Source organism: Bradyrhizobium sp. sGM-13, assembly GCF_018398875.1.
Lineage (GTDB): Bacteria > Pseudomonadota > Alphaproteobacteria > Rhizobiales > Xanthobacteraceae > Bradyrhizobium.
This window is the reverse complement of record NZ_JAGWDK010000004.1, coordinates 115,035-171,019: the sequence shown is the minus strand read 5'-3', so window position 1 is coordinate 171,019 and position 55,985 is coordinate 115,035. Positions and strand designations below refer to the sequence as shown.

Below are 55,985 nucleotides of genomic sequence, written 5' to 3'. Positions count from 1 at the left end.
GTGACAATGCGGTGGATTACGCCGAAGCCTGCCATCGGGCCGTGCTTCGCGCGGACCCGTTGGGCTAATCCACCCCACGAGCTACGGCGTTCTCATGAACCCCGCTGCCGCGAAGGCCCCAGAGGATCAGCGAGAAGGATATTATTCCCGTCGGGGCGGCTGGGTACATGACGAGTTGGATCAGCATCTCCTGAGCGTCGCTCCCACGAGCGCCGGCCGCCGCGATCGGAATGATCGAACCACCGGCTCCCAAGAGAGCCGCGATCACGAAACCGGCGATCGTTGCAAGCGCGGAATAGATAACCGTGACGGCATCAATGTGAGCTTCAGCTTCGGCCAGACCAGACCCACGGCCACAAGCAACACTCCGGTGAATCCGCTGAGCGTGTGAACCGAACGGCCGAGATTGGGTGCGGCGAAATACGGCACCGCAAATCCCTGAAAGCTCGTGAAGAGGAACAAGGCCACGCCGATCTGAATCAGCCGGTGCCCTTGGACGGCCAGTGCTGTCACGCTCATGCGTTGCTCCTTTTCGGCTGTCACCGTGATGTCTAGCGTATTCGGCTATCGCACTCCTCCTCCGCGACGAGGAGCAGATAGGGCTGGAAAGCCGATGTCGAAAGATGGGATCCCTGCCGATCTGGCGTAATGCGAGGAAGTGCATGAAGCGCATCTTGATCACGTGCATGTCTGGAACCGGAAATCCTCGGTGATCCCGGCCAGCCAGGCAGTGCTTCGCCGGGAACGGCGCGCCTGCGCCGCCGTTGACCGATGTTGCCGAATACGAAGGCCGATCCAATGGCTGGTCTTGAATTCGAGATGACCTATCGTCTGCGCGTGCGCGGTCCGATGCCGGCGACGCAAGGCTCGCCCGTCGGCGAGCACATCTACTGGGAGATGAGCGAAGGCACACTGGAAGGTCCGCGTATCAAGGCGCATATCGCGATGCCGGGCGGTGACTGGTACCGGCCGGGCGCGGATGGCTTTGGCCGGCCCGACGTCCGCGTGCAATTCATCACGGATGACGACGCGGTTATTCTGCTGCACTACACCGGCCTCGTACAGATGAATGACGCATTCACCAAGGCCGCCGAAGCGGCCAACGCCACGCGCTTTGAAGATCATTACATGCGGATGGCGATGCGCTTCGATGCCGGCGCACCGAAATACGCTTGGCTCAACCAGCATCTATTTTTGGCCGAGGGCCGTCTCACCGGAAAAAACCGGATCGAGTACCGCATTTACCGCGTCACCTGATTGCTGAATGCAGCCTGTCATCGGGCCGCGCTTCGCGATAGCTGATCTACGTTTCAAACAGCACGAGGGTGTGAGTCCGCATTCTCGCGGCGAGGAGCGCCCGAGCTTTGCGTCATCCAAAGACCCTCTTCTCTAGAGCTTAACGCCAGCACCGCGGCGCCCGAACCACACGACTTCGCCGTACGCTTCCTGCGCGTACGTCTAGCGCGCCATCAGCGTCCACCGCATCTCACCGCGCGTTCGTGACGATGGCCAACGCCCCTCATCTGCGATGAGACGGACGGAGTTATGCGACTGATTTGGGTGAGAACGAACGCAGAATATTTTTGATTCTTATTGATTCTTGGGCTTGACACGATTTCTGAAAATCAGAAGTGATTTGCCCGTGATGCCCTTTGTGACGCGGCCTTAAGTTCTGCGCTATTGCGCCCTACGCGCTTGGCAGCGTCTTGTGGGTGGGCATGCTTCGCGTGCCCACCCCGAGTGAATAATGCTTCGGCCTGTACGGGCATTGGCATAATGTCGATGCCGTACGACATCCTACGCGAACAGCAAGTTGTCGGCCGAAAGACCACGGAGCGACTCTCCTGGCAGGAAAATGCTGCCGTCGTCGCCGAAGTCGATGGCGACGCCGAAAGCGCGTTGTGTCGCATGCGCAAGCACGTCCTCAAAGCTGTCGACGCCCTCGACATTGAGTGCGATCTGGTCATCCTTGCCGAACCCCACAATCGCGTCGTTGCCGTCGCCGCCTTGGAACATGAACGTGTCGGCGCCCGCACCGCCCACTATCCAGTCGTCGCCCTCCCCGCCGGCAATCAGGTCGTCGCCCCGGCCGCCGAAGATCTTGTCATCGCCGGTGCCGCCATTGAGTTGGTCGTCGCCCCGGCCGCCAAAAAACTTGTCATCGCCGCTGCCGCCATCGACAACATCCCAGCCGGCGCCGCCAAACACCGTGTCGTCACCCCCGCCCGCCGTGACAAGGTCATCGTCTCCGCGGCCGATGATCAGATCGCGGCCGTCCGTTCCTTCCCGAACGCGAACCGTGTTGATGTGGACTTCCGCGAGCTGGGCGCCCGGACGGGTGAAGTCGGCCGCGACCGGATCAATGAACTCGCCGGCCTCATTGACGCCACCGAGGATGATCTGGTCGCCTTCGCCGACCGGGTTGCCCAGAGAGCCGTTGAATCCGGGATGGAGGTGAACGACACCGGACTCATCCGCGCCAGTGTTGGGTGCGGTCTGGTTGATGAAGGCCGCGTCAAGTTCGGTGTTTACTTCGGTGCCGGCGTCGTAAGCATCTTTGCCCGCGAATGTGATTGTCGTCTCGCCGAGGAAGCGACCCTGGGCGTCGAACAGCCGCAACGCCTCATCTGTGCCGATGAACGCATCGTTCGACGGGATAATCATCGATCCGAAACTCGCGAAGGGATTGGAGACACCGTCGACGTCGAGGATGGCCGAGGTGGTCTCCTGCGTCGCGATCGGGCCGGCGGCGCCGGGGACGAGCAAACCCTGTCCGTCGGCATCGGCGGCGACGAGCTCGGCGCCAAGTATCGCGACGGCGCCGTCCTCGGCCAATTGCTCGAGCCCCGGCGAAGCCGCTTCGCCGACGTTGAACAGATCGAAGCGTCCATCGTGGAAACCGAGCCAGGCCGGCGTCAAAAATGTGCCGCCGCTCTCGGAGGTATTTTTGATTGTGACCCTGAGATCAGTCATGGACGCCTCCCCTTGACTGCAAGGCCCCCAGAGGATCATTGCATTAGTCAGCGCCTTCGATCGGATCAAATGACAATAGCTCACGTCCATTCACAAGGCGTTGCGGCATACAACCTGACTGACCCATCGCAATGCGTGCCATGATCAGCGGGATGCCACAGCAGCCGGCGTGGCGACGATCTTTGCGCTTACACCTCAGGGCAGTCTGAGTTCGGCCGCGGCCTCATTCCTAGCGGTAAAACAGCGCCCGCCCCGTCGGGATGAGTTGGAGCAGGAAATCGTAGTCGCCGACATTCGCGGTCAACACCACCAGGCCGAGTTTCTGCGCCTGAAGAAACAGCACGCAGTCCTGAAGCGCGCGCACCTGAAAGCATCCGTCTGATTCAAGATTTCAAACAGCGGGAGGGTATGGGCCCGCATTCTCGCGGCATAGGATGCCCGAGGCTTGTGCAATACGAAGCATTAGCGGCCTTCTGCGCACCGGCTTCTAGCATATGCGCAGGAAATGGAAATGCGGATGACAGCGCGTAGCCCGTCGGACGGCATCCAAACTACGCTCGCTACGACCCTCATAGATCACGCCGCGGTTTCGACAAGAGCGACAGCCTGATCTCGCTTTGAGGCATGTTTTGTACCCCACTCGGCCAAGGCGTGCACTGCATCGTTGAGCAACGCGCCAGCCGGCGTCAGCGAGTACTCGACGCGCAGAGGGACTTCGTCGAATGCGTCACGCCGGACGACGCCGTCAGCCTCCAACTGGCGAAGCTGCTCGAACAAAACCTTTTCGCTGATCCCGGGCACGCGTCGGCGAAGCGCGCCGAAGCGAACCGGCCGAAGGTGCAGCTCCCAAAGAATCGTCGATTTCCACTTGCCGCCGATGACGCCAAGCGCGTCGTTGAGGCCGCAAGCGCCTGCTCGCTTAGTCGTTTCGGTTTTCACACGAACCTCCTGGTAAGTGGCTACATTTATGTAAGTAATTGATTTGAAGGAGACTGTACCCGATCTGTGCCTTGCGGCGAAGACTGCCGTGGCATCAAAGGGAATATGATCATGAGCGACGCAACAATCATTGGCCTCGGCGAGATGGGATCGGCTCTGGCGCGCGCCTTGATGCGCGCTGGCCGTCGCGTGACGGTCTGGAACCGTAGCGTTGCCAAGGCCGCGGCGCTGACCGCCGAGGGGGCCGCGCTCGCAGAAAGCGCGTCCGCTGCCGTGGCTGCAAGCCCGATCACAATTATATGCGTATCCGATTATCAAGCCGCACGCGATATTCTCGAAGCGCCGGAAACCGCAGCGGCGCTTGGAGGGCGCACATTGGTCCAATTGGGCAATGGCACGCCCAAAGAGGCGCGCGACGGTGCCGCCTGGGCCCGCTCCAACGGCATCAGCTATCTCGATGGCACGATCCTGGCTTGGCCAAGCCAGATCGGCGGCGCCGAAACGGCGATCCTCGTCTCGGGGCCAACGCAGACATTCGGCCGCGTGGAAGCGGATCTCCGGGTGCTCGCCGGTGGTCTAAGCCATACAGGCGAGGCGATCGGTGAGGCGTCTGCGATGGCGGCCGCCGTGCTCTCTTATCTGATGGGTCAATGGATCGGCCTCTGCCACGGCGCTCTCATCCTGGAGGCAGAAGGAATGCGCGTCGACGCTTACGGCGCGTTGCTGGCGAACATTTCTCCGATCCTTGGCGCCGAAGCCAGGCATTTGGGCGAAGTCATCCAGACGAATGACTACGACTCACCGGAAAGCTCGCTGAAGACCTCAGGCAGCGACATCATTCGCCTCGTCCGCCAAGCACACGAAGCGGGTATAAATCACGAGGTGCCGGCCTTCGCCGCCGCCCTTTTCAAGCGCGCGATCGACGCTGGCTACGGCCCCGAAGAGCATGCCGCCCTCATCAAGATCCTTCGTCTCTAGGGCGCCATTCGGCCTGCGCTGAGAACTGCGACCATGAAAGCTGCCGATCCGAGACAGCCTTGTGAGAACGGCGGCCATTCAAGGCGGGCCCGCCCGCTGGAGCGGAACGGCGACTGGAATGGCCGCGAACCCTAGGCGCTCAGGGCGGGGTAATCGATGTAGCCTCGCGCGGTGCCACCGAAGAAGGTGTTGTGGTCTGCCTCGTTCATCGCTGCATTGGCCTTCAGCCGCACGACGAAGTCCGGATTGGCAAGGACCATCTGCCCATAGGCTTCGAGATCGGCCAACCCCGAAGCCATGTCGGCGCCGATCTGGTTGCGCGGACGACCCGGCCGATTGAGGATCAGCGATTGGTGCCAGAGCTTGCGAATGTCGGCCAGCAATGGCTCGTTGCCCTGGTGCATGATGTGCACATAGGCCAGCCCGAGCTTGTTGAGTTCGGCGACCAGATGGCGGTAGAGATCCGGCCCTTCGGCGCCTTCGTCAATCCCCCACATGGTCGTGCCCGGGGACAGGCGGATCGAGGTTCGGTCCGCGCCGATCTCCTCTGCGATCGCGGTGGCGACCTCGACGGCGAAGCGGGCGCGGTTCTCCATGGAGCCGCCATATTCGTCCGTGCGCGTGTTGGCACTCGGCGCGAAGAACTGCTGGACAAGGTAGGCGTTCGCGCCGTGAATCTCGACGCCGTCGGCGCCGGCCTCAATCGCTGATCGGGCCGCATGGCGGAAATCGGCGACGGTCTGGCGCACCTCTTCGGTCGTCAGCGCGCGCGGCGTGGGAATCTCCTGCATCCCGGTCGCCGTGAACATGCCCGTCCCCGGCGCGATCGCGGACGGCGCGACCGCCTGGCGATGATGCGGCGTGTTGTCGGGATGCGACATGCGTCCGGCGTGCATGAGCTGGATAAAGATGTGGCCGCCCCTGTCGTGCACGGCGGACGTGACCTTCCGCCAGCCGGCGACGTGTGCGGGCGTGTAGATGCCCGGGGTGGTGAGGTAGCCCTGCCCGTCATCCGAGGGCTGGGTGCCTTCGGTGACGATCAGGCCAACACCAGCGCGCTGAGCATAATATTCGTCCGCCAGTTCTCCCGGCGTACCGTCGAAGCCGGCGCGGCTGCGGGTCATGGGCGCCATGACCAGCCGGTTGGGAAGCATGTAGCGGCCAATGCGAGCCGGGGTGAACAGTGGATTCATTGGGTTCTCCATTCGTTGGAGTCCTTGTCCACCATTCCGATCTCGGGATAAATCCGGCAGAATTGAAATCAATGTTCCATCTGTGGAGCAATCAGATGAGTCATTTGAACGACATGGCGCTGTTCGTGGAGGTGGCGCGAGCCAAGAGCTTTCGGAAGGCTGCGGAGGCTGTCGGCATGCCAAATTCCACTCTGTCGCGACGTATCAGCGAGCTGGAGAAGGCGATCGGCCTGAGGCTCCTGCACCGCACGACGCGCAAGATCGAGCTCACCGAGGCCGGCCAGCTCTATTATGAACGAAGCAAGCGAATCGTCGACGAGGCACGGCTCGCGCACGAACAGCTCGGCGCGATGCTTGAGCAGCCGAGCGGTGTCCTGCGGGTTTCGCTCCCGGTCGACTTCGCTACTCTTTACCTCACGCCGATTATCGCCGATTTCGCGCGGCACTGTCCCGGCATCACGTTCGAATTCGACCTGACCCCACGCCGTGTCGATTTGGTGGCCGAGCCGTTCGATGTGGCGATCCGCATCGGCAAACTGGAAGATTCCAGTCTGATCGCGCGCCTGATCGGGCGGCATTCGCGCCACCTCTACGCGTCTCCTGGCTATATTGAAACGTCAGGCGAGCCCGCGACACCGGCGGACCTGGCGGAGCATGAATGCGTCTGCATGCCGAAGGTCACGACCTGGACTCTGCACCAGGGGATGAACAAGGTCGATGTCAGCGTTGGCGGCCGCTTCACGCTCAACAGTGTGGGGATGACCCGCGCCCTGGCGGTCAACGACCAGGGCATCGCCCTGCTTGCCGAGAAGATCGTCGCCGACGATCTCGCCTCTGGCCGGCTCAGGCGTGTCCTGCCCGAATGGCAGGGGTCGTCGGTCAGCATTCATGCCGTGACCGAAACTCGCCTCATTCCAGCCAAGACCCAGCGCTTCATCGAATTCCTGTCCTCCAGGCTGATGGAAGCTTGAACATGCCGGCGGTACGCATCGCCAATCGTTTCGCGGTGGATAGATCGTGGCGCTCAATGACGATGCGCCGCGCCGATCGTGGCTGATTGGCGAAATACGCTGCGCTATCCCACTCTATGACTGATCTACGTTTCAAACAGCACGAGGGTGTGAGTCCGCATTCTAGCGGCGAGAAGCGCCCGAGCTTTGCGTCTTCTTTTGCCCTCCTCTTATTCAGAGGGCGCAGGGAAGACCGGGTGCTTGCTGCACCCGCGGTCTCGCGTGCGATTTGCGCAAACAAAACTGCACACGAGCATACAGGGCAGCGGGAGCATTCCGGCCTTCCCTGCGCAATGGCTTTACGGCTTACTTCGTGCTCTTCCCGGAGAACGGCTCTTTTGCCTCCGTCGCCTGCGCTTCTTATCGCAAGCTTAACGCCAGCACCGCGGCGCCCGAACCACACGACTTCGCCGTACGCGTCCGGCGCGTACGTCTAGCGCGCCATCAGCGTCCACCGCATCTCACCGCACGTTCGTGACGATCGCGAGCGCCCCTCATTCGCCGTGAGACGGACGGAGTTATGCGACTGATTTGGGTGAGAACGAAAGCGGAATATTTTTGATTCCTATTGATTCCGGGGCTTGACACGATTTCGGAAAATCAGAAGTGATTTGCCCGGCGAAAGCGCAGGATCATACCCAAGGGTGCCAAGGATCCGTCGTCCAGCCACTTCCAAAACAGCATAAAGACGATAAAGGTGATCGAAAACGCCGCCGCAGATGCAAGCAGGCAATTGCAAGACCTTTCATTACCCTTCCACCCATCGCAAGGCTGCTTGCAACGCCCGGCTGCGTGTGTCCAATCATTGCCGCAACCGCTGGCCAATCAGCGATTTGAGGAGATTTCGCGAGGTTGCAAAAAAACTTTCGGGGGGTGTCGGAACGCAGCCTGTTTGGACGTCCTTTGCCCTGAAACGGGAATTATCCCATTCAAGGAGAGCAACGATGAGCAAGAACACGATCTGCCTGTGGTACAACCACGACGCGGAAGAGGCGGCCAATTTCTACGCGAAGACATTTCCCGACAGCCGCGTCGACTCGATTCTCAAGGCACCATCGAACTTTCCCGGCGGCAAGGCCGGCCAGGTGCTGACGGTGCAGTTCACCGTGTGCGGCATCCCCTGCATCGGTCTCAACGGCGGCGACTTCTTCAAGCATAGCGAAGCCTTTTCGTTCCAGATCGCCACCGACAACCAGGAAGAGACCGACCGCTACTGGAACGCGATCATCGGCAATGGCGGCACGGAAAGCGCCTGCGGCTGGTGCAAGGACAAATGGGGCGTGTCATGGCAGATCACGCCGCGCGTGCTGACCGACGCGATGGCCAAGGGCGGCGACGTCGCCAAGCGCGCGTTCGAAGCGATGATGCCGATGGGGAAGATCGACGTGGCGAAGATCGAGGCGGCGGTGCGCGGCGACCCGTAGGGCGGGTGTTAGCCGCCCGCCATCAAATCTTTCGCCAGCGCCATGTAAGCCGGCAGCGTCACGGGATCATTGGCGGCGTTGCCGGCCGCCGGGTGCGAGGCATAGCGGGCGATCACCATCTCGGCCTTCGGATCGATGTAGATGCCCTGCCCGTGAACGCCGCGCGCCATGAAGGCGCCGTGCGCATTGTGGGTCACCCACCACTGGTTCCGATAAGACGCGCCGGGTAATGTGGTGTAGCCGGCCGGCTTGAATTTTTCGGGATCGCCGCCGCGCGCGATATCCTCGATGACTTTAGACGGCACGATCTGGCAACCATTGAACCGGCCGTGATTGCGGATCGTCTCGCCGAAACGGGCGAGATCGCGCAGCGTGGTCGAAAGCCCGCCTCCGCCGCTTTCGGTGCCGATGCGGTCGACGTGATAATGCGCGTCCTCTTCCGCACCCATCGGAATCCAGATGCGCTCCGATAGCAGATCGGACAAGGTCATGCCGCTCGCCCGCCGGCAGATCCAGGCCAGCACGTCTGAATTGACGGTCTTGTAGGCGAAGGCCTTGCCGTGCTCGCCCTGCTTCTTCTGCGCGCACAGGAAATCGAAAATATTGGTCGCGCCCTCGTAGCCCGGCTCGATCGGCGCCATGCCGTTCGCCCGCCGCAGCCCGAACACGCCGGAATTCTTGTCGGTATAGACCTCGGTGTATTCGAGGCCCGTGGTCATATCCATCGCCTCGTGCACGCGCGCATCGCCGAACGCGCTGGCCTTAAGCTCCGGCACATAGTCCGTGACCGGCGCCTGCGGATCGATCTTGCCCTCCGCGACCAGAATGCCGGCGAGCGTGCCGGTGAACGATTTTGTCACCGACATCGCGATGTGCGGCTTGTGCGGCTTCAGCGCACCGAAATAGCGCTCATAGATCAACTTGCCCCGGTGCAGCACGGCGATGCCGTCGGCATAGGTTTCCTCGAGCATGCGCGCAAACGTCATCGGCCGCCCGTCCATCGTGACCGAAGCCGATGCGCCGATGTCGTGCTCCTCGCGCGGCAACACGGACGTGGGCCCTGCCCCGCGCCAGACGTTTACGGTCGGCACGAGCTGACGGATATTGCTCCACGCCCAACGCAATTCGGGGAAGCTGCGGGACGAGCCGTCGTGAAAGCTGATGGTTTTATCCGCCGGCGGCGGAAAGCCCTGCATCCAGCCCAGCGTTTGTGGATCGGTTTCGGCGACGGTTGCAGGCTGTTGGCTGGCGGCGGTCGCGACAGGCATCAAAGCTCACTCCAAAGAGGCGATCCCGATGTCGTACCATGCGGTCATGCACCGCACATCCCGCGTTTGCGCCGGGGTGACCGTCACTGCAAGCGGTTACGGAACAGCGCGTAGGGCGAGCTTAGCGATAGCGTAACTCGCCATGCCACATCACTAAAAATACTCGAATACGATGGATTACGCCTTCGGCTAATCCCCCCACTCACCGAGCTTCATCAGGACCAAGGAAGTCATTTTTTCTTACTTCCGCCGCTTTTACCGCGGTCCTTGTTCTTGCTCGCATTGGAGCCGACGGACACTGTTTGCGTACGTTCAGCGAAAAGAGGCCATACCGGTCCAGCCTTTGCCGAAGCACAACGGAAAGTGTGCAGAGGCCACCTGTCGAGATCCGGAGCACAGGCAATGTGGATCGACTTCTTCTTGGTAACCCCCCAAAGGTCAGGCCGCGCTGGAAAAACAGCATGCCCCTCGCCGTGTGTCTCCTGAAACAATGGATGATCCACGCCGGTTTGACGGACAGCATGCGTGTCCCAACAGAGTACCAGGTTTGAGCGCTCCTTCTTGTAGTTTAAATAGTGATAGTGCCAACCGACTTGGTTGTGGCGCTCCCGCTTCAGAACGTCTCTATCACCAGAAATAGCTATAAGGTATGCAACCACCGTATCAGGCAGGCGCGGAATGATCGGCCTCCTCAAGACTGGCTCAACGAAACCCCTATACATCTCACGAATTGGAAAGACGTTGGTCCTGCTGCCAATGGTCCAAAACTGGCCATCGGGCAGTTTCGCCGTCGATAATTCGGCGCTGTACTCTGCTTCACGGAGAGCTCGATGTAGAGCGCCGACGATCTCGCCGAACGGTTGTAACCCCTCCTGAAGAGCGATCGAACTAGGCAGTGGCCGCCATCGATCATCATCGAACGATTCAACAGGGGACTCAAGCTCACTATTTTGATACTCAAGTAAAGCGGAGTGAAGCCAGTCCGCAACCTCTCGAGCACGCATCATTCGATCGTCTCGGTTAGGCATGCGATTCTTCAGGTTTTGGAGGCAGAGCGGTCGCCAAGGATCGCAGAAAATTGCTCCACCAGATCAACCTTCGAACGACCGCCGCCAATGATGGAAATGATCTCCTCAAACGAGAACTTCACGACGAGGTTCAAACGGGGATTAAAGAACACCTCTCAACCACTCCGGCTCTCCACTTTCAATTGCGGCGCAGTAGCTCAATAGCCAGTACATCAATATCTGCCGATAGTCCGACGACGAGAAGTGCTTGCTGGTGCACTTGATTTCAATCAGCGTAGCCCCGACCGAGAAGTCACCTACTCCAGACGCAATCCATTGATAGCCGGGAATTCTTGGTGCGCACTCGAACTTTTCGTCTGGTGCCTGGGATCGAAATTTGGAGAGCATCGTAAATAGATTATTGGCCACCCAGAGAGCAGCAGCTTTGTCCGATTCAGAAAGCGACAGAGGCAGCACGGCGTCAAAATGCTTCCGCTGCCGATCTACGGCAACTTCTAAACATACATCCCAGTCAATTGACTCTTGCCGATTGATCAATTGCTCCGCCGCTGCGACCGCGATTTCAAATAGCATCGCCTTTTGTAATCGGCTCGCATCAATTAATTCGGGTGGAACAACCTCCAGCTCAGGCAGAGAAACCGATCGTCGGTTGATGCTTGCAACGACACCTTGCGCCAACTGCGGAAAGAGTGCATCGAGAACACCAGGAATATCTCGCGCTATTGTTCTGGGATCGTGAGCCACACTCAGCCGAGTCATTTCATTGCCCAATCGCGATACACGGAAGCAAACGTTGGCTGGCTCCCTCGTTCGAAGCCGAGCCGCCAAGCGACAGCCAAACTTTTCTTCACCTGAGAGCGAAATTTGTTTCCTTCATCGCCGAACTCGGATCCCGCATACCACAACATGCGCTGCTCCTCGACCTTGAGCGCGTTCCACTTGTTACGCTCCCGAATGAAGCTCGTACGATCCCTCCAAATCCGCCAGCAATCGAGGCATCCACGCTTCACGGTTTCTGAAGGTGAGGACGAATGAACTTTTAGCACAAATGCTGCTCTAGGTTGCGTTCTCCGAAATCGTATCGCTCTTAGATAATGGAGGCAACTTACCTCCGCCGACAAAAGATGCGCCGAATGACGCGGATGTCGTCGAGTAGTTTGTCGAGCGGCTCGTGTATAATTCTGAAGCTCTCTTCTGCGCAGACGGATGCAATTCCCCTCATGATTGTAGACCAAGAAGCGCGAAATGCATGCAAATTTCCGGGAGACAGAAGCGTGCTGCAAAGCAGTAGCGCTGTCTCGGGATCGTGCAATCGCAACGTTCGGCCAATCTGAGTAACCAAAAATGTGTCAGGCTGCGCCTTGCGAAGCTCTCCATCCAAGAGCTCCCGAATATTCAGACTTTCGACAATGCCTTTCAGCTCTGTGTAGTCAGCCTCAGCAGTATCAGAATATGGATCAAAGTGCAGGTCAATCTCTGAAAGCTTACTCGCCTCATCTCCTGCAACACCAAGTTGGGTCTTAACATAATCGACATAATGTTTTGCCGTTAAGAGTACGGTTTTCGTGCGATTCAGAGTGAGGCCATAGTCAGCAAGTGCATGTGATAGAATTGCAAGCGCCCGGTATGCTTCGGACTGATTTTGAGTGATCAACACAAAATCATCGACATATCGTCGCCAGATCAGGCCTTCATCGGTTAGTCTGCGATCAATTGACGACAAAAGGAGCTCGGCCAGTATACGCGAACATTGCCCGCCAACTGGCAGTCCAAACGAGCGGCCCGATGCAAATCTGCTTAGGAAGCGGTCTATCTGCGTCGATACAGTTGAAGCCTCTCCGAAGAGATCGCTTACAAGATTCTCGATGCGATGGTGCGAGACGTGTTCATAGAAGCTTGAGATGTCAGTCTGGACAACGACAGACGTATCCGGCGATCGCTCGCAATCAACAATGCTAGCTTCCCGAAATGTGCGCCAAGACGCATCGCGATTGAAAAGACCTTTTCCGCTCGAGGCAAATCGATAGGAATGCGCCCTTTCGTTGCGGGTGGGCTCAAGCGCCTCAGCCACAGCCACTCCTAAGGCGTTGAAATAGATATTCCAGAAAGGATGGATCTTCGTCGTTATTCGAAATCCAGCTGTCCCCGTGGGAACGAGCAGTCGCTCCGAGAAAATCGGCAACTCATCGATAAGGTTGCGCGCGCTCTTCCTACTTCCCTTCTCCAATCCTTCACTGAATTTGAATGCGATGCGAGCAAGATCTTCTTGATTTTCGGTGATGAAACGATTGTCTATATCGAAAGGAAGCGTATCGTTGTCACCATTCGCACTGATGTCTGATACCGCTCGTTTGAAATGCTCTAAAGTAATGTCAGTCATTCGACCTCGGCACGTTGCTGCCTTCGCTCAGCTTGCGCGGCCTATTTGCGTTTGATCCTCCCAAATCTACCTAGAATTGCCGGCTTGAAAAGTCCCTCCTCTCACTCCCACTCAATCGTTCCCGGCGGCTTAGACGTCACATCATACACCACCCTATTCACCCCCTTCACCTCGTTGATGATCCGCGTCGCTGTCGCGCCGAGGAAGCTCATGTCGAAGGGATAGAAGTCGGCAGTCATGCCGTCGGTGGAGGTCACGGCGCGTAAGCCCACGACGTATTCGTAGGTACGACCATCACCCATCACGCCGACGGTTTTCACCGGCAACAGCACCGCAAACGCCTGCCAGATCTTGTCGTAGAGGCCGGCTTTGCGGATCTGGTCGATGTAGACCGCGTCGGCGTTGCGGAGGATGTCGAGCTTTTCTTTCGTGATGTCGCCGGGGCAGCGGATCGCGAGACCCGGGCCGGGGAACGGATGGCGGCCGACGAAGATTTCGGGCAGGCCGAGTTCGCGGCCGAGCACGCGGACCTCGTCCTTGAACAGTTCGCGCAACGGCTCGACCAGCTTCATGTTCATGCGATCAGGCAAGCCGCCGACATTGTGGTGCGACTTGATGGTCACCGAAGGGCCGCCGGTGAAGGAGACGCTTTCGATCACGTCGGGATAGAGCGTGCCCTGCGCCAGAAATTCGGCGCCGCCGATCTTCTTCGCCTCCTGCTCGAACACGTCGATGAACAGGCGGCCGATGGTCTTGCGCTTCGCCTCGGGATCACTGACGCCTTTGAGCTCGCCGAGGAAAAGCTTTGAGGCATCAACATGCACCAGCGGGATGTTGTAGTGATGCCGGAACAGGTCGACCACCGTCTCGGCTTCGTTCAGCCGCAGCAGGCCGTGATCGACGAACACGCAGGTGAGCTGGTCGCCGATCGCCTCGTGCAGCAGCACCGCGGCGACCGCGGAATCGACGCCGCCGGACAGGCCGCAGATCACCCTACCCTTGCCGACCTGGGCGCGGATTTTGTCGATCGCTTCCTCGCGGAAGGCGCGCATGGTCCAGTCGCCGGTGAAGCCTGCCACCTTGCGGACGAAATTGCGCAGCAGCTTGGCGCCATCAGGCGTGTGCACCACTTCGGGGTGGAACATCAGGCCGTAATATTTGCGCTTCTCGTCCTGGATCACCGCGAACGGCGCGTTCGGCGAGACGGCGGCGACGGTAAAGCCCGGCGGCATTTTGGTGATGCGGTCGCCATGGCTCATCCATACCGGATGGCGCTCGCCCATCGACCAGGTGTCGTCGAACAGTTTGCTCGCCGTCTTCACCTCGACGTCGGCGCGGCCGAATTCGCGGTGGTGGCCGCCCTCGACCTCGCCGCCGAGCTGGGCGGCGAGCGTCATCTGGCCGTAGCAGATGCCGAGCACGGGAACGCCGGAATCGAAGATCAGTTGCGGCGCGCGCGGCGAGCCTTCTTCGTGCACCGACTCCGGCCCGCCGGAGAGGATCACCGCCTTCGGCTTCATCTCCTTGAAGGCGGCCTCGGCTTTCTGGAACGGCACGATTTCGGAGTAGACGCCCTCCTCGCGCACCCGGCGGGCGATCAGTTGCGTCACCTGACTGCCGAAATCGACAATCAGAATCTTGTCATGCGCCGAGGCCACCGAGGGCGTCGACTCGCGGGCTTTCTGTGCTGCTGTCATGGACAGGAATTACGCGACGGGGCGCGGCCTCGCAACCGCGGCAACGGGCTGACCCACATTCTTTCTCGGGCATGGACAAATCGGCATTGGGTAAGTATTATTGACCTAATTTGTCCGGCCGCGCGCTGTCGTTCCGGAGGCGCGCAAGGTGCGAACCAAGGTGCGCGATTGCGCACCAAGGAACCTCGAGATCCTCAGATGCGCTATCGCCCGGAATGACGGGCCCTCTTATGAACGATCGCAGGATTTCCCCCATGAAAATTCCCACCCTGCCCTTCACCGTCACTGACTGGAGTCAGGTCGCCGCGACCACGCATCGGGGCGTTTCAGGCGAAGCGCTGTGGCGCACGCTCAATATCGGTGATCTCCGCGTACGGATGGTCGAGTACTCACCGGGCTATCTTGCCGATCACTGGTGCGACCGCGGACATGTGCTCTATGTGCTGGAAGGCGAGCTCGATACCGAACTGCGCGACAGGCGCACGTTCAAGCTTCGCACGGGGATGAGCTACCAAGTGTCGGATTTCGGCGACGCCGCGCATAGATCTTCGACGAAGACGGGCGCGAAGCTGTTCATTGTGGATTGAGATTTCGTAGGGTGGGTTAGCGAAGCGTAACCCACCATCTTTCTTCGCGTGTAGGTGGGTTACGCCTTCGGCTAACCCACCCTACGCATCACGCCTTCTTCAGCACCGACACGAAGAAGCCATCCGTTCCCGTCCTTCGCGGCGTCATCAGCCAACCCTCCGGCGATCGCAGCGCGGCCTTCGCAAAATCCTCCGCTCTGTCCCAGAGCGCGCTTGCCGTGTCGTTCAATGGCTGAATCGAAAACTCGGGATGACGTGTCACGAAGGCGCGGACTTGTTCGCCGTTTTCGCTTGGCAACACCGAGCAGGTGACATAGGCGATCCGACCGCCGGGCTTGACCAGGCGGCTTGCGCGATCAAGCACTTCGGCCTGGTCCTTCAAGCGAACCTCCAGCGCGCCGGGGCGCATGCGCCATTTGGCGTCGGGGTTGCGGCGCCAGGTGCCGGTGCCGGTGCAGGGCGCGTCGATCAGCACGAGATCGGCGGATGCCTTGATGTCGGCCAATGGATCAGTGTCGCCCTTCGGCGCGCGAATCTCGGCGTTGTGGACGCCGGCGCGCGAGAGCCGCTCATAGATCGGGGCGAGTTGGCGCTTGTCGCGATCGGTTGCGATCAATCGCCCCTTGCCTTGCATCATCGCGGCCAGCGCCAACGTCTTGCCGCCGGCGCCGGCGCAGAGATCGATCACCTGCTCGCCGGGCTTTGCCGCGGTGAACAGCGCCGCAAGCTGCGAGCCCTCGTCCTGCACTTCGATCGCGCCCTTGATGAAATCCTCTTCCGCATGAATGCCGGGACTGCGGGCGTCGGCGCCGAGTTCGATGCGCAGCCCGATCGGCGACCACGGCGTCGGCGTAGCTCCGAGATGGCCGAGCGACGCCAGCACTTTTTCGCGCTTGGCTTTGAGCGTATTGATGCGCAGATCGAGCGGCGCGCGGCTCGCCATCGCGGTCGCCTCCGCCACGCGGTCATCGCCGAACACGGCGGCCAGATGCGGATCCAGCCATTCCGGATAGTCGCCTGCGATGTGCGGCGGCGCGTCGTCGAGGGTCCGCGAGGTGAGCGCTGATCGTTCGGCTTCGGTCAGCGGTTCCGGCGCAAAACGCCCGCCGTCGCAGAGAGCCGATATCGCCTCCACATCGAGCTTGCGCTCGAGCTTCATCATGCCGAGCACGCGCGCCCGCGGCGTGTCGCCGTCCATCAGCCAAGCGCTCGATGCCCGCCGCCGCAGCACGTCCCAGATCAGGCCCGAAATCGCTGCGCGATCGCCCGAGCCGGCATAACGATGCGCGGTGCCCCACTCCTTCAGCGCCTTTGCCGCCGGAACGCGCTGCGCGTCGATGGTGTCGATCAGTTCGATGGCGGCGGAAAGGCGGGCAGCGGGGGTCATTCAGGGCTTTCTAGATCAGAAGCAAGAGCTTCAGCGCGAAATAGATCCACATCGCAAGCAGCACCAGCGCGCCGGCAAACCACGCCAGGCTGCGCTGCTGGATGTTGTTCGAGGTGACGAAAATGCCGGCATGGGCAAATCGTGTCACCACGAACACCCAGGACATCAGCACGATGAAGAGATCGGCCCGGCGCAGCGGCAGCGCCAGCGCGATCAGGAGATAGAACAGCAGGGGTACTTCGAACTGATTGGAGAAGCAATTGCCGATCTGGGCGACGCGGGCCGGATACTTCGGCTGTCCGAGCGCGATGTCCCTCAGGCTGGTTTCGCGGGCCTTCACCGCCTTGGTGCGGCCCGTCACCATCCAGAGCAGCAGAAAGAAAGTGAGCCCGATCAAAACGAAGACCGGCAGCAAAACCATTTGAACCGACATGAGAATCTCCCCCGAAGCCTGCCTGAGTTCCTAAATCAATAACGAGACGCCCCTCACCTGACAAATCCACTTAACCGGGCTCGCTTGAACCACAAGGAGAGGCCAGACGACCAACTAGCGAGAATTCCGAAGGTTCTGGTCTCGAACCGATCTTGAAGCAATCCGCGAGCAGGCGATGAACATCACCTCCCCCATCTTGACCGGCGCCGGCCGCGCCGCCGAGCTGCCCGGCGATTCCGTGACCTCCCTGCTCCGGGCCGTCGGATTCACCGACGGCCCCGACGGCGGGCTTGGCATCGTCATGTCGGCCTTGGCCGGGATCGCCGCGGCGCTGGCGGTCGCGATCATGCTCTCCGTCTATTTCCACAGCGGCCACCGCAGCCGCCACGATCTGCTCAAACACGGGCTTGCAGCTTCCGCGGTCCTGGTCCTGCTCGCTTTCGCGATCTCGGACATCAGGCACACGGCGCAGGCCTATCTCGGCCTCAATCCGGCAAAACCCGCGGTTGAATTTGAAATCCGCCTGCCGAAGGCGACGTTGACGACCGCGGCGGACGTCCAGATCGAGCTGCTCACTGACCGGAACCAGAAACTGGCAAAGGTCCAGGAGGCGCTGGCCTCCGCGCCCGACGGCCGCAGCATCTTGCGCGGGACCGTGACGCTCGATTACCGCACCACCGAGCGCATGATGGTGCTAAATCTGCCCGGCCGTGCCAAAAGCACGTTCCGCCTGCGGTTGCCGGCAAGCCCCTCGCATTCGGAGCAGTTCGGGCCGTGGCATCTGGCCGACGGCATCGTCCTCGCCAATGGCGACACGGTGACATCGGAGATTCATGACGCCTTCGCGATCCGTTATCGCGTGCTGTGACGCCATAGAGATACGAAGATGGCGGACCGCTGGGCACATTTGCTTTGACGCCAACAACCAGCGCTCTACTGTATCCCTGACGGTCGCCGAAAGAGAGCAGCCGCGGGAGGAGTGCAACTTTGCGATTTCGCGACCAGGACATTGTCTTCGCCACCGGCGCCAAGGGACAGAATATCGATATTCTCACCGCCAATCCGGTTAATTACTTTCACGTCATCAGCAATGCAGCCGAGCTGCCCAGACTTGTGATCGACGGCAAGCTGTTCCTGCCCTCCTCCGAACATCGCAAGCTCAATGGAAAGCTGCCGCTGGTGATGGTGGTGCCGGGCAGCCTCGGCGTTGCGTCCTCGCATCTGGCGCATGCCGAGACTGTTGTCGGCGACGGCTTTGCGGCGTTTGTGCTGGATAGTTTCGGCGCGCGCAATGTGACTTCCACGGTCGCGAACCAGACGCAGTTCTCGTTTGCCGCCAGCGCTTACGATGTGCTCGCGGCGTGGCAGGTGCTGGCGGCCCATCCGGAGATCGATGCTTCGCGGATCGGCGCGCAAGGCCACAGCCGCGGCGGCTCCGCCGTGCTAACGGCAGCGACGCGCCGCTTTGCCGATGCGGTGGTCGGCGCCGGCGCCGGCTTTCGAAGCGTGCTCGCCGCCTATCCCTGGAGCGGCCATCAGTTCCTCGATCCGTCCGTCGACGAAACCGAAATCCGCGTCATCATGGGCGATGCCGACGAATGGTGCTCGCCGATGCAGGTGCAGGGCCATTGCCAGGCCATCCGCCTCTCCGGCGGCAAGGCGACGATGCGGCTGATCGGCGGCGCGCAGCACAGTTTTGACCGCGGCACCGCGATCGAGAACGTCGCTGAAGCGTCCGTCTCCCCCGCCGCGCCGACGGCCTATATCGCCAATGACGGCGCCTTCATCCATCCGCTTCAGGGCGTCGCGGAGAGCAAGCTCACCGACCGCGACCTGATGATCTATGCGCTGAAGGCCGGCTATGGCCGCAAGGGCGCGAAGATCGGAAGCCGTGACGGCGATGCTGAGCTGTTTCGGGAGGACATGCTGGCGTTTTGGCGACGGACGTTGGGGTAAGGATCGTGGCGACCAAGATATCGTCATCGTTCTGACTCCAGACGCGGCGATAATCCGTCCAAAAGGAATACTGCATGTCCGAATTTCGCCTGACGCAAATTTCCGACACCCACCTCGCGCGCCGTCTGCAAGAACTCACCGACAATTTTTACCGCGTCAGCGAGTATATCGATGCGACGCGGCCGGACCTCGTCGTTAACACCGGCGATCTGGCTTTCGATGCGCCAACCAGCCGAGACGATCTCGAATTTGCCAGGGAATTGCATGACTCGCTGCCGGTGCCGTGCCGGCATTTGCCGGGCAATCACGACGTCGGCGACAACCCGACGGAAGTCGCCCCTGCGCCAAAGGATCTGGCGACAGAGAACGAACGGCAGAACTATCTTTCCGTGATCGGCGAAGACCGCTGGCGCTTCGATGCGGCCGGCTGGTGCTTCATCGGATTGAACTCGCTGATCATGAATACCGGGATCGAGAGCGAGGCGGAGCAGTTCGGCTGGCTGGCTTCAGAACTCGGGCGTGTAAACGGCAAGCCGATCGCGCTGTTCCTGCACAAGCCGCTGTTTTTGAACGCACCTGACGACCCCGAGACTCTCGAAACGGCGATCCGCTATGTGCCGCAACCGCGGCGCAGAAGCTTGATCGAAATGTTTTCGAAGGTCGATCTGCGGCTGGTCGCCTCAGGCCACGTCCATCAGCGTCGCGACTTCACCTATCGTCATACGCGCCACGTCTGGGCGCCCTCGACAGGCTTCATCCTTCCCGAACGAATTCAGCCGGTCATCGGCATCAAGGAAGTCGGGCTGGTGGAGTACCGTTTCCAGCCCGACGCCCTTGAAGTCCGGCACGTCAAGGCGCCGGGACAAACCGATGTTGATCTGGATTCACTGATTGGCAGGAATCCCTAGTTTTCAGAGAGCATCACCACTGGCGCTCAACGAGGCCATAGGAATAGTAAGAGCCATCATCCCAGGGCTGTGACGCAAATGCGCCCACGCGTGGAGCCGGGTGAAACCGGTTACCATAATAGTAGCCTGGGGGTGTGGTGGTCCTGACGCCGTAACCTCCTGTGACGTAAGCTGAGTTCGGATAGCTAAAGCCCATCACACCGGGTTCCTGATAGACCACTTGAGCCATCGCAGGAGTGGCCAGCATCGTGGCGGCAACCAGGCCGAGCGATAGTTTCTTGAAGATCGTCATTTGGTTTCTCCATTAGATGTTAAAGCCAAACGACAGTTTCGAAGGGACGTTCCGCCGCTCGCCTCAAGTAGGCGTGAGCTTCCTGGTTGAGGGTTCCCCAGAACCCCCGGGCGCGCGCCGGTTTCAAATCTTGTCCGGCCCGACGCGCACCAACTGCTTGCCGAAATTGGCGCCCTTCAGAAGGCCCATGAATGCAGCGGGCGCACTCTCAAGGCCTTCGGTGACGAACTCCTTGTGCTTGACCTTGCCCTCGCGCACCCACCCCGACATGTCGCGCAGGAAGTCGCCGTGGCGCGCGGCGAAATCGCTGACGATGAAACCGCGGATGGTCAGGCGCTTGGTCAATACCGCGCGCATCAGCGACGGCGCCCATTTCGGCGCCACCGCCTGCGTATCGTTATAGTGCGCGATCAGGCCACAGACCGGAATGCGCGCAAACGCATTGAGCAGCGGGAATACCGCTTCGAATACGGCGCCGCCGACGTTCTCGAAATAGACGTCGATGCCTTTCGGGCAGGCGTCCTTCAGCTTGGCCGCGAGATCAGGGTCGCGATGGTCGAGGCAATCGTCGAAGCCGAGTTCATTCTTGACGTAAGCGCATTTTTCCTTGCCGCCGGCGATGCCGACCGCGCGGGCGCCCTTGATCTTCGCGATCTGGCCGACCGCCGAGCCGACCGCGCCGGAAGCGGCCGCGACGACGACCGTCTCACCCGCCTGCGGCTTGCCGATGTCGAGCAGGCCCGTATACGCCGTCATGCCGGGCATGCCGAGCACGCCGACTGCGGTCGAGATCGGCGCGATGTCAGGATCGATTTTTGCAAGGCCCTTGCCGTCGGAAACCGCATGCGTCTGCCAGCCGGCGCGCGACAGCACGATGTCGCCCTTGGCGAAGCCGGGATTGTTCGAGGCGATCACTTCGCTCACGGTGCCTGCTTCCATCACGCCGCCGATCGGCACCGGCTGGGCATAAGACGGCCCGTCGCTCATGCGCCCGCGCATGTAGGGATCGAGCGACAGCCAGATGGTGCGAATGAGGACCTCGCCAGCGCCCGGCGTGGGGATGGGGCAATCCTCGAGGCGGAAGTCGGAGGGCTTTGGTTCGCCGACGGGGCGCGAGGCGAGAACGATGCGTTTGCCTTGGGACATGGGTGTTTCCTCCGGTTTTGTTCTTCGTCATTGCAAGCGTAGCGACTTGTCCGCCGAAGCTCAACGAGCGAAGGCGGAAGCAATCCACGCCTCCGCAAGCTGTGAAATGGATTGCTTCGCTATGCTCGCAATGACGGGGAGAACGGCCTCGCTCAGAACACCGTCATTCCGGGGCGATGCAAAGCATCGAACCCGGAATCTCGAGATTCCCCGGTGCGCAATTGCACACCTGAGGTCTGATCCTTGCGGACCATCCCGGAATGACAGCGTCTGCCGGGCTACGCTCCGCCCGGATAATTCGGGCTCTCCCGCGTGATCGTCACGTCGTGGACGTGGCTTTCGCGCAGGCCCGCGCCGGTGATGCGGACGAACTGCGCCTTTTCGTGGAATTCGGCGAGGTTGCGGGCGCCGACATAGCCCATCGCGGCGCGCAGGCCGCCGGCGAGCTGGTGCATAACGTTGGCGACCGGGCCCTTGTATGGCACCTGCCCCTCGATGCCTTCGGGAACGAGCTTGAGCGTGTCCTTGATGTCCTGCTGGAAATAGCGGTCGGCCGAGCCGCGCGCCATTGCGCCGACCGAGCCCATGCCGCGATAAGCCTTGTAGGAGCGGCCCTGCCATAGAAACACTTCGCCGGGCGTCTCGTCGGTACCGGCGAGAAGCGACCCGACCATGGCGATGTCGGCACCCGCGGCGAGTGCTTTGGCCAGATCGCCGGAATATTTGATCCCGCCATCGGCAATCACTGAAACGTTGGCCTTCTTCGCCGCTTCCACCGCATCCATGATCGCGGTGAGCTGCGGCACGCCAACGCCGGCGACGATGCGGGTGGTGCAGATCGAGCCTGGGCCGATGCCGACCTTGATCGCGTCGGCGCCCGCGTCGATCAGCGCCTGCGCGCCCTCTTTCGTTGCGATGTTGCCGGCAATCACCTGCACCGCGTTGGAAAGCCGCTTGATGCGATTGACCGCGTCGAGCACCCGCGAAGAATGGCCGTGTGCGGTATCGACCACGATCAGGTCGACGCCGGCATCGATCAGCCGCTCGGTGCGCTCAAAGCCACCCTCGCCGACCGTGGTCGCGGCAGCCACACGCAGCCGGCCATGCTCGTCCTTGCAGGCGAGCGGATGCGCAACCGCCTTTTCCATGTCCTTGACGGTGATCAGCCCGACGCAGCGGTACTGATCGTCGACAACGAGCAATTTCTCGATGCGGTGCGTGTGCAGCATCCGCTTCGCTTCATCCTGGCTGACGCCTTCGCGAACGGTGACGAGGTTCTCGTGCGTCATCAGCTCCGAGACTTTTTGTTTGGGATTGGTCGCAAAGCGGACGTCGCGGTTGGTGAGAATGCCAATCAGCTTGCCGGGCGAATTCTTGCCGGCGCCGGTGACGACGGGAATGCCGGAAAAGCCGTGGTCCTTCATCAGCGCCAGCGCGTCCGACAGCATGGCATCGGGACCGATGGTTAGCGGATTGACCACCATTCCGGATTCATACTTCTTGACCTGCCGCACCTGGGCGGCCTGCCCCTCAGGATCGAAGTTGCGGTGGATGACGCCGACGCCGCCGGATTGCGCCATCGCGATCGCCATGCGCGCTTCGGTGACGGTGTCCATGGCGGACGCCATGATCGGGATGTTCAGCGGAATCGCGCGGGTCACGCGGGAGCGGATATCCGCCTCGGAGGGCAGAATATCCGAGAGACCGGGCTTCAGAAGCACATCGTCGAACGTGAAGGCTTCACGGATACTCTGAAGTCCCTGCGCCATTGCCAACTCCTTTCGGCGGCTCGCCGCCGCGATCAGTTCTATGGATGAACGCCGCCTTCGGCGATGCTACCGGCATCGCCGTCGAATCGAAGCCCATCGGTGGGGTTGACGGTGGTCGATAGCATGGCAGCACGCCGAATCAAAGCGTTTGACTGCTATGCACGGACTTTTCAGGAAACGCCGCAATGCCAAGGGCTTAGGGGAAGAGTTTACGGGAAGGCCTTACGGCCGATAGCCCGGCGGCGGCCCGTGCTGGCGGATCGCCTCCACCACCTCGCGGTGCCGGCGGTCCTCCCGCTTCATGTGAACCGCGATCAGCGCATGCGCCGACGGCACCAAGAACAGGACGTGGAAGATCAGCCCGAAAACCAGGCAAAACACGATCAGGACCAGGTTGAAGATCGCCGAAAACGGCTGCCCGTTCAGGAGCAGCCCGAGCGGCGGCAACAGCGCGGCGAGAACGTAGATCATCATTACCTCCAGCGGCTGGCGCGGTGCATACCAGCGTCACGCAGGATTTAGGTGGTTTGCCCGGTTTCGCAATGGCTTGTGTGACGGCGGGATGATACAGCGCCCTCGCCTGCCTCTCTCTCCAGTCCCCCGATCCCGATGGACAAGCAACGCCTGATCCCGCTGATCGTCGCCACCGCGCTGTTCATGGAGAACATGGACTCGACGGTGATTGCGACCTCCCTGCCGGCGATCGCGGCGGACATCGGCACCAGCCCACTGACGCTGAAGCTGGCGATCACGTCCTATTTGCTTTCGCTCGCGGTGTTCATTCCGGCCAGCGGCTGGACCGCCGATCGCTTCGGTGCGCGCATGGTGTTCTCGATCGCCATCGGGGTGTTCATGATCGGGTCGATCGGGTGCGCGCTGTCGCAGAACATTACCCATTTCGTCATCGCCCGCATCCTGCAGGGCATGGGCGGGGCGATGATGACGCCGGTCGGGCGGCTGGTGCTGTTGCGCTCGATCGACAAGAGCGCGCTGGTCAATGCGATGACATGGGTGACAGTGCCGGCGCTGATCGGGCCGGTGATCGGTCCGCCGCTCGGCGGCTTCATCACCACCTACTTTTCCTGGCACTGGATATTTCTGATCAACATTCCGATCGGGCTGCTCGGCATCTTCATGGCGATGAAGTACATCGACCCGATCAAGAGCGAGGATCCCGAGCGCTTCGATCTCTATGGGCTGGTGCTGGCCGGGATTGGGCTAGCCGGCATCGCCTTCGGCCTCTCGGTCGCGGGTCTCAATCTGTTGCCCTGGCCGATTATCGCCGGCCTGGTCGCGATCGGTACCATCTCGATGACGCTCTATGTCATGCACGCGAAACGAACCGGCTCGCCGGTACTGGATTTCTCGCTGCTGCGGCTCTCCACCATGCGCGCCAGCATTATCGGCGGCTTCCTGTTCCGGCTCGGCATCGGCGCGCTGCCGTTCCTGCTGCCGCTGTTGATGCAGGAAGGTTTTGGGCTGACGCCGTTCCAGTCCGGCCTGGTGACGTTTGCTTCGGCCGTCGGCGCCATGGGGATGAAGACGCTGGCCGCACGCATCATCCGCGCCTTCGGCTTCCGCTATATGATGACGGTCAACGCCGTCATCAGCGCAGTCTTTCTCGCGGCCTGCGCATTGTTCACGGTGACGACGCCGCTGTTGCTGATCTTCATCATCCTGGTGGTCGGCGGCTTCTTCCGCTCGCTGCAGTTCACCGCGATCAACACCGTCGCCTATGCCGAGGTCGAGCCGGCGCAGATGAGCCGAGCCACCACGCTCGTCAGCGTCAACCAGCAATTGGCGATATCGGCAGGCGTCGCCATGGGCGCGTTCTCGGTCGAATCGACCATGCTATACCAGCATGTCACAGAACTGAGTGCCGGCGTATTCCCGCCCGCATTCCTCGTGGTTGCGATCATCTCGGCGGCGTCAGCATACTTCTTCTGGCAGATGCCCGACGACGCCGGCCACGAAATTTCAGGGCGCAAGGTCGTCGAGATCTCCAGCCGCAAGGGTGCGGAAAAAGCAGCGACCAAGAAGGCCGCCAGCGAAGGCCCCGAGGACGCGCGGGATCAGCGCCTCGGGTAACCGCGGCGCACTTCACGCCCAAATGCCGGATTTTCCCGTTCCGCACCGCTCCGAACGTCCTGCGCCGCAAAAAAATCCGACGTGAGGGTCAGAAAGCGAACGGAAGCTTCGCCGCCGGTCGTCGAGATAGCGGTCACCGGGCGGCTAACCATCTCAGCGCCGATTATGATTGAGGGAAATCCTACTCTCGATCTCGGTGGTGCATCGCGCGTCCCCGCTCCGGATGAAGTCTGGACTGCTGTTTGATCTCTGTTTCGCTTGAAAGGATGAACACCTGTGAGTGAAGTCAATACGAACGAAGCGAATGTCGATACGAAAGCCGGTGCCGACCAGAAGCGCCCTGGCATGCCGTTTGCGATGCCGAGCCTATTTGATGTGCTCTCCGAGCAGAACACGATCCGGGCAAAGGAAACCATCGAGAAGATGAAGATCGCATCGGGAGCGATCAACGACGCTCTCCGCGAAGCCAGTTCGGCCAACGCAAAAGGCGTTGCGGACTATGCCGCCAAAGTTATCGAGTTCTCCGCAGCCAATACCAGCTCCGCCTTCGATTTTTTCAGTCATCTCTTGGGCATGAAGACGCCCTCGGAAATCCTGCAACTGTCGGCGGCACAGAGCTGCAAGAACTTCGAAGCCACGGCTGCGCAGAGCCGGGAGCTTTGGCAGCTTACGCGCAGGGTCGCGACCGAGACGGCCGACCCGATCAAGAAAAGCTTTGCCGGCGTGCTGCAGAAGGCGGCCTAGTTCTTAGTCGAACCTTTGCAGCACGCGGCAATCGGCTGGAACAAGCGCTCCCCTGTGAGAAGGGCGCATTCCAGCCGGTGGCGAAGCAACATGCCGGCACAAAAATACAGTAGTGGAGGAGCAGGATGGGCGTGGTCATGATCAAATGCCCCCGCACAGGACAAGGTATCTCGACAGGCATGAAGGCGGACCGGGAGAGCTTTCGATGCAGCCCGGTGTTTTTCGCGCGCACCTTTTGTTTGATCTGCCAGTCTAATCACGAATGGTTTGCCCGGGAGGCCTGGATTCACGAGCCTGAAGAAAAATGGCGCATGCTCGGGTCCGCGTTCGCCGTGTAATCGGCATAGGCTCATCGAGGCCTTGCGATCCGGTCAATGACCCCTTGGCCGTTGGCTGGTCGCCCCCCGTGTCGGTGTGCGCTGCCGCACTTCGTTCGCGTCGGCAAACAGGGAAGCCTCGGCCACAGGCGGCGGCGATTTCATCTCCTCCGTCAGCGTGATGCGATCGATTCGATGGCGCATGAGCTGGTAGCACTCGCATGCCGCCGCTTCGAGCCCCGGCCTGTCAATCTCAATCGAGCTCCGCCGATTGGATCGGATTCCACCCGAGGCGCGGAGCTTGCATACGACATGCGTCACCGTCGGGCGGCGCACACCGAGCAATTCAGAAAGCGTCTCTTGCGTCACCGGCAGGATGTCGCCGTCGGCACGATCGTGGAGTTGCAGCAACCATCTTGCCAGGCGCGCCGTCACCGAGTGCAGCGCATTGCAGGCAGCAACGTGTTGGAATTGGGCCATTAGCGCCCTGGTGTGGGTTTGAACCGTTCCCCTCAAGGCGCTGCTGCGTTCAACCGCCGCCTGAAACTGTGCCGGCGAAATCTGCAGCGCGGTCCCCGCCACTCGCGCCACCGCAGTCATCGGGGAGCGGGAAGGCCCCAGCGTAGTCAAGACACCCACGGCTCCTTCGTTGCCGACGACGGCAGTCGCGACGGTTTGTCCGCTTGGCATATCCATGACAAAGGCGATCAGGCCGCTAAGCGGGAAATAGATCCGCTCTATTGGATCGCCCGATCGCACCAACACGGTGTCCCGCTCAAGTGTAACCAGTCGGAAATGACGCACAAGCAAATCGAGGTCTGCCGGCGGCAACGCAGCTAACAGTCGATTACCAACTCTGGTCCTCTGCTCCATCACGGGAATACTCCCCAGACGGAGGCGCGGCTCGCTGCAGAAATTCCCGGTGCCGTCAGCGCTGCAAGCGGTAAACAGACCACGCCTGAGTAATGAATACGCCGTATGGGGGAAAGTTCCAGAGGATTCGCCAAGACCTAGCGCCCGCTTGGCCTCCGACTACAACTGCTGGAGACGCTACTAAGTCACGCGCCGTAAAGGTTGCGCGCGGCTAATTGCGGCGCCCTCGAAACCCCATCGCCAGCACGTAGCGCTCCGAGGAGTCCTGCCGGCTCGAGGCCGGCTTGACGTGACGCACGCTGGAAAAGTCGCGCTTCAATTGGCCGACGAGTTCGGCGTCGGCGCCGCTTTGAAACACTTTTGCCAGGAACGTCCCGCCGGGATTGAGCACCTCGGCGGCAAAGGCCGCGGCCGTCTCGACGAGGCCGATGATGCGGAGCTGGTCGGTCTTGCGGTGGCCGGTGGTGTTGGCCGCCATGTCGGACATTACGACGTCGGCGCGCCCGCCCATCATTGCGATCAGCTTTTCGGGTGCGTCCTCGGCCAGAAAGTCGAGCTGCGCGAAATCGACGCCGGGAATTTCCGGCATTTCCAGCAGATCGATCGCGACAACTTTGCCCTTGCCATTGATCGCGCCGACGCGCTTGGCCGCGATCTGGCTCCAGCCGCCGGGGGCCGCGCCGAGATCGACCACGGCATTGCCGGGCTTGAGAAACCGGTACTTGTCGTCGATTTCGATCAGCTTGTAGGCCGCCCGCGAGCGATAGCCCTCCCGCTTGGCCTTCGCCACGTAGGGGTCGTTGAGCTGCCGCTCCAGCCAGAGCTTCGACGACAGCTTGCGCTTGCCCGCGCTCTTGACCGTGACGTGCAGCCGTCCGGTGGTGTCTTTCGCCATATCGATACTTGTCTTGAAAATGCCAGTCCGGACCCGGAGCCTGGAATCAGTAGCACGGAAGTGGATGCGCATTGAAGCGAGTATCATGAGACCGCCGGACCCATCATCCTAACGTTCCTATTTGACCGTCGCGATTTCCAGGGACTCGACGGCCTGCGCAATAGAGGTGCTGTCTGCATAGGTCACCATGTGTCCGGCACCCCGGACGAGATGCAGGTCGGAACGACCCAGCACCTCGTGTAGACGGCTAGCCTGTTCGGGCTCGATAATCTGGTCTACCGTTCCATGGAAGATATGGACCGGGCACCGAATGCTCGGATAACGAGACTGGAACCGCGCTGCTTCCGGAATAAGGAACGCGCTTTCCTCAGCGGCCGCCCTTAGCTGCTTTGGCCTGAGCGTCAGGGACGCCGGAAAGCCGTGCTTGAAGTTTTCCGGGACAGAGCGTGGCGCAAAGAGCTTGCGAATGAGGGCCGGCAAAATGGCCCAGGAGATCATCGGCGCAACCGTGTAGCGGACCAGGTCCCCTAAGACCGGTATCGCTGGACCTGATAGCATCCAGAAGTCCAACCGCGGTGTGGGGAAGTAGTATCCGGAAGCAAGCACAAGACCGCGGATCGGGTAGTCAGTTTGAAATCCGATCGCGGCAGCGACCAGCGCACCCCAGGAGTGGCCGAGCACGACGGGATCGCGCACACCGAGCTGATTAAGAGCCTTTACGAACAGAGCCGCCTGCGACGTTGCAGTCCAGATCCGCGCGCGCGGCCGCTGGCTGTATCCGAAGCCCGGCCGATCAAAGCATATGACCCGGCTGCGACTGGCAAGACGATCCACGAGTCCGCTGATGATGAGATCCTGGATCATCGTGCCGTTGCCATGGAACAGCACGACGCACCGAGCTGCCGGGTCACCCCGTTCGAGATAATGCAGCCGCACACCATCGCAGTCGATGAAACGGCCGATCGGTGGGTTCTTTCGTTCGGCCAGGAACGAGAACAGTATATTCCCGATCACCAGAACAAGGAGGACACAGATGACGACGACAAAGATGGATTCGGCAGTGGACATTCGCTGAGCCTCGTGATGTGCGTAGCCAGCCGAATTGCGGCGGGTGAAGAGCCAGTCTGCGGCATAACCGCGACATGTTGCCGACGTTCCTAAGCAGTCGTTGCGAACTAAACGAGAAGCGCGGAAAAGATTCGAAGACTTGGAACAGTCCCACAGCGATTGCGTTGCTCGGGTCGGAGCTGGGGGAGTCATCAACCTGCAATCAGCGGAGAAACTAAGATGGCAAACCCACGCCAAGAGGAAAAGTCTACCCAAGGCATGGAAGACGCAGCACGCCGCGCCGGCGAGAGGACTGCTGAACAGGCCAGCCGGCTGGGACAAGCTGCAGCCGAACAGACGACGCGCGCCGGACAAGTGGCGGCCGAAGCCGGCGAGCAAGTGGCCCGGGCAAGTGCTACCCTATTCCAGCAAAACGCCGAGACGTTACAGAACACCTGGCGCTTCGGCCTGGATATGGCGACGACCGTTATGGGGCGGTCCACGGAGCAACTTGGTCGTTCGCTCGGCCTGTCAGGAGAGGGAGTGCAACAGGCAACCGAACGATCGGCCCGCAACGCGCAAACCATCCTATATACCGGCACAACGGCTGCCAAAGTGATGGGCGGCATTTCGCAGGAATACCTGCAGTTAGTTCGGCATCAAGTCGAGACGAACATAGACCGCATGAATGAATTGTGGGCCTGCCGAACTCCTCAGGAGGTTGCAGCCGTTCAGACAGACCTGGTCCGTGAGACCGTGGGTTCTGTTTTGGAAAGCAGCCGGCGGATCGCCGATATGTCGCTCAAATTGGCCGACGATGCCGGAAAGCAGATTAAGCAGAATATGGAAGAGGTACGGCGCGCCGCCTAGTGCGGGCCCTATTGCTCAGCTTTGAGGAAGAGCGGCTGGCTTTCAGCCGCTCTTCCAGTTTGCGGGCATAGCCCGGGACCCACACATCAGCACGGCCGCAGCGCGCCGTCCTCACGCATCATCTCCACCAGCATGCCCTCGCGCAGGCCGCGGTCGGCGACGCGGAGCCGAGGCAAAGGGAAGGCATCGCGGATCGCGTCGAGAATGGCGCAGCCGGCCAGCACCAGATCGGCGCGCTCGACGCTGATGCAGTTATTATTGGCCCGCTCCTGATAACTCATACCGAGCAGCCGCTGGATCACCGCCGTGACGTCGGGACCGTTCATCCAGATGCCATCGATGCGCCGGCGGTCGTAGCGCGGCAGGTTGAGATGGATGCCGGCAAGCGTCGTCACGGTGCCGGAGGTGCCCAGCATATGCATGTCGCGCAGATCGTTGCCGTGCTCGGCCGCAAACGGCGCCACATAGTCCGCGACTTCGCGCACCATCCGCGCATAGGATTCCGCCGTGACGTCACGTCCGCCGAAATGCTCGGCCAGCGTGACGACGCCGAGCGGGACCGACATCCACGCCTTGATGCGCGGCACCGCTTTCTGCTCTTCCGGATCGCGCTCGATCCGCACCAGCTCGGTCGACCCGCCGCCAATGTCGAACAGGATCGCGCCCCGCCCTTTGGCGTCGAGCAGCGGCGAGCAGCCGATCACGGCCAGGGTTGCTTCGGTCTCGCGATCGATCACCTCGAGCCGGATGCCGGTCTCGCTCGCGACGCGGGCACGAAAGCTGTCGGCATTGGCGGCGGCTCGGCAGGCTTCGGTTGCGATCAGCCGCAGGCGCTTGGCCTTACGGTAGCGGATCTTGTCGCTGCAGATGCTGAGCGCCGCGATGGCGCGCTCGATCGCCGCCTCGCTGATGGAACCGGTGGCGGAAATGCCCTCGCCAAGCCGGATGATCCGTGAAAACGAATCCACCACGCGAAAACCGTCGCCGGCCGGGTGGGCGATCAAGAGCCGGCAATTGTTGGTGCCAAGGTCGAGCGCGGCATAGACACCGTTTGCCTCGGCCGCCGCAACCGACCCTGACGGGCTGGCGCAGGCCTCAAGGGCTTCGCGCAGCCGCGTATCGTGGTTCATCAAAACTGTCTTTCCGCAGGCCGCGTCCGGGCCGCCGAAGAAAATCATCGTTCACGGAAACTTTAGCAGCGCCAAGGGGCTACGCAACAACCCATCACATAGGACTATGCCCAATCAGGCGTTGTCCGGGATTACACGGTACGTTATCTGAGCGGGAACCTGCGGAACCAAGAATCCAGCAAAAAATCCAAGAGAATCCCAAGCATTTCAGGTGTTTTCGATGCAAGATCACACGTCCGCCCCCTCCCTGGACAACGCTATCGCACTGCAAAAATACGGTGTGGGGCAGCCGGTGCGTCGCAAGGAAGACGACACGCTGGTGCGCGGCAGGGGCAAATACACCGATGATTTCACCCTGCCCGGCCAGGCCTATTGCTGGATGGTGCGCTCCAGCCATGCCCACGGAATCATCAGGGGAATCGGCACCGCCGCCGCCAAGGCGATGCCGGGGGTGCTCGGCGTCTGGACCGGCAAGGACCTCGAGGCCGCCGGCTACGGCCCCTTCACCTGCGGCCTGCCGCTGAAGAGCCGGGATGGCTCGCCGCTGTTGCAGACCAACCGTCCGGCGCTGGCAACCGACAAGGTTCGCTTCGTCGGCGACCCCGTGGCGTTCGTGGTCGCGGAAACGCTGGCACAGGCACGCGATGCGGCGGAGGCGATAGAGCTCGACATCGAGCCGCTGCCCGCCGTGACCGATGCGGCGGAAGCCGCAAAGCCCGGCGCGCCGCAGCTTTACGACCACATCCCGAACAACGTCGCGCTCGATTATCACTATGGCGATGCCGCCAAGATCGACGCCGCGTTCGCTGCCGCCGCCCATGTAACCAGGCTCGACATCGTCAACACCCGCGTCGCCGTGGTGTCGATGGAGCCGCGCGTCGCGCTGGCGGCCTACGACAAGGCCGCCGAACGCTTCACGCTGCAGGTGCCGACGCAAGGCGTTTCCGGCAACAAGGTGATGCTGGCCAGAATCCTCAATGTGCCGAACGACAAGGTGCGGATCCTGACCGCCAATGTCGGCGGCTCCTTCGGCATGAAGAATGTGAGCTATCCCGAATATACCTGCATCCTGCATGCGGCGAAGGCGCTGGGCCGTCCGGTAAAATGGACCGACGAACGCTCGACCAGCTTCCTCTCCGACAGCCACGGCCGCGCGCAACTCATCCACGCCGAACTGGCGCTCGATGCCGACGGCAAGTTTCTCGCGGTGCGGCTTTCCGGTTACGGCAATCTCGGCGCCTATATCACCGGCGTCGCGCCGGGGCCGCTGTCGCTCAACACGGGCAAGAACCTCGCCAGCGTCTACCGCACGCCGCTGCTTGGCGTCGATATCAAGACGGTTTTGACCAACACCACCTTGATGGGCGCCTATCGCGGCGCCGGCCGGCCCGAGGCGAACTACTACATGGAGCGGCTGATCGACCGCGCCGCCGACGAGATGGGCATCAACCGGCTGACGCTGCGCAAGCGCAACTTCATCAAGCCGTCGCAACTACCGTTCGCGGCGGCTTCTGGCGTCACCTATGACAGTGGCGACTTTGCAGGCGTCTTCAACAAGGCGCTGGAGATTTCCGACCATGCCAATTTTGCCAAGCGCAAGAAGGAGAGCCGGAAGAACGGCAAGCTGCGCGGCATCGCCGTTGGGTCGTATCTCGAAGTCACCGCGCCGCCGAGCGGCGAACTCGGCAAGATCACCTTCGAGCCGGACGGGTCGGTGAAGCTGACCACAGGCACGCTCGATTATGGCCAGGGCCACGCCACGCCGTTCGCCCAGGTGCTGTCGGCGCAGCTCGGCGTTCCCTTCGAGAAGATCACCATCGAGCAGAACGACAGCGATCTCGTCCGCTTCGGAAACGGCACCGGCGGCTCGCGCTCGATCACGGCGACCGGCCAGGCGATCGTGGAAGCCTCCGCGCTCGTGATCGCAAAGGGCAAGCAGGCGGCCGCGCATCTGATGGAGGCATCCGAAGGCGATATCGAATTTTCCAATGGCCGCTTCACCATCGCCGGCACCGATCGCTCGATCGGCATCATGGATTTGGCGAAGCGCCTGCGCGAGGGCAAGATGCCCGAAGGCGTGCCGCTGTCGCTCGACGTCGACCATGCCACCAAGGACACGCCGTCCACCTTTCCCAATGGCTGCCACGTCGCAGAAGTGGAAATCGATCCCGAGACGGGCGTGGTGCAAATCGTGCGCTACTTTGCGGTCAACGATTTCGGCACCGTGGTCAATCCAATGATCGTCGCCGGCCAGTTGCATGGCGGCGTCGCGCAGGGCATCGGGCAGGCGCTGATGGAGCAGGTCAGCTACGATGCCAGCGGCCAGCCGATCACCGGCTCGTTCATGGATTACGCGCTGCCGCGGGCCGAGGATATTCCGCCGATGGAGATCGGCGACCACCCCTCGCCGGCAAAATCCAATCCGCTGGGCACCAAGGGCTGCGGCGAAGCCGGCTGCGCCGGCAGCCTCGTCTGCGTCGTCAACGCGGTGGTCGACGCGCTGTCGGATTACGGCATCACCCATATCGACATGCCGCTGACGCCGGAACGGGTGTGGCGGGCGATTCAGGATGCGAAGTCGAAGGCGGCGGCGTAGAGCCCGCACAGCCCATCACATCTACAACTGTCATCGCCCGCGAAGGCGGGCGATCCAGTATTCCAGAGACGTTAGCGATCGAACCGTGAGGCCGCGGCGTACTGGATTCCCCGCCTGCGCGGGGAATGACGGATGAGATCGCGGCGCGCGCCCCTACCCACTACGCTGCCGCCTGCTCGCGCGGCTGGTAGATCGCGATGTGGTGGCAATGCGCCAACGGCGTGTTGCCGTTGCCGACGACCAGCGCGTCGAGCTCGACGAAACGGTGCCCCTTCTTGTCGTAATTGCCGACCACCTTCGCACGCGCGGTGATGACATCGCCGGCTCTCGCGGCCGACAAAAGCTGCATGCGGCTGCCGACATGAATCCACGGGCCCAGGATGGCATTGTCGACCAGCACCCGGTTCATCACCCGCTGCAGCAGGCCGGGATGACCGAGACCTTTCCTGGCGTAGATCGGATCGGTTTCCCTGATGTCGGCGAGATATCCCGCGGCCGCTTCGTCCGCCCAGTCGCGCGGGATGGTGCCGAGCCATTTGCCGACTTCATAGGAAGACGCGTTGACCGGCTTGCGTTCCGCCACCGCCGCGACTCCCCTGTAGTCTGCGATCGAAACAGCCGGTGCGGAGACCGGCAATGACGCGGTGCCGGTAGCACAAAGCTGGCCGCGGCTCTGTACCTCGATCGACAGCGTGCCGTTGCTTTCTTCCGCCGTGAGCTCCGCGAGTTCGCCGTCATAGACCGGCTTGACGAAGCGCGCCTCGATCAATCCGCGTTCCAGAAATGCGCGGCCCCATTTCGTCACCGGCTGATGCATCATGTAGGCCATCACGTCGACGCCGGGGACCAGCCCACCCGAGAACCCGAACCGCTTTGCAACAGTGTCGTCATGCATCTTGTTTTCGGATTGTTTGGCGGTGTTGTAGGCCTGGACGCGATACGACTCGATGGGCATGCCGGTTTCCTGTTGTTTTTGGTTGTTTTTCCGCCGGTTATGGTACGCAAAGAATGTGCCGAGGCAAGCGTGTTCCCCGCCCCTGTTTTCCTCGCATTCCCGCATCGAATAGGTTACCACGCGCGGACAAAAGAACCGCTGTCGAACGGATATGCCTGACGTGAACCCAACCCGCATCTATGTCGATGCCGACGCTTGCCCGGTGAAGGACGAGATCTATCGCGTCGCGATCCGCCACGGCCTGCCGGTCAGCGTCGTTGCGGGAAATTTCATCCGCGTGCCGCAGGATCCGCTGATCGAGCGCATCGCCGCCGGTTCCGGCATGGACGCCGCCGACGACTGGATTGCGGAGCGCGCCGGCCGCGGCGACATCGTCATCACGTCGGATATCCCGCTCGCCAGCCGCTGCGTGAAGGCCGGCGCCGAGGTGATCGCGCCGAACGGCAAGCCGTTTACGGAAGCATCGATCGGGATGACGCTTGCGGTGCGCAATCTGATGACCGACCTGCGCTCATCCGGCGAAGTGACCGGCGGTCCAAAGTCCTATGCACCGCGCGACCGCTCGACGTTTCTGTCAGCGCTCGACCAGACCATCCGCCGCATCCAGCGCCAGCGGGCGCAGCAGCCTGCGCCGAACCAGGGTTGAACGATGGCGCCGCCGCTGATCCAGTTGAAAGATATAAGGCTGACGTTTGGCGGCACGCCGCTGCTATCAGGCGTGGAATTGTCGGTGTCGTCGGGCGAGCGCGTCTGCCTGATCGGGCGCAACGGCTCCGGCAAATCGACATTGCTCAAGATCGCGGCCGGCCTGGTCGAGCCCGACAGCGGCAGCCGCTTCGTGCAGCCCGGCGCCACCATCCGCTACCTGCCGCAGGAGCCTGATTTCGGCGACCACAAGACCACGCTGGCCTATGTCGAGGCAGGCCTCGGCCCCGGCGACGATCACTACCAGGCACGCTATCTGGTCGAACAGCTCGGGCTCTCCGGCGACGAAGACCCTGCGCATATCTCAGGCGGCGAGGCCCGCCGCGCCGCGCTGGCGCGCGTGCTGGCGCCCTCGCCGGATATCCTGCTGCTGGACGAGCCGACCAACCATCTCGACCTTCCGACCATTGAATGGCTGGAAGCTGAACTGGAAAGCCGCCGCTGCGCACTCGTCATGATCAGCCACGATCGCCGGTTCCTTTCCAACCTGTCGCGCTCGACCGCCTGGCTCGACCGCGGCCAGATCCGGCAGATCGACCGCGGCTTCTCCGCATTCGAAGCCTGGCGCGACGAGGTGCTGGCGGAAGAAGAGCGCGAGCAGCACAAGCTCGACCGCAAGATCGTCAACGAAGAACACTGGCTGCGCTATGGCGTCTCGGGCCGCCGCAAGCGCAACGTCAAGCGGCTCGGCAATCTGCATGCGCTGCGCGACCAGCGGCGCAATTATCGCGGCGCTGCCGGCAATGCCAACCTCGCGGCCGCCGAAGCCGAAAAGTCTGGCCGGCTGGTCATCGAGGCGAAGAACATCGCCAAGGCCTATGGCGAGCGCAAGATCGTCGATAGCTTCTCAATTCGGGTCCAGCGCGGTGACCGCATCGGCATCGTCGGCCCGAATGGCGCCGGCAAGACCACGCTGGTTCATCTTTTGATCGGCAACGATCCGCCCGATAGCGGCACGATCCGGCTCGGCGCCAATATCGAAATGGCGACGCTGGACCAGCACCGCGAAAGCCTCGATCCGAAATCGACGCTGGCGGAAGCGCTGACCGGCGGTCGCGGCGACCATGTCATGGTCGGCGGCAAGCCGAAACACGTGGTCAGCTACATGAAGGACTTTCTCTTCGCGCAAGAACAGATGCGCACGCCGCTGGAGGTGCTTTCCGGCGGCGAGCGCGGCCGGCTGATGCTGGCACGAGCGCTGGCAAAGCCGTCGAACCTCTTGGTACTGGACGAGCCGACCAACGACCTCGATCTCGAAACGCTCGACGTGCTCGAGGAGATGCTCGGCGATTACGAGGGCACGGTGATGCTGATCAGCCACGACCGCGACTTCCTCGATCGCGTGGTGACGTCCGTGATCGTGCCGGAAGGCAATGGCCGCTGGATCGAGTATGCCGGCGGCTACACCGACATGCTGGCCCAGCGCGGCGAGGATTTGTCGCGGGAATCTGTCAATGGACCGGCGCCGATTGAGGAAAAGAAGGAGACCAGAGCTACCGCCCCTTCCGCCGCCTCAAAACGCCGGCTGAACTTCAACGAGAAGCACGCGCTGGAGACGCTGCCGAAAACGATCGCGAAATTGCAGGCCGAGATCGCAAAACAGCAGAAGCTGCTTGACGATCCCGACCTCTACGCCAAGGATCGCAAGAAATTCGACGCGGCGTCATCGGCGATTGCAAAAGCGCAGGAAGAGCTGGCCGCAGCCGAAGACCGGTGGCTGGAGCTTGAAGTTTTGCGGGAAGAAATCGAGCAAGCGTAGGATGGGTGGAGCGCAGCGATACCCATCATGATGGATCGACGGGATTTGATGGGTTTCGCTTCGCTCTACCCATCCTACGGGTTCACTACCCATCCTACGGACTCCAACAGAGAGAAGAGCATGACAACGCCCCTCGCCGCCAAAATCGCCCGTGAATACGGCACGCCCTGCGCGGTCATCGACATGGACCGCGTCGAGCGCAACATCGCCCGCATCCAGGTCGCCTGCGATACCGCCGGCGTCGCCAACCGGCCGCATATCAAGACCCACAAGAGCCCGCTGCTCGCACAGATGCAGATCGCAGCGGGGGCCAAGGGCATCACCTGCCAGAAGCTCGGCGAGGCCGAAGTGATGGCGGAGGCCGGGATCGACGACATCCTGATCAGCTACAATCTGATCGGCGAGGAGAAGATGGCCCGGCTGGCGGCGCTGCAGGCCAAGGCCAACATGACGGTCGCCGCCGACAATTCGACCGTGATCGCCGGCCTGCCGCAGGCGGCGGCTGCTTCGGGCCGACCGCTGTCGGTCGTGGTCGAGTGCGATACGGGGCGCAAGCGCGCCGGTGTCGAAACGCCGGCCGAAGCGATTGCGCTGGCGCGCGAGATCGCTGGCTCGAAGGGGCTGCAATTTGCGGGCTTCATGCTGTACCCGACCGAAACCGGCTGGGCTGAGGCACAGAAGTTTTTTGACGAGGCGCTGGCGGGCGTCCGCGCGCACGGGCTCGATGCGACGATGGTTTCGACCGGCGGCTCGCCCAATCTGAAAAATCTCGGCAAGCTGAAGGGCGCGACCGAGCATCGGCCCGGCACCTATATCTACAACGACCGCATGCAGGTCGCGGCCGGCGTCGCCGAATGGGACGACTGCGCGCTGAACATCTATTCCACAGTTGTGAGCCGCGCCGGACCGGACCGCGGCATTCTCGACGCCGGCTCGAAGACGCTGACCTCGGATCCCGGCGGCGGCCTCGACGGCTACGGACTGATCCTGGAGCACCCGGAAGCGAAGATCGCGCGCTTTGCCGAAGAGCACGGCTTCCTCGACCTGGCCCGCAGCAACACGCGGCCGAATGTCGGCGACGTCGTCCGGATCGTGCCCAACCATGTCTGCGTCGTCGTCAACATGATGGACGAAGTGGTGATGGTGCGTGGCGACGAGATCAACGGCACGCTGCCGGTCGCGGCAAGAGGGAAATTGCGGTAGGAAGGCCCCCGTAGGATGGGTAGAGCGCAGCGAAACCCATCGGGACTTGCCGGGCTGCGAAGTGATGGGTTTCGCTTCGCTCTACCCATCCTACGAATTAAGCCACCTCAGCGCACCCCGGCCCGCCGCTACGCCGGTGGCGAACGACGCTTGCAGCAGATACCCTCCCGTCGGCGCTTCCCAGTCGAGCATCTCACCGGCCGCGAACACGCCGGGCAAGCGGCGGAGCATGAAATCGGCATCGAGTTCGTCGAAGGCGATGCCGCCTGCGGTCGAGATCGCGCGCGCGATTGGTGACACACCATCAAGCTGCACAGGTACTGCCTGAATCATGCGGGCGAGATCAGCGGGCGACAGCGAAGATAGCGACATCCCGGATGCTTTGGCGGCCTCCTGCAACAGTCCGATAGCGACGGGCGAGAGATTTGCTGCCTTGCGGAGGAAATTCGAGAAGGATTGTTTGCCTTTTGCGGCGGACAATTTCGCTGTCAGTTCGCCGATCTCCGCGTCGGGACGCAGGGCAATGCTGAGCGCGGCCTGTCCATCGCGCTGGATTGCCTCGCGCAATTCGGCGGACAGCGCGTAGACCGCGCCACCCTCGATGCCGGTGCTGGTGACGATGGCTTCGCCACGTACTGTGTGTTGACCAAATGTCAGTGCCACGCCCTTGAGCGGTTGGCCTTCAAAGCGGTCGCGGAAAATATCCGACCAGGCGACGGTGAAACCGGAATTGGCCGGCCGGAACTGAGATATCTTCACCCCTCTTGCCGCTAGAATCTCCGTCCACGCGCCATCCGATCCGAGCCGCGGCCAACTCACGCCGCCGAGCGCCAGCACGGTTGCGCAGGGATCGACGACGAGCGGTCCACCAGGCGTTTCAAAGCGCAGGCGGCTCTGTTCGTCCCAGCCGACCCAGCGATGGCGTAGCGCAAACTGCACGCCTTGCGAGGCCAGCCGCCGCAGCCAAGCGCGTAACAAGGGCGACGCCTTGAAGGCTTTCGGAAACACCCGGCCGCTGGAGCCGACAAAAGTCTCCTGCCCCAGTGTCTCGCTCCAGTCGCGCAACGCCTGCGGTGGAAATGCTTCGATGGCGGCCGTCAGGTGCGGCATCGCCTCGCGATAGCGGACTAGGAATTGCGGCATCGGCTCGCTGTGCGTGAGGTTCAGCCCTCCGCGCCCCGCCATCAGGAATTTGCGCCCGGCTGACGGCATCGCGTCGTAAACGGTTACGCTGGCGCCGCCTTGCGCCAGCACTTCGGCGGCCATCAGCCCGGCGGGACCGGCACCGATGATGGCGGCGCTTTTGGAGTGCGAAGACATAGCGAGAGTGTAGCCGGATCGATGGTCCCGTAGGGTGGGCAAAGCGAAGCGTGCCCACCATTTTCACCGATGATGGGGATGCATGGTGGGCACGGCGCGCGACGCGCGCCTTTGCCCACCCTACGCGCTACGGATTCGCCGCCTCGCTACAGCTTAATCCCCGCCCTCGCCGCGGCCTGGGCGACGTACTTCTGCGTCTGCTCGAATGCGCTCTGCAGCGCCTTCGCCTTCGACACGTCGTCGATCTCGGCAAAATGCGCCGCGATGGCGTCGGGCGTCCAGTCGGACTGCGGCAGGTTAACGCCTTCGGTCTCGATGATCTTGATCACCGCAAACGAACCCGCGCCCGCGCCCATGATGGTGCGGGTCGGCGCGTCTTCGCTGAGCAGATATTCCACCGCGGGCGTGATCGCTTCGGGCTTCATCAGCGCCAGCGCCTGCGGCGGCAGCAGTTCTTCCGTCATGCGGGTCGCCGCGGTCGGCGAGATCGTGTTGACGCGGATGTTGTTCTTGCGGCCTTCCTCGGCCAGCACGTTCATCAGGCCGACCATGCCGGCTTTCGCCGCGCCGTAATTGGCCTGGCCGAAATTGCCGAACAGGCCAGACGACGAGGTGGTCAGCACGATGCGGCCATAGTTGCGCTCGCGCATGCCATCCCACACCGCCTTGCAGCAGTAAAACGTGCCGACGAGATGGACGTCGAGCACCTTGGCAAAGTCGGCGACATCCATTTTTCCAAACGACTTGTCGCGGAGAATGCCGGCATTGGCGCAGAGCAGATCGACACTGCCCCACTCCTTCGTAGCCCGCTCGACCATCGCGGTGACTTGTCCGAACTTGGAGACATCGGCGCCGTCGGCCATCGCCGTGCCGCCGGCTTTGCGGATTTCCTCGACCACGGATTCGGCCGGGGTCAGCGAGCCGCCGGTGCCGTCACGCGCGCCGCCGAAATCGTTGACCACCACTTTGGCGCCGCGGCTCGCCAGCCCCAGCGCATGCGCCCGTCCCAGACCATTGCCCGCGCCCGTGACGATTGCGACGCGTCCGTCAAACCTGATTGCCATGAGTATTGATCCCGATTGTTCCTGCCCGTCATGCCCGGGCGCCTGCCCCCGACTTGATCGGGTGTGACCCGGGCATCCATCAAAATTGAAGAGTTTTTGATCAGCGATGGATTGCCGGGTCAACTGGTTTGAAGACGCGCTTCGCGGTTTTGCCCGGCCAACCTATTTGAAATAGATCAGCCCGATCCAATCGGCGACCAACGCCGGCTTGTCTTCGCCCTCGATCTCGACGGTGACGTTGGTGCGCGACTGCAATTCCTTCGGCTTGCGCAGCTTGGCTTCCACCAGCGTGAACCGGCCGCGGACCCGCGAGCCGGCGCGGACCGGCGAGAGAAAGCGCAGCTTATCGAACCCGTAGTTGACGCCCATCGCCGTGCCCTCGATGACCGGCATCACCTCATACGACATGATGCTCATCAAGGACATCGTCAGAAAGCCGTGCGCGATGGTGTTGCCGAACGCGGTTTCCTTCTTCGCCCGTTCCGGGTCGACATGAATGAACTGATGGTCCTCGATCACGTCGGCATAGAGGTTGATCCGGCTCTGGTCGATCAGGTGCCACGACGACACGCCGATCTCCTTGCCGACCATGGCCTGATAGGCCTCAAACGAGACCGGCGGCTTCTTCCAGACTTCATTCATTGATTAGCTCTCCGACCCGGCGGTCCGCACTTTCTGCAGCTCCGGGAATTCTTCTTCGCGAAACTCGGCGCCGCGCAGCGCATCGCTGCGATTATTATCATGTTCGAGCCGACGCAACTGGACGCGGCGGATCTTTCCGGAAATCGTCTTCGGCAGTTCCGTCACCAGCTCGACCTTGCGGATGCGCTTGAACGGCGCGAGCCGGGTGTGCAGATGTTTGAAGATTGACAGCGCCGTCTCCGGCGAACGCTCCACGCCTGATACCAGCAGCACGTAGGCTTTTGGAATTGCGAGCCGGATCGGATCGGGACTTGGGACAACCGCGGCTTCAGCTACCCATTCATGCTCCAGCAGCACACTCTCCAGCTCGAATGGACTGATGCGATAGTCGGAAGATTTGAAGACGTCGTCGGAGCGGCCGACAAAGGTGAGATACCCCTCGTCATCGGCAAACACCACGTCGCCTGAGCGGTAGAGATCGCCGTCCGCGCCGCTCAATTTGCCGTCCTCGCCCTGATAGCCCTGCATCAGGCCTGCGGGACGGTCGGCGCCGAGCACCAGCGTCACCTCGCCCTCCTTGGTGACGTGGCCGTCATTGTCGGTGATCCGCACCCGGTAGCCTGGCAACGGACGGCCCATCGAGCCGATCTTCACCTTCTGGCCCGGCGAATTGCCGGCGAGCGCCGCAGTCTCGGTCTGGCCATAGCCGTCGCGGATGGTGAGACCCCAAGCCGCCTTCACCTGGTCGATCACTTCGGGATTGAGCGGCTCGCCGGCGCCGCAGACCTCGCGCAGGCTTACCTTGAAATCCGCGAGCTTCTCCTGAATGAACAGCCGCCAAACCGTCGGCGGCGCGCACAGCGTGGTGACGCCGCAGCGGCCGATCGTGGTGAGCAGGGCTTTGGCGTCGAAGCGCGGCTGGTTGACCACGAACACGGTGGCGCCGGCATTCCACGGCGCGAAGAAGCAACTCCAGGCATGCTTGGCCCAGCCCGGCGAAGAAATGTTGAGATGGACATCGCCCGGCTGCAGACCAAGCCAGAACATCGTCGAGAGGTGGCCGACGGGATAGCTGCGCTGGCTATGCCGCACCAGCTTTGGTTTCGCCGTGGTGCCCGAGGTGAAATAAAGCAGCATCGGATCGTCGACATTGGTCGGGCCGTCAGGTGTAAAGTCATCCGAGGCGCTGGCAGCCTGTTCAAAGGGCAGCCAGCCATCGTGGTTCGATGTCGCGCCGACCACGATGCGCACCAGTCCGTCGCCGCCGAGGCCCGCAAATTTCGCGACCTGATCCTGCGAGGCAACCACCGCCCGCGCCCTGCCCCGCTCGAGCCGATCGCGCAGTTCGTCCGGGGTGAGCAGCGTGGTGGCTGGGATAACGACCACACCGAGCTTCATCGCCGCCAGCATGGTCTCCCACAGCGGCACGACATTGCCGAGCAGCAACAACAAATGATCGCCGCGCCTCAGCCCCTGCGCCCGCAGGAACTTTGCGACGTGATTGGAGCGGCGCGACAGCGTGGCGAACGTGAGCTTTGTTTCCTTGTCGCCGGGATCGACAATCCAGAGCGCCGGGCGATCCCGGCTGTCAGGATTGCGCGCGAGCTCCGCGTCGAACCAGTCGAGCGCCCAGTTGAATGGAACCGGATCCGGCCAGCGAAATCCCTTCACTGCTGCATCGTAATCGGTGCGATGCTTGAGTAGAAAGGCGCGCGCTTCCTGGAAGGTCGTCATCAGGTCTCCGTTATGTCGCAGCGAGACTCCTAACGTGCTGGATAATCCCGGAAAAATCCACCCCGCCGTGACCCGCGGCATCGAAGGCCTTATAGATCTCCTGCGCGTGCTTGCCGAGCGGCGTCACCGCGCCCGCGGCATTGGCCGCATCCTGCGCCAGTGTCAGATCCTTCACCATCAGGGCCGACGCGAATCCCGGCTTATAATCGTTGTTAGCGGGCGAAGTCGGCACCGGGCCGGGCACCGGGCAATAGGACGTCAGCGCCCAGCATTGCCCCGATGAGGTCGAGGCGACATCGAACAACGCCTGATGCGACAGGCCCAGCTTTTCGGCGAGCGCAAAGGCCTCGCCGACGCCAATCATGGAAATCCCCAAGATCATGTTGTTGCAGATCTTGGCCGCCTGCCCTGCGCCGCCGGCGCCGCAATGGACGATCTTCTTGCCCATGTTCTCCAACACCGGTTTCGCCGCAGCAAACGCCTTTTCCTCGCCGCCACACATGAAGGTCAGCGTCGCGCCCTTGGCACCGCCGGTTCCGCCTGAGACCGGCGCATCGACCGAGAGCATGCCGTGCTTGGCCGCCAGCGCGTGCGCCTGCTTGGCGCTTTCGACGTCGATGGTCGAGCAATCGATGATCAGCGTGCCCTTGGTCATCACCGGAATGACCTCGTTCCAGACCGTTAGCACATGCTTGCCCGCCGGCAGCATGGTGATGACCACATCAGCGCCCTTGACGGAAGCGACCGAACTCTCGGCGATCGCGGCGCCGTCAGCCTTGGCCTGATCGCGCGAGGCTTCGACCAGATCGAACGCGGTCACCTTGTGGCCGGCCTTGACCAGATTGGCCGCCATCGGACCGCCCATATTGCCGAGGCCAATGAATGCGATATTTGCCATCTCGAATCCTCCGCTAAACTTTCTTGTTCTGATCAGGGAAATCTGAGTTCGTCAGCGCCGATCTCGGCGAGATAAGCCGCGACCATTTCCGGCGTCACGTCTTCGATTCTCGGCGGCGACCATCTTGGATTGCGGTCCTTGTCGATTACGGCGGCGCGCACGCCCTCGCGAAAATCGTCGCTCGCAAACACTTCCAGCGCGGCGCGATATTCCCGCACCAGGCATTCCTCCAGCGAGCGCGCGCTGCGCGCCAGCCGCAGCAGCTTGAGCGTCACGACCATGCCGCGCGGCGACTTTTCGTTCAGCGTCTTCAGCGTCGCCTGCGCAAAATCAGAACCATCGCGCTGCAGCGCCGCGATGATGTCTTCCATGCGGTCGTGGGAGAACAACGCATCGATCTTCGCCTGCTGCACGGCGACCGGCCCGGCCGTCTCTCCAGTCGAGAAGCCGTCGATCAGCTTCCTGACGTCGGCCGCCGTCGTGCCCGACGCCACCTTCGTCAATGCCTCGCGCAAGGCCGGCAGTTTTGATGACGGCACCACCGCATCGGCAAACTTTGCATGAATGGCATCCGGACCGTTCATGGTCTGCCCGGTCAATCCAAAATAGGTGCCGATCTCGCCCGGCGAATGCGACAACAGCCAGGTACCGCCGACGTCAGGGAAGAAGCCGAGGCCGACCTCGGGCATCGCGAGCTTCGTCTTTTCGGTGACGACGCGATGACTCGAGTGCGCGGAGAGCCCGACGCCGCCGCCCATCACGATGCCATTCATGAAGGCGACATAGGGTTTTGGGAACTTCTTGATGCGGGCGTTGAGGATGTATTCGTCCCGCCACAGGATCTTGCCGAGATCGCCCTTGACCTTGGAGCTTTCCCAGAGCGCGCGGATGTCGCCGCCGGCGCAAAGGCCGCGTTCGCCGGCACCTTCTAGCACGATCACCGCAATATCAGGATCCGCCTCGAAGACATCGAGCGCCTTGTCGATGTCGTGGAACATCTCCAGCGTCACGGCATTGATCGCCTTCGGCCGGTTCAGGCGGATGATGCCGGCCGTGCCTTCCTTGCGCGCGATCAGGTCGCCGTCTGCAATGGCCGCATCCGTCATCGCGCGCCCTCGATCAGCTTGCGCGACACGATCAGCCGCATGATTTCGTTGGTGCCTTCCAGAATCTGGTGCACGCGCAGATCGCGCACGATCTTCTCGATGCCGTATTCGCTCAAGTAGCCGTAGCCGCCATGCAGTTGCAGCGCCTGGTTGGCGACCTCGAAGCCGACATCGGTGCCAAAACGTTTTGCCATCGCGCACAGCATGGTGGCGTCGGGATCCTTGCGGTCGAGCGCAGCGGCCGCGCGCCAGACAAAGGTCCGCGCCGCTTCCAGCTCGGTCGCCATGTCGGCGAGGCGGAACTGCAGCGCCTGGAATTCATCGAGACGTTTGCCGAAGGCTTTTCGCTCCTTCATGTAAGCGAGCGACTTGTCGAGCGCGCTCTGCGCGCCGCCGAGCGAGCACGCCGCGATATTGAGGCGGCCGCCGTCGAGCCCGGCCATCGCGATCTTGAAGCCGATACCCTCCTCGCCCAGCCGGTTCTCGACCGGCACGCGGGCATTCTCGAAGATCACGGCGCGCGTCGGCTGCGCGTTCCAGCCCATCTTGCGCTCGTTGGCACCGAACGAGACACCGGGCGTTTCGGCCGGGATCACCAGCGTGGAGATGCCGCCCGGCCCGTCGCCACCGGTCCGCACCATCACGACGTAGAGGTCGCCGCCACCGGCACCCGAGATGAACTGTTTCTGGCCATTGAGCACGTAATGATCGCCGTCGCGCACGGCGCGGGTGCGGAGTGCCGCGGCGTCCGAGCCGGATCCCGGCTCGGTCAGGCAATAGCTTGCCAGCAGCTCCATGGTGCAGAGCTTTGGCAACCACTTTTGCCGCTGGCTGTCATTGCCATAGGCATCGATCATCCAGGACGCCATGTTGTGGATCGAAATGAAGGCCGACACCGTCGGGCAGCCGGTCGCCAGCGCCTCGAAGATCAGCGCCGCGTCGAAGCGTGTCATCGCGGAACCGCCGACGTCGTCCTTGATGTAGATGCCGCCGATGCCGAGGCCTGCGGCCTCGCGCATCACGTCGACAGGAAAATGCTTCTCCTCGTCCCAGCGCAGCGCATGCGGCGCGATCTTCTCGGCCGCAAACGCTCGCGCCATGTCGCGAACCGCGATTTGATCCTCGTTGAGGGCGAACTGCATCTTGCGCTCGCGCTAACGGGCTTACTTCATCAACGGAATCGAGAACTCCGCACCCTCCTTGACGCCGGACGGCCAGCGCGAGGTCACCGTCTTGGTCTTGGTGTAGAAGCGGACCGAGTCCGGGCCGTGCTGGTTGAGATCGCCGAACCCCGACTTCTTCCAGCCGCCGAAGGTGTAATAGGCGATCGGCACCGGGATCGGCACGTTGATGCCGACCATGCCGACATTGACCTTGGCGGCAAAGTCACGCGCCGCGTCGCCATCGCGGGTGAAGATCGCAACGCCGTTGCCGTAATCGTGTTCGGACGGCAGCGCGAGGGCTTCCTTGTAGTCGTGGGCGCGCACCACCGAGAGCACCGGGCCAAAGATCTCTTCCTTGTAGATCCGCATGTCCTTGGTGACGTTGTCGAACAGCGAGCCGCCGAGATAAAAACCCTTCTCGTAGCCCTGCATCTTGAAGCCGCGGCCGTCGACGGCGAGCGTGGCGCCTTCCTTGATGCCGATATCGATGTAGTTCTTCACCTTCTCGACCGCCTCGCGGGTGACCAGCGGGCCGTAATCAGCGGACGGATCGACCGAGGTTCCGATCTTGAGCGACTCCACGCGCGGGATCAGCTTTTCCATCAGCCGATCGGCGGTGGTCTTGCCGACGGGAACGGCGACGGAGACCGCCATGCAGCGCTCGCCGGCCGAGCCGTAACCGGCCCCGATCAGCGCGTCGACCGTCTGGTCCATGTCGGCGTCGGGCATCACGATGGCGTGGTTCTTGGCGCCACCAAAACACTGGCAGCGCTTGCCGGTCTGGGCGGCGCGCTCATAGATGTACTGCGCGATCGGCGTCGAGCCGACGAAGCCGATCGCCTTGATATCGGGGTCGTCGAGAATGGCGTCGACAGCTTCCTTGTCGCCGTTGACGACGTTGAGGATGCCGGGCGGCAGCCCCGCTTCCATCATCAATTCGGCCAGCCGCATCGGGACGCCGGGATCGCGCTCCGAAGGTTTTAGGATAAAGGCGTTGCCGCAGGCGATCGCGGGCGCGAACTTCCACATCGGGATCATCGCCGGGAAATTGAACGGCGTGATGCCGGCGACGACGCCCAGCGGCTGGCGCAGCGAGTAGATGTCGATGCCGGGGCCGGCGCCTTCGGTGTATTCACCCTTCAGCAGATGCGGAATGCCGCAGGCGAATTCCGCGACTTCGAGGCCGCGCTGGATGTCGCCCTTGGCATCGGGAACGGTCTTGCCGTGCTCGCGCGCCAGGAGCTCAGCGAGCTTGTCATAGTCGCGCTGCACCAGCTCCAGGAACTTCATCATCACCCGCGCGCGGCGCTGCGGATTGGTGTTGGCCCATTCGGGCTGGGCAAGCGTGGCGTTTTCGACAGCCGCGCGGACTTCCGCTCTTGAGGCCAGCGCCACCTTGGCCTGGACGTCGCCTGTCATCGGCTCAAACACGTCGGCCGTCCGGCCGGACGTTCCCTTGACCTCTTTGCCGCCGATAAAGTGTCCGATTGAGCGCATGAATGATCTCCCTAAGGTCCCGTCTGGGATCGCTTTCGAGCCCCTTTTTGACCTGCATTTCTTGGGATACAAGTCCGATATATTGCACCATAGATGTGCGGAAATGCTGGATCAAGGCACCAAGACGATCGACTGGGATGACTTCCGTTTCGTGCTGGCGATCGTCCGCGGCGGGTCGGTTTCCGCTGCCGCCAAGCAGCTATCGGTCGATCATGCCACCGTGATCCGCCGTGTCGACCGGCTGGAACGGCATCTCTCCGCAAAACTGTTCAACCGCCGCAAGACCGGGTACCTCCTGACCGAAGCAGGCCAGCGCGTGGCCGACAGTGCCGAAGCGATGGAATCCACCATCGTCGCCAACCAGGAGGCGGTCGGCGGCTCGCGCGCCCAGCTCACCGGCACGGTCCGGATCGGCGCCCCCGACGGGTTCGGCAGCCATTTCCTGGCGGCGCGGCTTCTGAAATTCACCGAGCGGTATCCCGATCTCGACCTGCAGCTCGTCGCCACCGCGCGCCTGTTCAGCCTGTCGAAGCGCGAGGCCGACATCGCGATCAGCCTCTCCATGCCCAAGGAGGGCCGGATCGTCGGGCGCAAACTGCTTGACTACAGCCTCGGGCTCTATGCCGCGCCGGCGTATCTCGACCGGGCACCGAAAATCACTTCCCGCGGCGACCTGCCAGGGCATCGCTTCGTCGGCTACATCGAGGAACTGCTGTTCACGCCGGAGCTGGATTACCTGCCCCAGGTCTCGCCGAAGATCTCGGCCAAATTCCGCAGCGCCAATCTGATCGCGCAGCTCAACGCCACCATTGCCGGCTTCGGCATTGCGGTGCTGCCGCATTTCATGGCGAAGGCGCACGGCGAACTGCGCGCGGTGCTACCCGACGAGGTCAGGATCTCGCGCACATTCTGGATGCTGATGCACGCCGACAGCAAGGACCTGGCGCGGATCAGGGCGGTGGCCGACTACATCCACGAGACGGTGGAAAGCGAGCGCGCGCTGTTCAGCGGGCGGTGACGGCCTGGCACAAAAACCATCGTCGTCCCTGCGAACGCACGGACCCATAACCACCGATACAAATAGCAATAGAAGCCGTTTCCGCTTGTGCCCCTTTCATGGGCCGCGGCGTATGGGTCCCTGCGTGCGCAGGGACGACGTGGAGAGGCCATCGATTCTAATTCACCTTCGCCCGCGTCTTCTTCGCGGCTGGCTTCGCCTCGGCACGGGTCAGCGCCGCCTCGCGGCCGGCGACGAGAATTTCGTCGGAGAGTTCACCGCTGCCGGCAACGCGCGACATCACCAGCGTACCCATCATCGTCGCCAGCGTGCCCATCGCCTGCCTGCGGGCCGTCTTGCGCGGCACGTGCGGAATCTGGTCGGCGATCACATCGATCAACTGCTCCAGCTTGGCGGCAAAGGCCTTGCGCGTCTTCGCGCTTTCCCGGGCGATCTCGGCACCTAACGTCGTAACGGCGCAACCGCGGCCGGGATCGTCGCGATGAACCGTCGAGACGTAGGAATCGATGATCGTCGACAGCCGCTTCTCCGGCGGCGTTTCAGCGGCGATTTTTCGCCAGTGCTCGACCGAGCGGTCCATCGCATAGGCAAAAGCCTCGATCACGAGCGCCTCGCGGGAATCGAAATGCGCGTAGAAGCCGCCATGGGTCAGACCCGCCTCCTTCATCAGGTCGGCGACGCCGATGCCATGCGCGCCCTTTTCGCGAAGCCGCACCGAGGCCTTCTTCACGATCCGCGCGTGGGTCTCCTGCTTGTGCTCTCTCGAATAACGCATCAACGCATCCCATTAAATGTCCCTGGTCATATAATAGCAGTTGTGCGCGGGAAAAGCTGCATCTAATTCTTCTTTTCAACGCCGATCATCGTGAACGTTCCGGTCGCGTGCACTGCAAGATTGCCCGCACGGTCGCGGACGAAGCCTTCGGCATAGCTGGTCTGGCGGCCGAGCTTTATCACTTTGCCTTCCGCCGTGATCGCCCCCGACCGCACCGACAACGGCCGCAGATAGGTCAGCTTGAGGTCCAGCGTGACCGAGGTCTGCCCCGCCGGCTGCATGGTGGCGATGGCACAACCCATGGCAGTATCCAGCAGCGCCGCGGCCGTCGCGCCGTGGAGCAGTCCGATGGTGTTTTCGAGGCTTTCATCCGGATCCAGTTCCATCACGATCCGGCCGGGCTCGGCGATGCGCATCTCGAAGCCGATCAGCCGCGCCATCGGCGGCGGTGGCAGGATGCCGTCGCGGATCGCACACATGGTCTCCAGCCCGGACATTCCGGATGCCGCCCGGGCAATCGGCCCCGGCGCCTGCCATTCCACCACCCGATGCCTGCGCATATCGAACGAAAACAGGTCGACGGTCTCGGTCATAGTCATGGCGGCTCCTTTAGATGACGACCATACTTCTATATCGATGCGAGCGGTCGCGCAACGCTCGTCGCCCGCCCTTGACAAGCCGGCGCAATGTCCCGGAAGTGAGATCACCGACCAGAACAAGCCCGGAAAAACAGAATGGAAATGCTCAATCCTCATTGCGCCATCGACCGCGACGACAGAGGCGTCGTTCGCCTCGCGATCTGCAATGCGGGCCCTCTCAACATCCTCTCCTCCGCCGTCACCGACGGCGTGCGCGAAGGGTTCGAGCGGCTCGCCGGTGACAACACCATTCGCGCGGTCATCCTCGCCGGCCAGAGCGAGAAGAGCATGATCGGCGGCGCCGATATCAAGGAGATGGCGAAGTTCGACCAGAAATCCGCGGAAGCCTTCATCACGCGGTTGCGCGATCTCTGCGAGGCCGTGCGCCACTTTCCGGCGCCGGTGACCGCGCGGCTTCCCGGCTGGTGCCTCGGTGGTGGACTGAAGTCGCCGCCGCCTGCGATTTCCGGATTGCGGCCCACGATGCCAAATTCGGCATGCCGGAAGTCCGCGTCGGCATCCCCTCGGTGATCCACGCCGCGCTGCTGCCGCGGCTGATCGGCTGGGGGCGCGCCCGCTGGCTGGTCATGACGGCGGAAAATATCGACGCGCCCACCGCGCTCGCCTGGGGCCTGGTCGACGTGGTCGCCAAGGAAGGCGGGCTCGATGCCGCGGTCGAGCATACGGTGAAAGCGCTGCTCGAATGCGGGCCCGAAGCGCTGCGTTCGCAGAAGGCTCTGCTGCGGCAATGGGAGGAACTGCCATTGACCGAATCTGTCAACTTAAGTGTCGGCGTATTCGGACAATCGTTCCTGACCGGAGAGCCGCAGCGGCTGATGCAGGGATTTCTCGACCGCAAGAAATAGACGGAGGGACGCATGAGACCTGCCGGTGGATTTTTTAATCGGATCGCCTGGTTGCGATACTGTCCCTTATAATATTATGTTCATAATTCAATCTCCGGCTCGCGCGGATCGCCGTGGCGTCGTCATGTCCTGAAATGAGGGAAGTATGACATTCAAGTCAGACGACCATCGCATCAGAATACTGCAAGCAAACCTTCCCACCGAATTCGCCGAGGCCCAATGATCTCGAACTGGCTTTCAACCGCCCTCGCCCGCCGCAATATTCATTACGGCTGGGTGATGGTCGCCGTGACGTTCCTCACCGGCCTGATCTCCGCCGGCACGGTCGGCGCGCCCGGCGTCTTCATCGTGCCGTTGCAGAAGGAATTCGGCTGGACGACGGCGGAGATTTCTTCCGCGCTCTCGATCCGCTTCATCCTGTTCGGGCTGATGGCGCCCTTTGCCGCAGCGCTCATGAACCGCTACGGGCTGCGCAATGTGACGCTGCTGGCGCTGCTGATCGTCGTCTCCGGCCTAGTGGCGTCGCTGGCGATGACACAGGTCTGGCAGCTCATGCTGCTGTGGGGCGTGGTGATCGGGCTCGGCACCGGCATGACGGCGCTGGTGCTGGGCGCCACGATTGCTGCACGCTGGTTCGTGGCGCGCCGCGGTCTCGTCGTCGGCATTCTCACCGCGAGCGTCGCCACCGGACAGCTCGCCTTCCTGCCGCTGCTGGCGAGCCTGACCGATACGTATGGTTGGCGGATCGCGCTCGGCCTGGTGTGCGTGATGCTCGGCGTCGCGGCCTTCGCCGTGCTGATGATCATGCGTGACCGGCCGAGCGATGTGGGCTTAAGGCCATTCGGCGACGAAGGCACCCAGCCGCTGCCGGCCCCTCCCCCGAACAACACCCCGATCATGGCGGCGGCGCTTGGCACGCTGCGCGATGCCTCGAAGTCAAGCGTGTTCTGGATCCTGTTCGCCACCTTCTTCATCTGCGGGGCCTCTACCAACGGGTTGGTCCAGGTTCACCTGATTCCGATGTGCCTCGATTTCGGCATTCCGCAGGTGCAGGCGGCGAGCCTGCTGGCTGCGATGGGCATATTCGATTTCGTCGGCACCATCGCTTCCGGCTGGCTGTCGGACCGCTACGACAATCGCTGGCTGCTGTTCTGGTATTACGGACTGCGCGGCCTGTCGCTGCTGCTTCTGCCGTTCTCCGATTTCACGCTCTACGGCCTTTCGTTGTTTGCGATGTTCTACGGACTCGACTGGATCGCAACCGTGCCGCCGACGGTGCGGCTCACCACCCAGCGGTTCGGCCCCGAGCGCGCCAATTTGGTATTCGGTTGGATTTTTGCCGGCCATCAACTCGGGGCCGGCGTTGCCGCCTTCGGTGCGGGCCTGTCGCGGACGGTGCTGCAGACCTACCTGCCGGCGTTCTTCGTTGCCGGCGCGCTCTGCGTGGTGGCGGCGCTGATTGTGCTAGCGATCTCGCGGTCGAAGCCTATGGCGGTGTGAGAGAACACGTCATTCCGGGATGGTGCGTTAGCACCAGACCCGGAATCTCGAGATTCTCAGGTGCGCAATCGCGCACCGTAGTTCGATGCTGCGCATCGCCCCGGAATGACATCCCATCACGGCCGCGTCGACATGTTGCTCGGCGGACCCACCGTGCGGATCGGTTCGGCGAGCCGCGCGAACTCGCACAGCAGCGAACGCGTCTTGCGCGGGTCGATCACCTCCTCGACCCAGAATTTCTCGGCGGAGCGAAACGGCGAGCGCAGCTTGTTGAGGCGGTTCTCGATCTCTTTCAATTTCGCGGCCGGATCATCCGACCCGTCGATGTCGGCGCGATAGGCAGCCTCGATGCCACCTTCGAGCGGCAGCGAGCCCCAATAGGCCGACGGCCAGGCATAGCGCATCGAATAGCGGTTGGCCGGCTGGTGCACGACGCCGGCGACGCCGAACGCGTTGCGCACGATGATGGTGCACCAGGGCACGGTCGACTGGTTGACCGCCGCCATCGCCCGCACGCCGTGGCGGATGGTCGCCGACTTCTCGGCCTCGAGCCCGATCATGAAGCCGGGACAATCCATTAGATAAACCACCGGCAGATGGAAGGTCTCGGCGAAATCGACCCAGCGCGCCACCTTCTGGCAGGCTTCCGCCGTCCACGACCCGCCATAGTGGAAAGGATCGCTGGCGAGCAGCAGCACCGCACGCCCCTCGAACCGGGCAAGGCCCGTGATGATCGGGCGACCGAAATTGGCATTCACTTCGAAGAACGAACCCTTGTCGACGACGGAGTCGATGATCGGGCGCATCTCGTAGACCTGGCGGCGATTGCGCGGCACCGCGTTCAACAGCGATTCTTCCGCGCGTTCGGGATCGTCGCTGCAGGCCGCGGTCGGCGGCAGGTCATATACCGAGGACGGCAAATAGGACAGAAAACGCCTGGCGCGTTCGAACGCCTCTTCCTCGGTTTCGACGGCATCATCGACGCCGCCGGCGCGGGTCTGGATCTCGGCGCCGCCAAGCTCCTGTTTCGTCAGGTCCTGGCCGAGACGTTTTACGACCGGCGGACCTGCGACGAACATCGCGGAATTTCGGGTCATGACGGAATAGTGGCTAGCGGCAAGCCGCGCCGCGCCAAGGCCTGCGACCGAACCGAGCCCGAGCGCGACCACGGGCACCCGCGCCATGTTCGCCGTCGTGAACCAATACCAGCGCGTGCCGCCGACCCCGCCGGGCAGATTCGCAGCCCCGCGCGTCTCGATCGTCTTTACCGAGCCGCCGCCGCCCGAGCCTTCGATGACGCGGATGATCGGCAGGCGAAAATCGTGCGCCATCTCCTCGGCCATCAGCGGCTTGGCCGAGATCGAGGCGTCGGCCGAGCCGCCGCGCACGGTGAAATCGTCGCCGACGACAACCACGGTGCGGCCGTCAACCCTGCCGCGGCCGAACACGCAGTTTGCCGGCGTCAGGTGCTTGAGTTCGCTGTTTTCGTCGTATTCGGCGGTGCCGGAAATCGCGCCGATCTCGTGGAAGGAATTCTCGTCGATCAGTTTGTCGATGCGCTCACGAACCGTGAGCCGGCCCTGGTCATGCTGGCGCTTGACCTTGTCAACGCCTCCCATCTCGCGCGCGAACGCTTCGCGCCGAGCGAGCTCGTCGAGCTCCGGCTTCCAGTTCATTCCTATCCTCCGTCTTGATGATCTTGTTGTTATTATGGGCTGGCACCGGAAGCGGCTTTCTTTCGATCCGGTTGGCGAAGATGTCGCCCTCGGCGCCTTCCAGCAAGCCGCCGATCGCAACGCCGAGTTCGAGCATCTGCGGCGCCACTTCCTGGTGCAACCGCTCCTCGTCAAACATCGCGGCGAGAAGGCCGATCGTCACGACGACAAAGGTTTGATATTGCGGCGACCACACCGGCACCGCGCAGCCGTTGATATGCGGGCTCCAGGTGCCGCAACCGACGACATAGCCGTGTTCGCGCAGGTGGCGGCGGTTATCTTCGATGCGCGCCTTCAACAGAGCCGCATCTGCCGGGATCTCGCGCTCCATTTCGGCGATCAGGGCGTCGCCGACGTCGGTGTCCAGCGCTGCGGTGTAGGCGAAGCCGGCCGCGGTGCTCGTCATCGAGATGCGGCTGCCGGTGCCTTCGTGCAGGCCGAGCGCGTTCGCCGCGCGCGCGAATTCGAGATAGACGAGGTGATAGCGATCGGGAATCACGAAGCCGACGGTGCCCGGCAATTGATCGGCGACGTCCTGCAGGCGCAGCCTGATCAGATTGCGAAGCTGCAACCCCTTCATCATCGAGGTGCTCATCGCCACCGCGCTTGGGCCGATGCGGTATTTCTGGTCGCGCGGCAGATAGACGAGCTGGCCCATCCGCGTCAGCGTGTGGGTGAGCCGCGATACCGTCGACCGCGGCAGACCACAGCGACTGGAAATTTCCAGATTGCCCAATCGCGCTTCATGACCCTCGAAGCAGCGCAAGACGTCGAACGCCCGCGATACCACCTGAATCACATCACCCTCGCCCGCCAAATCGCTGGCGAGCATTCCCTGTTTGCTAAGCCGTTCCGAGCGTCTTCCCATGTGTTATGGCTCCATTCCGCCCTGCGGAATAAAATTCCACTTGCAGAACAAACTACCTCAGGCAATCTGCGGCCACAACAAAAAGCCGTTCACGAGGACAGTCAGTCCGTCAGACGGTCCCCGGGAGAACGGAAATGCCAGAGATCAAGATTGTCACCGAAGTCGCCGGACGCGTGTGCGCGCTTCCCGTCGCAACTGGTGGCAATGTCGGCGATGGCGACGAGATCGCTTTCGTCGAAGCCATGAAGATGGAAATTCCGGTGACGTCTACGACGGCAGGAACAATCAAGGCTATCCTGGTAAAACTTGACGACGTTATCGCCGAAGGACAGGTTGTCGCGATCATCGAAGCTTAACCTGATCACGGCATAAGCCTTCTTCCGACACGTTCCGCGACAATCTGTCCAGCTTTGGTGTTGGCGCGTCGCACCTAACGTTGCCATCGCACGCAGCCGATGACATGATCAACGCTAACAAAACAATTTTCGCATAGCGAAACAATCTGAGGGGAATATGATTCATCGCTTGAAGGCGCTCGCGCCAATCGCTCTTGCAGGTACCGCCTTGCTGACCTCGCCGGCGGCATACGCTGATGATGTCAAGCTGCCGCCGACCATGGTCGTCACCGCCT

The 55,985-nt window shown here is 62.2% G+C and carries 54 protein-coding genes and 1 pseudogene (1 of these 55 only partly in view); 21 read left to right on the top strand and 34 right to left on the bottom strand.

Annotation, left to right across the window (positions count from 1 at the left end; genetic code table 11):
• Positions 1–264 precede the first annotated feature (264 nt).
• Positions 265–519, bottom strand: a complete 255-nt coding sequence (locus KJQ96_RS07350) for a hypothetical protein (RefSeq protein WP_213286014.1) — start codon at positions 517–519, stop codon at positions 265–267.
• A 279-nt stretch (positions 520–798) separates the two neighbouring features.
• On the opposite strand from KJQ96_RS07350, the gene KJQ96_RS07345 reads away from it, so the two are divergent.
• Positions 799–1,257 (top strand): DUF3237 domain-containing protein, encoded by a 459-nt coding sequence (locus KJQ96_RS07345; RefSeq protein WP_213286013.1) that lies wholly within the window; start codon positions 799–801, stop codon positions 1,255–1,257.
• 540 nt (positions 1,258–1,797) lie between these two features.
• Here the strand turns inward: KJQ96_RS07345 and KJQ96_RS07340 are convergent.
• The 3 genes from KJQ96_RS07340 to KJQ96_RS07335 all read right to left on the bottom strand — a co-directional run bounded on the left by KJQ96_RS07340 (position 1,798) and on the right by KJQ96_RS07335 (position 3,912).
• The gene (locus KJQ96_RS07340; protein WP_256441602.1) at positions 1,798–2,973 is read right to left on the bottom strand and encodes a spondin domain-containing protein; all 1,176 of its coding nucleotides are present in this window, start codon (positions 2,971–2,973) and stop codon (positions 1,798–1,800) included.
• 229 nt (positions 2,974–3,202) lie between these two features.
• Entirely contained in the window at positions 3,203–3,337 is a 135-nt protein-coding gene (locus tag KJQ96_RS41725; RefSeq protein WP_309142379.1) for a hypothetical protein, read from the bottom strand.
• A gap of 212 nt (positions 3,338–3,549) precedes the next feature.
• Positions 3,550–3,912 (bottom strand): helix-turn-helix domain-containing protein, encoded by a 363-nt coding sequence (locus KJQ96_RS07335; protein WP_213286011.1) that lies wholly within the window; start codon positions 3,910–3,912, stop codon positions 3,550–3,552.
• A 111-nt stretch (positions 3,913–4,023) separates the two neighbouring features.
• Here KJQ96_RS07335 and KJQ96_RS07330 point away from each other — a divergent pair, with 111 nt between their 5' ends.
• Entirely contained in the window at positions 4,024–4,890 is an 867-nt protein-coding gene (locus tag KJQ96_RS07330; protein WP_213286010.1) for an NAD(P)-dependent oxidoreductase, read from the top strand.
• Between the two features lie 131 nt (positions 4,891–5,021).
• Here KJQ96_RS07330 and KJQ96_RS07325 read toward each other — a convergent pair whose 3' ends face one another.
• Positions 5,022–6,095 carry an alkene reductase gene (locus tag KJQ96_RS07325; RefSeq protein WP_213286009.1) on the bottom strand — a complete coding sequence of 358 codons (1,074 nt, stop codon included), beginning with the start codon at positions 6,093–6,095 and terminating at the stop codon, positions 5,022–5,024.
• Between the two features lie 83 nt (positions 6,096–6,178).
• Between KJQ96_RS07325 and KJQ96_RS07320 the strand changes: the two genes are divergently transcribed.
• Entirely contained in the window at positions 6,179–7,054 is an 876-nt protein-coding gene (locus KJQ96_RS07320) for a LysR family transcriptional regulator (RefSeq protein ID WP_213286008.1), read from the top strand.
• Between the two features lie 983 nt (positions 7,055–8,037).
• The gene (locus KJQ96_RS07315) at positions 8,038–8,517 is read left to right on the top strand and encodes a VOC family protein (protein ID WP_213249876.1); all 480 of its coding nucleotides are present in this window, start codon (positions 8,038–8,040) and stop codon (positions 8,515–8,517) included.
• A gap of 8 nt (positions 8,518–8,525) precedes the next feature.
• Here the strand turns inward: KJQ96_RS07315 and KJQ96_RS07310 are convergent, their stop codons facing one another.
• From KJQ96_RS07310 to guaA, 6 genes are all read right to left on the bottom strand, one after another.
• The gene (locus KJQ96_RS07310; protein WP_213286007.1) at positions 8,526–9,785 is read right to left on the bottom strand and encodes a serine hydrolase; all 1,260 of its coding nucleotides are present in this window, start codon (positions 9,783–9,785) and stop codon (positions 8,526–8,528) included.
• A gap of 230 nt (positions 9,786–10,015) precedes the next feature.
• Positions 10,016–10,792, bottom strand: coding sequence for a hypothetical protein (locus KJQ96_RS07305; protein ID WP_213286006.1), 777 nt, complete (start codon positions 10,790–10,792; stop codon positions 10,016–10,018).
• Positions 10,793–10,821: 29 nt separating this feature from the next.
• The gene (locus tag KJQ96_RS07300) at positions 10,822–10,965 is read right to left on the bottom strand and encodes a hypothetical protein (RefSeq protein ID WP_213286005.1); all 144 of its coding nucleotides are present in this window, start codon (positions 10,963–10,965) and stop codon (positions 10,822–10,824) included.
• Complete coding sequence (locus tag KJQ96_RS07295) at positions 10,955–11,572, bottom strand: hypothetical protein (protein ID WP_213286004.1); 618 nt, start codon at positions 11,570–11,572, stop codon at positions 10,955–10,957. The genes KJQ96_RS07300 and KJQ96_RS07295 overlap by 11 nt, the downstream gene beginning before the upstream one ends.
• Before the next feature lie 346 nt (positions 11,573–11,918).
• Positions 11,919–13,193, bottom strand: a complete 1,275-nt coding sequence (locus tag KJQ96_RS07290; protein ID WP_213286003.1) for an RNA-directed DNA polymerase — start codon at positions 13,191–13,193, stop codon at positions 11,919–11,921.
• 101 nt (positions 13,194–13,294) lie between these two features.
• The gene (gene guaA, locus KJQ96_RS07285) at positions 13,295–14,890 is read right to left on the bottom strand and encodes a glutamine-hydrolyzing GMP synthase (protein WP_213286002.1); all 1,596 of its coding nucleotides are present in this window, start codon (positions 14,888–14,890) and stop codon (positions 13,295–13,297) included.
• A 254-nt stretch (positions 14,891–15,144) separates the two neighbouring features.
• On the opposite strand from guaA, the gene KJQ96_RS07280 reads away from it, so the two are divergent.
• Positions 15,145–15,477, top strand: coding sequence for a DHCW motif cupin fold protein (locus KJQ96_RS07280; RefSeq protein WP_213286001.1), 333 nt, complete (start codon positions 15,145–15,147; stop codon positions 15,475–15,477).
• Between the two features lie 88 nt (positions 15,478–15,565).
• Here KJQ96_RS07280 and KJQ96_RS07275 read toward each other — a convergent pair whose 3' ends face one another.
• The gene (locus KJQ96_RS07275) at positions 15,566–16,864 is read right to left on the bottom strand and encodes an RsmB/NOP family class I SAM-dependent RNA methyltransferase (RefSeq protein WP_213286000.1); all 1,299 of its coding nucleotides are present in this window, start codon (positions 16,862–16,864) and stop codon (positions 15,566–15,568) included.
• 10 nt (positions 16,865–16,874) lie between these two features.
• Positions 16,875–17,297 carry an MAPEG family protein gene (locus tag KJQ96_RS07270; protein WP_213285999.1) on the bottom strand — a complete coding sequence of 141 codons (423 nt, stop codon included), beginning with the start codon at positions 17,295–17,297 and terminating at the stop codon, positions 16,875–16,877.
• Between the two features lie 175 nt (positions 17,298–17,472).
• Between KJQ96_RS07270 and KJQ96_RS07265 the strand changes: the two genes are divergently transcribed.
• The 3 genes from KJQ96_RS07265 (at position 17,473) to KJQ96_RS07255 (ending at position 20,161) form a co-directional block, all read left to right on the top strand.
• A complete protein-coding gene (locus KJQ96_RS07265; RefSeq protein WP_249733827.1) occupies positions 17,473–18,165 on the top strand; it encodes an acriflavin resistance protein in 693 nt (230 codons plus the stop codon).
• Positions 18,166–18,284: 119 nt separating this feature from the next.
• Complete coding sequence (locus KJQ96_RS07260; protein ID WP_213285998.1) at positions 18,285–19,253, top strand: dienelactone hydrolase family protein; 969 nt, start codon at positions 18,285–18,287, stop codon at positions 19,251–19,253.
• Between the two features lie 74 nt (positions 19,254–19,327).
• The gene (locus tag KJQ96_RS07255; RefSeq protein ID WP_213285997.1) at positions 19,328–20,161 is read left to right on the top strand and encodes a metallophosphoesterase; all 834 of its coding nucleotides are present in this window, start codon (positions 19,328–19,330) and stop codon (positions 20,159–20,161) included.
• A 13-nt stretch (positions 20,162–20,174) separates the two neighbouring features.
• Here KJQ96_RS07255 and KJQ96_RS07250 read toward each other — a convergent pair whose 3' ends face one another.
• The 4 genes from KJQ96_RS07250 to KJQ96_RS07235 all read right to left on the bottom strand — a co-directional run bounded on the left by KJQ96_RS07250 (position 20,175) and on the right by KJQ96_RS07235 (position 23,839).
• Positions 20,175–20,453, bottom strand: a complete 279-nt coding sequence (locus KJQ96_RS07250) for a hypothetical protein (RefSeq protein WP_213285996.1) — start codon at positions 20,451–20,453, stop codon at positions 20,175–20,177.
• A 123-nt stretch (positions 20,454–20,576) separates the two neighbouring features.
• Positions 20,577–21,599, bottom strand: coding sequence for an NADP-dependent oxidoreductase (locus tag KJQ96_RS07245; protein WP_213285995.1), 1,023 nt, complete (start codon positions 21,597–21,599; stop codon positions 20,577–20,579).
• Positions 21,600–21,877: 278 nt separating this feature from the next.
• The gene (gene guaB / locus KJQ96_RS07240) at positions 21,878–23,368 is read right to left on the bottom strand and encodes an IMP dehydrogenase (protein ID WP_213285994.1); all 1,491 of its coding nucleotides are present in this window, start codon (positions 23,366–23,368) and stop codon (positions 21,878–21,880) included.
• A 222-nt stretch (positions 23,369–23,590) separates the two neighbouring features.
• Positions 23,591–23,839: a hypothetical protein gene (locus tag KJQ96_RS07235; RefSeq protein ID WP_213285993.1), complete on the bottom strand. Its 249-nt coding sequence runs from the start codon at positions 23,837–23,839 to the stop codon at positions 23,591–23,593.
• A gap of 138 nt (positions 23,840–23,977) precedes the next feature.
• Between KJQ96_RS07235 and KJQ96_RS07230 the strand changes: the two genes are divergently transcribed.
• From KJQ96_RS07230 to KJQ96_RS07220, 3 genes are all read left to right on the top strand, one after another.
• Positions 23,978–25,456, top strand: a complete 1,479-nt coding sequence (locus KJQ96_RS07230; RefSeq protein WP_213285992.1) for a DHA2 family efflux MFS transporter permease subunit — start codon at positions 23,978–23,980, stop codon at positions 25,454–25,456.
• 276 nt (positions 25,457–25,732) lie between these two features.
• Positions 25,733–26,200, top strand: a complete 468-nt coding sequence (locus KJQ96_RS07225) for a phasin family protein (RefSeq protein WP_213285991.1) — start codon at positions 25,733–25,735, stop codon at positions 26,198–26,200.
• Between the two features lie 125 nt (positions 26,201–26,325).
• The gene (locus tag KJQ96_RS07220) at positions 26,326–26,538 is read left to right on the top strand and encodes a hypothetical protein (RefSeq protein WP_213285990.1); all 213 of its coding nucleotides are present in this window, start codon (positions 26,326–26,328) and stop codon (positions 26,536–26,538) included.
• Positions 26,539–26,571: 33 nt separating this feature from the next.
• Here the strand turns inward: KJQ96_RS07220 and KJQ96_RS07215 are convergent, their stop codons facing one another.
• The 3 genes from KJQ96_RS07215 to KJQ96_RS07205 form a co-directional block, all read right to left on the bottom strand.
• Entirely contained in the window at positions 26,572–27,390 is an 819-nt protein-coding gene (locus KJQ96_RS07215) for a Crp/Fnr family transcriptional regulator (RefSeq protein ID WP_213286231.1), read from the bottom strand.
• Positions 27,391–27,601: 211 nt separating this feature from the next.
• Positions 27,602–28,285: an RlmE family RNA methyltransferase gene (locus tag KJQ96_RS07210; protein ID WP_213285989.1), complete on the bottom strand. Its 684-nt coding sequence runs from the start codon at positions 28,283–28,285 to the stop codon at positions 27,602–27,604.
• Between the two features lie 117 nt (positions 28,286–28,402).
• Positions 28,403–29,353 (bottom strand): alpha/beta fold hydrolase, encoded by a 951-nt coding sequence (locus KJQ96_RS07205; protein ID WP_213285988.1) that lies wholly within the window; start codon positions 29,351–29,353, stop codon positions 28,403–28,405.
• Between the two features lie 219 nt (positions 29,354–29,572).
• Here KJQ96_RS07205 and phaP point away from each other — a divergent pair, with 219 nt between their 5' ends.
• Entirely contained in the window at positions 29,573–30,202 is a 630-nt protein-coding gene (phaP, locus tag KJQ96_RS07200) for a phasin family protein (RefSeq protein ID WP_213285987.1), read from the top strand.
• An 86-nt stretch (positions 30,203–30,288) separates the two neighbouring features.
• Here the strand turns inward: phaP and KJQ96_RS07195 are convergent, their stop codons facing one another.
• Positions 30,289–31,332 carry a Ppx/GppA phosphatase family protein gene (locus KJQ96_RS07195; protein ID WP_213285986.1) on the bottom strand — a complete coding sequence of 348 codons (1,044 nt, stop codon included), beginning with the start codon at positions 31,330–31,332 and terminating at the stop codon, positions 30,289–30,291.
• A 220-nt stretch (positions 31,333–31,552) separates the two neighbouring features.
• Between KJQ96_RS07195 and KJQ96_RS07190 the strand changes: the two genes are divergently transcribed.
• Positions 31,553–33,928, top strand: coding sequence for a xanthine dehydrogenase family protein molybdopterin-binding subunit (locus KJQ96_RS07190; protein WP_213285985.1), 2,376 nt, complete (start codon positions 31,553–31,555; stop codon positions 33,926–33,928).
• Positions 33,929–34,088: 160 nt separating this feature from the next.
• Here the strand turns inward: KJQ96_RS07190 and KJQ96_RS07185 are convergent, their stop codons facing one another.
• Complete coding sequence (locus KJQ96_RS07185) at positions 34,089–34,883, bottom strand: hypothetical protein (protein ID WP_213285984.1); 795 nt, start codon at positions 34,881–34,883, stop codon at positions 34,089–34,091.
• A gap of 151 nt (positions 34,884–35,034) precedes the next feature.
• Here KJQ96_RS07185 and KJQ96_RS07180 point away from each other — a divergent pair, with 151 nt between their 5' ends.
• From KJQ96_RS07180 to KJQ96_RS07170, 3 genes are all read left to right on the top strand, one after another.
• The gene (locus KJQ96_RS07180) at positions 35,035–35,529 is read left to right on the top strand and encodes a YaiI/YqxD family protein (protein WP_213285983.1); all 495 of its coding nucleotides are present in this window, start codon (positions 35,035–35,037) and stop codon (positions 35,527–35,529) included.
• 3 nt (positions 35,530–35,532) lie between these two features.
• Positions 35,533–37,347, top strand: coding sequence for an ABC-F family ATP-binding cassette domain-containing protein (locus tag KJQ96_RS07175; protein ID WP_213285982.1), 1,815 nt, complete (start codon positions 35,533–35,535; stop codon positions 37,345–37,347).
• A 120-nt stretch (positions 37,348–37,467) separates the two neighbouring features.
• Positions 37,468–38,550, top strand: a complete 1,083-nt coding sequence (locus tag KJQ96_RS07170) for a D-TA family PLP-dependent enzyme (protein ID WP_213285981.1) — start codon at positions 37,468–37,470, stop codon at positions 38,548–38,550.
• A 90-nt stretch (positions 38,551–38,640) separates the two neighbouring features.
• Here KJQ96_RS07170 and KJQ96_RS07165 read toward each other — a convergent pair whose 3' ends face one another.
• From KJQ96_RS07165 to KJQ96_RS07130, 8 genes are all read right to left on the bottom strand, one after another.
• The gene (locus tag KJQ96_RS07165) at positions 38,641–39,870 is read right to left on the bottom strand and encodes a TIGR03862 family flavoprotein (RefSeq protein ID WP_213285980.1); all 1,230 of its coding nucleotides are present in this window, start codon (positions 39,868–39,870) and stop codon (positions 38,641–38,643) included.
• A 146-nt stretch (positions 39,871–40,016) separates the two neighbouring features.
• A complete protein-coding gene (locus KJQ96_RS07160) occupies positions 40,017–40,934 on the bottom strand; it encodes an SDR family NAD(P)-dependent oxidoreductase (protein WP_213285979.1) in 918 nt (305 codons plus the stop codon).
• A gap of 162 nt (positions 40,935–41,096) precedes the next feature.
• Entirely contained in the window at positions 41,097–41,576 is a 480-nt protein-coding gene (locus tag KJQ96_RS07155) for a MaoC family dehydratase (RefSeq protein ID WP_213285978.1), read from the bottom strand.
• Positions 41,577–41,579: 3 nt separating this feature from the next.
• Positions 41,580–43,310 (bottom strand): AMP-binding protein, encoded by a 1,731-nt coding sequence (locus KJQ96_RS07150; RefSeq protein WP_213285977.1) that lies wholly within the window; start codon positions 43,308–43,310, stop codon positions 41,580–41,582.
• A 10-nt stretch (positions 43,311–43,320) separates the two neighbouring features.
• Positions 43,321–44,208 (bottom strand): 3-hydroxyisobutyrate dehydrogenase, encoded by an 888-nt coding sequence (mmsB, locus tag KJQ96_RS07145; RefSeq protein ID WP_213285976.1) that lies wholly within the window; start codon positions 44,206–44,208, stop codon positions 43,321–43,323.
• 32 nt (positions 44,209–44,240) lie between these two features.
• Positions 44,241–45,314, bottom strand: coding sequence for an enoyl-CoA hydratase/isomerase family protein (locus tag KJQ96_RS07140; RefSeq protein ID WP_213285975.1), 1,074 nt, complete (start codon positions 45,312–45,314; stop codon positions 44,241–44,243).
• The gene (locus KJQ96_RS07135; RefSeq protein WP_213285974.1) at positions 45,311–46,456 is read right to left on the bottom strand and encodes an isobutyryl-CoA dehydrogenase; all 1,146 of its coding nucleotides are present in this window, start codon (positions 46,454–46,456) and stop codon (positions 45,311–45,313) included. The genes KJQ96_RS07140 and KJQ96_RS07135 overlap by 4 nt, the downstream gene beginning before the upstream one ends.
• Before the next feature lie 21 nt (positions 46,457–46,477).
• Complete coding sequence (locus KJQ96_RS07130) at positions 46,478–47,974, bottom strand: CoA-acylating methylmalonate-semialdehyde dehydrogenase (RefSeq protein ID WP_213285973.1); 1,497 nt, start codon at positions 47,972–47,974, stop codon at positions 46,478–46,480.
• Positions 47,975–48,077: 103 nt separating this feature from the next.
• Between KJQ96_RS07130 and KJQ96_RS07125 the strand changes: the two genes are divergently transcribed.
• Positions 48,078–48,992, top strand: a complete 915-nt coding sequence (locus KJQ96_RS07125) for a LysR family transcriptional regulator (RefSeq protein ID WP_213285972.1) — start codon at positions 48,078–48,080, stop codon at positions 48,990–48,992.
• Positions 48,993–49,149: 157 nt separating this feature from the next.
• Here the strand turns inward: KJQ96_RS07125 and KJQ96_RS07120 are convergent, their stop codons facing one another.
• Both KJQ96_RS07120 and KJQ96_RS07115 read right to left on the bottom strand, forming a co-directional pair.
• Positions 49,150–49,767: a TetR/AcrR family transcriptional regulator gene (locus KJQ96_RS07120; protein WP_213285971.1), complete on the bottom strand. Its 618-nt coding sequence runs from the start codon at positions 49,765–49,767 to the stop codon at positions 49,150–49,152.
• A gap of 62 nt (positions 49,768–49,829) precedes the next feature.
• Entirely contained in the window at positions 49,830–50,366 is a 537-nt protein-coding gene (locus KJQ96_RS07115; RefSeq protein ID WP_213285970.1) for a PaaI family thioesterase, read from the bottom strand.
• Positions 50,367–50,501: 135 nt separating this feature from the next.
• On the opposite strand from KJQ96_RS07115, the pseudogene KJQ96_RS07110 reads away from it, so the two are divergent.
• Positions 50,502–51,271: pseudogene (locus KJQ96_RS07110) on the top strand (enoyl-CoA hydratase).
• Between the two features lie 219 nt (positions 51,272–51,490).
• Positions 51,491–52,771: an MFS transporter gene (locus tag KJQ96_RS07105; protein ID WP_213285969.1), complete on the top strand. Its 1,281-nt coding sequence runs from the start codon at positions 51,491–51,493 to the stop codon at positions 52,769–52,771.
• A gap of 116 nt (positions 52,772–52,887) precedes the next feature.
• On the opposite strand, the gene KJQ96_RS07100 is transcribed toward KJQ96_RS07105, so the two are convergent.
• Together KJQ96_RS07100 and KJQ96_RS07095 are read right to left on the bottom strand one after the other, a co-directional pair.
• Positions 52,888–54,447: an acyl-CoA carboxylase subunit beta gene (locus KJQ96_RS07100; protein WP_213285968.1), complete on the bottom strand. Its 1,560-nt coding sequence runs from the start codon at positions 54,445–54,447 to the stop codon at positions 52,888–52,890.
• Positions 54,377–55,354 carry an IclR family transcriptional regulator gene (locus KJQ96_RS07095; RefSeq protein WP_213285967.1) on the bottom strand — a complete coding sequence of 326 codons (978 nt, stop codon included), beginning with the start codon at positions 55,352–55,354 and terminating at the stop codon, positions 54,377–54,379. Before KJQ96_RS07095 ends, KJQ96_RS07100 begins: the two co-directional genes overlap by 71 nt.
• Positions 55,355–55,488: 134 nt before the next feature.
• Between KJQ96_RS07095 and KJQ96_RS07090 the strand changes: the two genes are divergently transcribed.
• Positions 55,489–55,710 carry an acetyl-CoA carboxylase biotin carboxyl carrier protein subunit gene (locus KJQ96_RS07090; protein WP_213285966.1) on the top strand — a complete coding sequence of 74 codons (222 nt, stop codon included), beginning with the start codon at positions 55,489–55,491 and terminating at the stop codon, positions 55,708–55,710.
• A gap of 157 nt (positions 55,711–55,867) precedes the next feature.
• Positions 55,868–55,985, top strand: the beginning of a protein-coding gene (locus KJQ96_RS07085; protein WP_213285965.1) for a TAXI family TRAP transporter solute-binding subunit. It continues 1,046 nt past the right edge of the window; only the first 118 of its 1,164 coding nucleotides appear in the window; its start codon is at positions 55,868–55,870; its stop codon lies beyond the right edge, outside the window.

Bases quoted from the DNA above. Each gene is read 5' to 3' on its own strand.
- KJQ96_RS07215 (WP_213286231.1), bottom strand. From the start codon at position 27,390: ATGGAGCAGAGGACCAGAGTTGGTAATCGACTGTTAGCTGCGTTGCCG.
- KJQ96_RS07205 (WP_213285988.1), bottom strand. From the start codon at position 29,353: ATGTCCACTGCCGAATCCATCTTTGTCGTCGTCATCTGTGTCCTCCTT.
- KJQ96_RS07245 (WP_213285995.1), bottom strand. From the start codon at position 21,599: ATGTCCCAAGGCAAACGCATCGTTCTCGCCTCGCGCCCCGTCGGCGAA.
- KJQ96_RS07325 (WP_213286009.1), bottom strand. From the start codon at position 6,095: ATGGAGAACCCAATGAATCCACTGTTCACCCCGGCTCGCATTGGCCGC.
- KJQ96_RS07275 (WP_213286000.1), bottom strand. From the start codon at position 16,864: ATGACCCCCGCTGCCCGCCTTTCCGCCGCCATCGAACTGATCGACACC.
- KJQ96_RS07095 (WP_213285967.1), bottom strand. From the start codon at position 55,354: ATGGGAAGACGCTCGGAACGGCTTAGCAAACAGGGAATGCTCGCCAGC.
- KJQ96_RS07280 (WP_213286001.1), top strand. From the start codon at position 15,145: ATGAAAATTCCCACCCTGCCCTTCACCGTCACTGACTGGAGTCAGGTC.
- KJQ96_RS07290 (WP_213286003.1), bottom strand. From the start codon at position 13,193: ATGACTGACATTACTTTAGAGCATTTCAAACGAGCGGTATCAGACATC.
- KJQ96_RS07350 (WP_213286014.1), bottom strand. From the start codon at position 519: ATGAGCGTGACAGCACTGGCCGTCCAAGGGCACCGGCTGATTCAGATC.
- KJQ96_RS07160 (WP_213285979.1), bottom strand. From the start codon at position 40,934: ATGGCAATCAGGTTTGACGGACGCGTCGCAATCGTCACGGGCGCGGGC.
- KJQ96_RS07100 (WP_213285968.1), bottom strand. From the start codon at position 54,447: ATGAACTGGAAGCCGGAGCTCGACGAGCTCGCTCGGCGCGAAGCGTTC.
- KJQ96_RS07135 (WP_213285974.1), bottom strand. From the start codon at position 46,456: ATGCAGTTCGCCCTCAACGAGGATCAAATCGCGGTTCGCGACATGGCG.
- KJQ96_RS07195 (WP_213285986.1), bottom strand. From the start codon at position 31,332: ATGAACCACGATACGCGGCTGCGCGAAGCCCTTGAGGCCTGCGCCAGC.
- KJQ96_RS07120 (WP_213285971.1), bottom strand. From the start codon at position 49,767: ATGCGTTATTCGAGAGAGCACAAGCAGGAGACCCACGCGCGGATCGTG.
- KJQ96_RS07295 (WP_213286004.1), bottom strand. From the start codon at position 11,572: ATGACTCGGCTGAGTGTGGCTCACGATCCCAGAACAATAGCGCGAGAT.
- guaB (WP_213285994.1), bottom strand. From the start codon at position 23,368: ATGGCGCAGGGACTTCAGAGTATCCGTGAAGCCTTCACGTTCGACGAT.
- KJQ96_RS07345 (WP_213286013.1), top strand. From the start codon at position 799: ATGGCTGGTCTTGAATTCGAGATGACCTATCGTCTGCGCGTGCGCGGT.
- KJQ96_RS07210 (WP_213285989.1), bottom strand. From the start codon at position 28,285: ATGGCGAAAGACACCACCGGACGGCTGCACGTCACGGTCAAGAGCGCG.
- phaP (WP_213285987.1), top strand. From the start codon at position 29,573: ATGGCAAACCCACGCCAAGAGGAAAAGTCTACCCAAGGCATGGAAGAC.
- guaA (WP_213286002.1), bottom strand. From the start codon at position 14,890: ATGACAGCAGCACAGAAAGCCCGCGAGTCGACGCCCTCGGTGGCCTCG.
- KJQ96_RS07265 (WP_249733827.1), top strand. From the start codon at position 17,473: ATGAACATCACCTCCCCCATCTTGACCGGCGCCGGCCGCGCCGCCGAG.
- KJQ96_RS07090 (WP_213285966.1), top strand. From the start codon at position 55,489: ATGCCAGAGATCAAGATTGTCACCGAAGTCGCCGGACGCGTGTGCGCG.
- KJQ96_RS07180 (WP_213285983.1), top strand. From the start codon at position 35,035: ATGCCTGACGTGAACCCAACCCGCATCTATGTCGATGCCGACGCTTGC.
- KJQ96_RS07140 (WP_213285975.1), bottom strand. From the start codon at position 45,314: ATGACGGATGCGGCCATTGCAGACGGCGACCTGATCGCGCGCAAGGAA.
- KJQ96_RS07315 (WP_213249876.1), top strand. From the start codon at position 8,038: ATGAGCAAGAACACGATCTGCCTGTGGTACAACCACGACGCGGAAGAG.
- KJQ96_RS07310 (WP_213286007.1), bottom strand. From the start codon at position 9,785: ATGCCTGTCGCGACCGCCGCCAGCCAACAGCCTGCAACCGTCGCCGAA.
- KJQ96_RS07230 (WP_213285992.1), top strand. From the start codon at position 23,978: ATGGACAAGCAACGCCTGATCCCGCTGATCGTCGCCACCGCGCTGTTC.
- KJQ96_RS07235 (WP_213285993.1), bottom strand. From the start codon at position 23,839: ATGATCTACGTTCTCGCCGCGCTGTTGCCGCCGCTCGGGCTGCTCCTG.
- KJQ96_RS07220 (WP_213285990.1), top strand. From the start codon at position 26,326: ATGGGCGTGGTCATGATCAAATGCCCCCGCACAGGACAAGGTATCTCG.
- KJQ96_RS07125 (WP_213285972.1), top strand. From the start codon at position 48,078: ATGCTGGATCAAGGCACCAAGACGATCGACTGGGATGACTTCCGTTTC.
- KJQ96_RS07250 (WP_213285996.1), bottom strand. From the start codon at position 20,453: ATGACGATCTTCAAGAAACTATCGCTCGGCCTGGTTGCCGCCACGATG.
- KJQ96_RS07170 (WP_213285981.1), top strand. From the start codon at position 37,468: ATGACAACGCCCCTCGCCGCCAAAATCGCCCGTGAATACGGCACGCCC.
- KJQ96_RS07150 (WP_213285977.1), bottom strand. From the start codon at position 43,310: ATGACGACCTTCCAGGAAGCGCGCGCCTTTCTACTCAAGCATCGCACC.
- KJQ96_RS07175 (WP_213285982.1), top strand. From the start codon at position 35,533: ATGGCGCCGCCGCTGATCCAGTTGAAAGATATAAGGCTGACGTTTGGC.
- KJQ96_RS07320 (WP_213286008.1), top strand. From the start codon at position 6,179: ATGAGTCATTTGAACGACATGGCGCTGTTCGTGGAGGTGGCGCGAGCC.
- KJQ96_RS07155 (WP_213285978.1), bottom strand. From the start codon at position 41,576: ATGAATGAAGTCTGGAAGAAGCCGCCGGTCTCGTTTGAGGCCTATCAG.
- KJQ96_RS07165 (WP_213285980.1), bottom strand. From the start codon at position 39,870: ATGTCTTCGCACTCCAAAAGCGCCGCCATCATCGGTGCCGGTCCCGCC.
- KJQ96_RS07340 (WP_256441602.1), bottom strand. From the start codon at position 2,973: ATGACTGATCTCAGGGTCACAATCAAAAATACCTCCGAGAGCGGCGGC.
- mmsB (WP_213285976.1), bottom strand. From the start codon at position 44,208: ATGGCAAATATCGCATTCATTGGCCTCGGCAATATGGGCGGTCCGATG.
- KJQ96_RS07115 (WP_213285970.1), bottom strand. From the start codon at position 50,366: ATGACTATGACCGAGACCGTCGACCTGTTTTCGTTCGATATGCGCAGG.
- KJQ96_RS07185 (WP_213285984.1), bottom strand. From the start codon at position 34,883: ATGCCCATCGAGTCGTATCGCGTCCAGGCCTACAACACCGCCAAACAA.
- KJQ96_RS07105 (WP_213285969.1), top strand. From the start codon at position 51,491: ATGATCTCGAACTGGCTTTCAACCGCCCTCGCCCGCCGCAATATTCAT.
- KJQ96_RS07190 (WP_213285985.1), top strand. From the start codon at position 31,553: ATGCAAGATCACACGTCCGCCCCCTCCCTGGACAACGCTATCGCACTG.
- KJQ96_RS07305 (WP_213286006.1), bottom strand. From the start codon at position 10,792: ATGATGCGTGCTCGAGAGGTTGCGGACTGGCTTCACTCCGCTTTACTT.
- KJQ96_RS07270 (WP_213285999.1), bottom strand. From the start codon at position 17,297: ATGTCGGTTCAAATGGTTTTGCTGCCGGTCTTCGTTTTGATCGGGCTC.
- KJQ96_RS07130 (WP_213285973.1), bottom strand. From the start codon at position 47,974: ATGCGCTCAATCGGACACTTTATCGGCGGCAAAGAGGTCAAGGGAACG.
- KJQ96_RS07330 (WP_213286010.1), top strand. From the start codon at position 4,024: ATGAGCGACGCAACAATCATTGGCCTCGGCGAGATGGGATCGGCTCTG.
- KJQ96_RS07255 (WP_213285997.1), top strand. From the start codon at position 19,328: ATGTCCGAATTTCGCCTGACGCAAATTTCCGACACCCACCTCGCGCGC.